59 protein-coding genes and 1 tRNA gene (2 of these 60 running past the window's edge) are annotated in these 56,802 nt (G+C 67.9%); 31 read left to right on the plus strand and 29 right to left on the minus strand.

The window, feature by feature from the left end; genetic code table 11:
* The 6 genes in view from H9I49_RS00300 to H9I49_RS00325 are tightly spaced (at most 31 nt apart) and all read left to right on the plus strand, a layout consistent with a single transcriptional unit that may run on beyond the window.
* Positions 1-631, plus strand: the 3' portion of a protein-coding gene (locus H9I49_RS00300; protein ID WP_188028294.1) for an ATP-binding protein. The gene continues 2,042 nt to the left of window position 1, outside the view; 631 of the gene's 2,673 nt are visible here — the last part of the coding sequence; its start codon lies beyond the left edge, outside the window; its stop codon occupies positions 629-631.
* The gene (locus H9I49_RS00305) at positions 628-2,601 is read left to right on the plus strand and encodes a hypothetical protein (protein WP_188028295.1); all 1,974 of its coding nucleotides are present in this window, start codon (positions 628-630) and stop codon (positions 2,599-2,601) included. The genes H9I49_RS00300 and H9I49_RS00305 overlap by 4 nt, the downstream gene beginning before the upstream one ends.
* Positions 2,598-3,344 carry a hypothetical protein gene (locus H9I49_RS00310; protein WP_188028296.1) on the plus strand — a complete coding sequence of 249 codons (747 nt, stop codon included), beginning with the start codon at positions 2,598-2,600 and terminating at the stop codon, positions 3,342-3,344. The genes H9I49_RS00305 and H9I49_RS00310 overlap by 4 nt, the downstream gene beginning before the upstream one ends.
* On the plus strand, positions 3,341-4,414 hold the full coding sequence (locus tag H9I49_RS24225) for a M23 family metallopeptidase (RefSeq protein ID WP_188028297.1): 1,074 nt from the start codon (positions 3,341-3,343) through the stop codon (positions 4,412-4,414). The genes H9I49_RS00310 and H9I49_RS24225 overlap by 4 nt, the downstream gene beginning before the upstream one ends.
* Before the next feature lie 31 nt (positions 4,415-4,445).
* A complete protein-coding gene (locus H9I49_RS00320) occupies positions 4,446-4,865 on the plus strand; it encodes a hypothetical protein (protein ID WP_223128203.1) in 420 nt (139 codons plus the stop codon).
* Complete coding sequence (locus H9I49_RS00325; protein WP_188028299.1) at positions 4,862-5,347, plus strand: hypothetical protein; 486 nt, start codon at positions 4,862-4,864, stop codon at positions 5,345-5,347. Before H9I49_RS00320 ends, H9I49_RS00325 begins: the two co-directional genes overlap by 4 nt.
* Before the next feature lie 472 nt (positions 5,348-5,819).
* Here the strand turns inward: H9I49_RS00325 and H9I49_RS00330 are convergent, their stop codons facing one another.
* From H9I49_RS00330 to H9I49_RS00355, 7 genes are all read right to left on the minus strand, one after another.
* Positions 5,820-6,014, minus strand: coding sequence for a hypothetical protein (locus H9I49_RS00330; RefSeq protein ID WP_188028300.1), 195 nt, complete (start codon positions 6,012-6,014; stop codon positions 5,820-5,822).
* 66 nt (positions 6,015-6,080) lie between these two features.
* Positions 6,081-6,329: a helix-turn-helix domain-containing protein gene (locus H9I49_RS24230; protein ID WP_223128204.1), complete on the minus strand. Its 249-nt coding sequence runs from the start codon at positions 6,327-6,329 to the stop codon at positions 6,081-6,083.
* A 73-nt stretch (positions 6,330-6,402) separates the two neighbouring features.
* Entirely contained in the window at positions 6,403-6,981 is a 579-nt protein-coding gene (locus H9I49_RS00335) for an NYN domain-containing protein (protein ID WP_188028301.1), read from the minus strand.
* Positions 6,982-7,298: 317 nt separating this feature from the next.
* Complete coding sequence (locus tag H9I49_RS00340; RefSeq protein WP_188028302.1) at positions 7,299-7,496, minus strand: hypothetical protein; 198 nt, start codon at positions 7,494-7,496, stop codon at positions 7,299-7,301.
* Between the two features lie 346 nt (positions 7,497-7,842).
* Complete coding sequence (locus H9I49_RS24235) at positions 7,843-8,391, minus strand: flavoprotein (protein WP_188028303.1); 549 nt, start codon at positions 8,389-8,391, stop codon at positions 7,843-7,845.
* Positions 8,388-9,581, minus strand: a complete 1,194-nt coding sequence (locus H9I49_RS00350) for a helix-turn-helix domain-containing protein (protein ID WP_255523568.1) — start codon at positions 9,579-9,581, stop codon at positions 8,388-8,390. The genes H9I49_RS24235 and H9I49_RS00350 overlap by 4 nt, the downstream gene beginning before the upstream one ends.
* A 139-nt stretch (positions 9,582-9,720) precedes the next feature.
* Entirely contained in the window at positions 9,721-10,050 is a 330-nt protein-coding gene (locus H9I49_RS00355) for a GntR family transcriptional regulator (protein ID WP_188028305.1), read from the minus strand.
* Between the two features lie 104 nt (positions 10,051-10,154).
* Here H9I49_RS00355 and H9I49_RS24240 point away from each other — a divergent pair, with 104 nt between their 5' ends.
* The 3 genes from H9I49_RS24240 (at position 10,155) to H9I49_RS00365 (ending at position 11,503) form a co-directional block, all read left to right on the plus strand.
* Positions 10,155-10,418, plus strand: a complete 264-nt coding sequence (locus tag H9I49_RS24240; RefSeq protein ID WP_223128205.1) for a DUF6284 family protein — start codon at positions 10,155-10,157, stop codon at positions 10,416-10,418.
* A 12-nt stretch (positions 10,419-10,430) separates the two neighbouring features.
* A complete protein-coding gene (locus tag H9I49_RS00360; protein ID WP_188028306.1) occupies positions 10,431-10,637 on the plus strand; it encodes a hypothetical protein in 207 nt (68 codons plus the stop codon).
* Positions 10,638-10,714: 77 nt separating this feature from the next.
* Entirely contained in the window at positions 10,715-11,503 is a 789-nt protein-coding gene (locus tag H9I49_RS00365; RefSeq protein ID WP_188028307.1) for a hypothetical protein, read from the plus strand.
* A gap of 351 nt (positions 11,504-11,854) precedes the next feature.
* Here H9I49_RS00365 and H9I49_RS00370 read toward each other — a convergent pair whose 3' ends face one another.
* Positions 11,855-12,001, minus strand: a complete 147-nt coding sequence (locus H9I49_RS00370) for a hypothetical protein (protein ID WP_188028308.1) — start codon at positions 11,999-12,001, stop codon at positions 11,855-11,857.
* A gap of 102 nt (positions 12,002-12,103) precedes the next feature.
* On the opposite strand from H9I49_RS00370, the gene H9I49_RS00375 reads away from it, so the two are divergent.
* The 5 genes from H9I49_RS00375 (at position 12,104) to H9I49_RS00395 (ending at position 18,749) form a co-directional block, all read left to right on the plus strand.
* Entirely contained in the window at positions 12,104-14,098 is a 1,995-nt protein-coding gene (locus H9I49_RS00375; RefSeq protein ID WP_188028309.1) for an FtsK/SpoIIIE domain-containing protein, read from the plus strand.
* 206 nt (positions 14,099-14,304) lie between these two features.
* On the plus strand, positions 14,305-15,363 hold the full coding sequence (locus H9I49_RS00380; RefSeq protein ID WP_188028310.1) for a bifunctional DNA primase/polymerase: 1,059 nt from the start codon (positions 14,305-14,307) through the stop codon (positions 15,361-15,363).
* Complete coding sequence (locus H9I49_RS00385) at positions 15,360-16,961, plus strand: YfjI family protein (protein WP_188028311.1); 1,602 nt, start codon at positions 15,360-15,362, stop codon at positions 16,959-16,961. The genes H9I49_RS00380 and H9I49_RS00385 overlap by 4 nt, the downstream gene beginning before the upstream one ends.
* Positions 16,962-17,125: 164 nt before the next feature.
* Entirely contained in the window at positions 17,126-17,332 is a 207-nt protein-coding gene (locus H9I49_RS00390) for a helix-turn-helix domain-containing protein (RefSeq protein WP_188028312.1), read from the plus strand.
* A 1-nt stretch (position 17,333) separates the two neighbouring features.
* Positions 17,334-18,749: a tyrosine-type recombinase/integrase gene (locus tag H9I49_RS00395; RefSeq protein ID WP_188028313.1), complete on the plus strand. Its 1,416-nt coding sequence runs from the start codon at positions 17,334-17,336 to the stop codon at positions 18,747-18,749.
* Between the two features lie 1,309 nt (positions 18,750-20,058).
* On the opposite strand, the gene H9I49_RS00400 is transcribed toward H9I49_RS00395, so the two are convergent.
* A complete protein-coding gene (locus H9I49_RS00400; RefSeq protein ID WP_188028314.1) occupies positions 20,059-20,508 on the minus strand; it encodes a very short patch repair endonuclease in 450 nt (149 codons plus the stop codon).
* Positions 20,509-20,730: 222 nt separating this feature from the next.
* Here H9I49_RS00400 and H9I49_RS00405 point away from each other — a divergent pair, with 222 nt between their 5' ends.
* From H9I49_RS00405 to H9I49_RS00430, 6 genes are all read left to right on the plus strand, one after another.
* On the plus strand, positions 20,731-22,218 hold the full coding sequence (locus tag H9I49_RS00405) for a DNA cytosine methyltransferase (protein ID WP_188028315.1): 1,488 nt from the start codon (positions 20,731-20,733) through the stop codon (positions 22,216-22,218).
* A 305-nt stretch (positions 22,219-22,523) separates the two neighbouring features.
* The gene (locus H9I49_RS00410; protein WP_188028316.1) at positions 22,524-25,172 is read left to right on the plus strand and encodes a Z1 domain-containing protein; all 2,649 of its coding nucleotides are present in this window, start codon (positions 22,524-22,526) and stop codon (positions 25,170-25,172) included.
* A complete protein-coding gene (locus H9I49_RS00415; RefSeq protein ID WP_188028317.1) occupies positions 25,169-26,170 on the plus strand; it encodes a PD-(D/E)XK motif protein in 1,002 nt (333 codons plus the stop codon). Before H9I49_RS00410 ends, H9I49_RS00415 begins: the two co-directional genes overlap by 4 nt.
* Positions 26,167-27,972 (plus strand): hypothetical protein, encoded by a 1,806-nt coding sequence (locus H9I49_RS00420; protein ID WP_188028318.1) that lies wholly within the window; start codon positions 26,167-26,169, stop codon positions 27,970-27,972. The genes H9I49_RS00415 and H9I49_RS00420 overlap by 4 nt, the downstream gene beginning before the upstream one ends.
* Before the next feature lie 47 nt (positions 27,973-28,019).
* A complete protein-coding gene (locus H9I49_RS00425; RefSeq protein ID WP_188028319.1) occupies positions 28,020-28,847 on the plus strand; it encodes a hypothetical protein in 828 nt (275 codons plus the stop codon).
* A gap of 158 nt (positions 28,848-29,005) precedes the next feature.
* The gene (locus H9I49_RS00430; RefSeq protein ID WP_188028320.1) at positions 29,006-29,632 is read left to right on the plus strand and encodes a hypothetical protein; all 627 of its coding nucleotides are present in this window, start codon (positions 29,006-29,008) and stop codon (positions 29,630-29,632) included.
* Positions 29,633-29,920: 288 nt separating this feature from the next.
* On the opposite strand, the gene H9I49_RS00435 is transcribed toward H9I49_RS00430, so the two are convergent.
* From H9I49_RS00435 to H9I49_RS00445, 3 genes are all read right to left on the minus strand, one after another.
* Positions 29,921-30,724: a hypothetical protein gene (locus tag H9I49_RS00435; RefSeq protein WP_188028321.1), complete on the minus strand. Its 804-nt coding sequence runs from the start codon at positions 30,722-30,724 to the stop codon at positions 29,921-29,923.
* A gap of 55 nt (positions 30,725-30,779) precedes the next feature.
* Entirely contained in the window at positions 30,780-31,847 is a 1,068-nt protein-coding gene (locus tag H9I49_RS00440; protein ID WP_188028322.1) for a hypothetical protein, read from the minus strand.
* 198 nt (positions 31,848-32,045) lie between these two features.
* Positions 32,046-32,279, minus strand: coding sequence for a hypothetical protein (locus H9I49_RS00445; RefSeq protein WP_188028323.1), 234 nt, complete (start codon positions 32,277-32,279; stop codon positions 32,046-32,048).
* Between the two features lie 136 nt (positions 32,280-32,415).
* Between H9I49_RS00445 and H9I49_RS00450 the strand changes: the two genes are divergently transcribed.
* The 4 genes from H9I49_RS00450 to H9I49_RS00460 all read left to right on the plus strand — a co-directional run bounded on the left by H9I49_RS00450 (position 32,416) and on the right by H9I49_RS00460 (position 34,084).
* Positions 32,416-33,234, plus strand: a complete 819-nt coding sequence (locus H9I49_RS00450) for a hypothetical protein (protein ID WP_188028324.1) — start codon at positions 32,416-32,418, stop codon at positions 33,232-33,234.
* Positions 33,235-33,264: 30 nt separating this feature from the next.
* Positions 33,265-33,447, plus strand: coding sequence for a hypothetical protein (locus H9I49_RS00455; RefSeq protein WP_188028325.1), 183 nt, complete (start codon positions 33,265-33,267; stop codon positions 33,445-33,447).
* A 76-nt stretch (positions 33,448-33,523) separates the two neighbouring features.
* A complete protein-coding gene (locus H9I49_RS24245) occupies positions 33,524-33,775 on the plus strand; it encodes a helix-turn-helix domain-containing protein (protein WP_223128206.1) in 252 nt (83 codons plus the stop codon).
* Positions 33,776-33,787: 12 nt separating this feature from the next.
* Positions 33,788-34,084 (plus strand): helix-turn-helix domain-containing protein, encoded by a 297-nt coding sequence (locus H9I49_RS00460; protein WP_223128207.1) that lies wholly within the window; start codon positions 33,788-33,790, stop codon positions 34,082-34,084.
* 302 nt (positions 34,085-34,386) lie between these two features.
* On the opposite strand, the gene H9I49_RS00465 is transcribed toward H9I49_RS00460, so the two are convergent.
* The 3 genes from H9I49_RS00465 to cysK form a co-directional block, all read right to left on the minus strand.
* Positions 34,387-34,473, minus strand: a tRNA-Ser gene (locus tag H9I49_RS00465).
* A 212-nt stretch (positions 34,474-34,685) separates the two neighbouring features.
* Complete coding sequence (gene cysE / locus H9I49_RS00470; protein ID WP_188028326.1) at positions 34,686-35,396, minus strand: serine O-acetyltransferase; 711 nt, start codon at positions 35,394-35,396, stop codon at positions 34,686-34,688.
* 31 nt (positions 35,397-35,427) lie between these two features.
* Positions 35,428-36,357: a cysteine synthase A gene (gene cysK, locus H9I49_RS00475; protein ID WP_188028327.1), complete on the minus strand. Its 930-nt coding sequence runs from the start codon at positions 36,355-36,357 to the stop codon at positions 35,428-35,430.
* A gap of 297 nt (positions 36,358-36,654) precedes the next feature.
* On the opposite strand from cysK, the gene H9I49_RS00480 reads away from it, so the two are divergent.
* Entirely contained in the window at positions 36,655-39,024 is a 2,370-nt protein-coding gene (locus tag H9I49_RS00480) for a (Fe-S)-binding protein (protein ID WP_188028328.1), read from the plus strand.
* Between the two features lie 90 nt (positions 39,025-39,114).
* On the opposite strand, the gene H9I49_RS00485 is transcribed toward H9I49_RS00480, so the two are convergent.
* Positions 39,115-40,032 (minus strand): M4 family metallopeptidase, encoded by a 918-nt coding sequence (locus H9I49_RS00485; protein WP_223128208.1) that lies wholly within the window; start codon positions 40,030-40,032, stop codon positions 39,115-39,117.
* 181 nt (positions 40,033-40,213) lie between these two features.
* Between H9I49_RS00485 and H9I49_RS00490 the strand changes: the two genes are divergently transcribed.
* A complete protein-coding gene (locus H9I49_RS00490) occupies positions 40,214-40,942 on the plus strand; it encodes a transporter substrate-binding domain-containing protein (RefSeq protein ID WP_188028329.1) in 729 nt (242 codons plus the stop codon).
* Here H9I49_RS00490 and H9I49_RS00495 read toward each other — a convergent pair.
* From H9I49_RS00495 to H9I49_RS00505, 3 genes are all read right to left on the minus strand, one after another.
* Complete coding sequence (locus tag H9I49_RS00495) at positions 40,881-41,309, minus strand: DUF779 domain-containing protein (protein WP_223128278.1); 429 nt, start codon at positions 41,307-41,309, stop codon at positions 40,881-40,883. The genes H9I49_RS00490 and H9I49_RS00495 overlap by 62 nt on opposite strands.
* Positions 41,310-41,402: 93 nt before the next feature.
* Complete coding sequence (locus H9I49_RS00500; RefSeq protein WP_188028331.1) at positions 41,403-42,926, minus strand: aldehyde dehydrogenase family protein; 1,524 nt, start codon at positions 42,924-42,926, stop codon at positions 41,403-41,405.
* 196 nt (positions 42,927-43,122) lie between these two features.
* Positions 43,123-44,400, minus strand: a complete 1,278-nt coding sequence (locus H9I49_RS00505) for a helix-turn-helix domain-containing protein (RefSeq protein WP_188028332.1) — start codon at positions 44,398-44,400, stop codon at positions 43,123-43,125.
* 168 nt (positions 44,401-44,568) lie between these two features.
* Here H9I49_RS00505 and H9I49_RS00510 point away from each other — a divergent pair, with 168 nt between their 5' ends.
* Both H9I49_RS00510 and pip read left to right on the plus strand, forming a co-directional pair.
* Positions 44,569-45,294, plus strand: coding sequence for a hypothetical protein (locus H9I49_RS00510; RefSeq protein ID WP_188028333.1), 726 nt, complete (start codon positions 44,569-44,571; stop codon positions 45,292-45,294).
* Between the two features lie 24 nt (positions 45,295-45,318).
* Positions 45,319-46,284, plus strand: coding sequence for a prolyl aminopeptidase (gene pip / locus H9I49_RS00515; RefSeq protein ID WP_188028334.1), 966 nt, complete (start codon positions 45,319-45,321; stop codon positions 46,282-46,284).
* Positions 46,285-46,379: 95 nt separating this feature from the next.
* On the opposite strand, the gene rpmG is transcribed toward pip, so the two are convergent.
* The 3 genes from rpmG to H9I49_RS00530 all read right to left on the minus strand — a co-directional run bounded on the left by rpmG (position 46,380) and on the right by H9I49_RS00530 (position 48,133).
* Complete coding sequence (rpmG, locus tag H9I49_RS00520) at positions 46,380-46,547, minus strand: 50S ribosomal protein L33 (RefSeq protein WP_141842295.1); 168 nt, start codon at positions 46,545-46,547, stop codon at positions 46,380-46,382.
* A 99-nt stretch (positions 46,548-46,646) separates the two neighbouring features.
* On the minus strand, positions 46,647-47,246 hold the full coding sequence (locus H9I49_RS00525) for a cysteine dioxygenase family protein (RefSeq protein ID WP_255523569.1): 600 nt from the start codon (positions 47,244-47,246) through the stop codon (positions 46,647-46,649).
* Entirely contained in the window at positions 47,243-48,133 is an 891-nt protein-coding gene (locus tag H9I49_RS00530) for an amidohydrolase family protein (RefSeq protein ID WP_370587372.1), read from the minus strand. Before H9I49_RS00530 ends, H9I49_RS00525 begins: the two co-directional genes overlap by 4 nt.
* 216 nt (positions 48,134-48,349) lie before the next feature.
* On the opposite strand from H9I49_RS00530, the gene H9I49_RS00535 reads away from it, so the two are divergent.
* Positions 48,350-49,357, plus strand: coding sequence for a LacI family DNA-binding transcriptional regulator (locus H9I49_RS00535; RefSeq protein WP_188028336.1), 1,008 nt, complete (start codon positions 48,350-48,352; stop codon positions 49,355-49,357).
* A gap of 27 nt (positions 49,358-49,384) precedes the next feature.
* Here H9I49_RS00535 and H9I49_RS00540 read toward each other — a convergent pair whose 3' ends face one another.
* Genes H9I49_RS00540 through H9I49_RS00560 form a run of 5 tightly spaced genes read right to left on the minus strand, consistent with a single transcriptional unit; the run spans position 49,385 to position 53,599 of the window.
* Positions 49,385-50,314 (minus strand): ABC transporter substrate-binding protein, encoded by a 930-nt coding sequence (locus H9I49_RS00540; RefSeq protein WP_188028337.1) that lies wholly within the window; start codon positions 50,312-50,314, stop codon positions 49,385-49,387.
* A 39-nt stretch (positions 50,315-50,353) separates the two neighbouring features.
* Positions 50,354-51,109 carry an ABC transporter permease gene (locus H9I49_RS00545; RefSeq protein WP_188028338.1) on the minus strand — a complete coding sequence of 252 codons (756 nt, stop codon included), beginning with the start codon at positions 51,107-51,109 and terminating at the stop codon, positions 50,354-50,356.
* A complete protein-coding gene (locus H9I49_RS00550) occupies positions 51,106-51,750 on the minus strand; it encodes an ABC transporter permease (RefSeq protein ID WP_188028339.1) in 645 nt (214 codons plus the stop codon). The genes H9I49_RS00545 and H9I49_RS00550 overlap by 4 nt, the downstream gene beginning before the upstream one ends.
* Positions 51,750-52,892 (minus strand): ABC transporter ATP-binding protein, encoded by a 1,143-nt coding sequence (locus H9I49_RS00555; protein WP_188028340.1) that lies wholly within the window; start codon positions 52,890-52,892, stop codon positions 51,750-51,752. Before H9I49_RS00555 ends, H9I49_RS00550 begins: the two co-directional genes overlap by 1 nt.
* Positions 52,889-53,599 carry an IclR family transcriptional regulator gene (locus H9I49_RS00560; protein ID WP_255523629.1) on the minus strand — a complete coding sequence of 237 codons (711 nt, stop codon included), beginning with the start codon at positions 53,597-53,599 and terminating at the stop codon, positions 52,889-52,891. The genes H9I49_RS00555 and H9I49_RS00560 overlap by 4 nt, the downstream gene beginning before the upstream one ends.
* Positions 53,600-53,801: 202 nt before the next feature.
* Between H9I49_RS00560 and H9I49_RS00565 the strand changes: the two genes are divergently transcribed.
* Positions 53,802-55,250: an aromatic amino acid ammonia-lyase gene (locus H9I49_RS00565; RefSeq protein ID WP_188028342.1), complete on the plus strand. Its 1,449-nt coding sequence runs from the start codon at positions 53,802-53,804 to the stop codon at positions 55,248-55,250.
* Positions 55,251-55,319: 69 nt separating this feature from the next.
* Here the strand turns inward: H9I49_RS00565 and H9I49_RS00570 are convergent, their stop codons facing one another.
* Together H9I49_RS00570 and dcd are read right to left on the minus strand one after the other, a co-directional pair.
* Entirely contained in the window at positions 55,320-56,018 is a 699-nt protein-coding gene (locus tag H9I49_RS00570; protein WP_188028343.1) for an alpha/beta hydrolase, read from the minus strand.
* A gap of 38 nt (positions 56,019-56,056) precedes the next feature.
* Positions 56,057-56,635 carry a dCTP deaminase gene (dcd, locus tag H9I49_RS00575; protein ID WP_188028344.1) on the minus strand — a complete coding sequence of 193 codons (579 nt, stop codon included), beginning with the start codon at positions 56,633-56,635 and terminating at the stop codon, positions 56,057-56,059.
* An 80-nt stretch (positions 56,636-56,715) separates the two neighbouring features.
* Between dcd and H9I49_RS00580 the strand changes: the two genes are divergently transcribed.
* Positions 56,716-56,802, plus strand: partial view of an ATP-binding protein gene (locus H9I49_RS00580; protein ID WP_188028345.1) — the 5' end (the start) only. Its footprint extends 1,434 nt past the window's final position; 87 of the gene's 1,521 nt are visible here — the first part of the coding sequence; its start codon is at positions 56,716-56,718; its stop codon lies off the right edge, out of view.

A 56,802-nucleotide genomic window follows, 5' to 3' on the forward strand; every position in this document is an offset into this window, starting at 1 on the left:
CTACCGCGCGCTCATGGATCAGGCGGTGCTCACCGTCGTCACCCTCAAGGGTGTCGCGCACCCGCCGGCTGGCAGCCTCGACCGTGCCGCGTGGACCGACGAGCAGCGTCAGGCCGTCCCGATTCTCAACCTCGCGGCCCGGTTCGCCTCGCGCGCGATGTACCTCGACCGGAAGCCGAAGGTCATCGGCAACGACGAGCTCGGCATCCAGGCGGCGGCCGGATCCGCGCACGCCGCGTTCCTCTCCCGCGGCTCAGTTGAGACGCGGCGCACCAACACGCTGTTCATGCTCCTGTTCCAGAACCCGAACATGCTCCTTCGCATCGACGATGAGATTCCGAACCTCATCGGCGCCGCGGCGATCGGGCGCATGGAGGAGGAGGTCGCCGTGCGCGCACTGCGCCTGCTGCGCCTCAAGGAGGGCTTCGGCTACGAGCAGGACATCGCGACCCTGCCCAAGGGCGGGTTCCTCTGGCGCGACTGGTCGGGCAGGCACCGTCAGGTGCAGGTCGACCAGGGCTGGTGGCACGAGCAGCTGCTCGACGCCCTCGACACGAACGCTGAGGGTCGCCACCGCGCCTACGACACGTCGGCCGGTCGCGACGCGATCTTCGAGGGAGCGGTCGCGTGAAGCTCCGTCTCCGCTCGCGCCGCGCGGTCGTCGCGCTCGCGCTCTCGGTCGCAACACTGCTCGGCGGCGGCGCCACGGCCGCGTGGGCGATCGACATTCCATCCGGCAACGACTGCATGGTCCCGCCGGACCCGGAGCGCCCCAACATCGGGACGGCCGGCGATTGGGACGCTGGCCCGGCCAAGCCGACCCCCGGCAACCCGTTTGCTGCGCCGACGGCCGGCAAGCCGCAGCCGACGATCTATGACACCTACGGCTACGGCGGCCTGCACGTGCAGCGCGCCGACCCCGGCTGCAACCCGGTCCCATCGTGGTCCGACACCGAGAACTCCTGGGCGAACGGCCTGCTCGACTGGACCGAGGGCGCCGTCGCACTGTCCGTGATGCTCTACCGCGCCGCCATGTCCTCGCCGCTCGGCGTGGTGTTCGAGCCGCTGCAGGAAGGGCTCAGGAGCATGCTCGGCAGCGCGATCTTCGTGCCGCTCGTCGGTGTCGTGTTCATCGGGACCGCGCTGCTGCTCGCCTTCCGCGCCGCGCGGGCGAAGGTTGGGGAGACCGCGAGCACTCTCGCCAAGAGCACGCTCATACTCACGGTGGGCATGTTCACCGTGCTGATGGCGGTGCCGCTGGGCAACGCCGTCGACAAGGGCATGACGACGCTCATCAGCTCGGCCGCGAACACCGGCGTCCTCGACGGCAGCGTGGACCCCTCCGACGCGCTCGGCGGCACCGCGCACAACTCGCTGCTCTACAACACGTGGCTGCAGATGACGTTCGGCAGCGGCAAGCAGAATGCTGCGGCCGCAAAGGAGTTCGGCGGTCCGCTGTTCATGGCGTCCACGTTCTCGCGTGACGAGCAGGCCCGCATCGACAAGGACCCGTCCATCGCCGGGGACCTCTCGGATCAGAAGCGCGACGACTACAAGAAGGTCCTCACCGAGATCAAGGAGAAGTATCCGCAGCCCTACGAGTATGTCGCCGGCAACCACACGGGCGAGCAGCTTTCGTTCGCGCTCGTCGCGTTTCTGGCCGCGGTCGTCTCGCTCCTGTTCATCGTGGTGGCGCTGCTCAAGCTCATCTACGCCATGGCCGTGACCCGCATCATGGTCGGCATCTTCCCGGCAGTCGCGACCGCCGCGGTGTTCCCGCGCTTCCAGCACCTTGCCCTCAACGTGTTCGGCATCATGTGGGACGCGATCGTGAAGGCGCTCTACTTCGGCCTCGCAGTGGTGGTGTTCGTGGGGTTCGGCATCGGCGGCATCCTGTCCCCGGCGACGACGATGCACCCGCTCCTGAAGCTCATCGCCCTGGCGGTTGCGACCTACGTCGCGTGGCGAGTCGCGAAGAGGCTCGGCATCGCCAACGATCTGCAAAAGCTGCGCCGTATTGGCCGCCGGTTCCCCGACGACGTCCGGGAGCCCCTGGGCGTCGACGAGCTCGAGGAGGTCCGGCCTTCGGGTGAGCGGCGCGTCCGCAAGCCGCAGAACGCGCAGGAGCTGTTCGACGGCACCGATTCCCCGGCCGACTACCCGCGCCGCCGGACCGACGCGTCTGACACGCGCATCCGGCAGGAGTACGTGATGACCGGCGTGCGTGAAGTCCCGCGGACCACCCCGCCGGAGGCGCTCCATCTGCCTGCGGACGCCGCCTCGAGCGGCATGAGCAAGGCCGCCGCGAGGGGCGCCGCATCGAACGCCGCGGTTGTCGGCATCGGCACCGTCGTCTCTGGCGGCACAGCCACCATCCCGCTCCTCGCGGGCGCGGCGGCCAAGGGCGCCGCAGGAGGCGCCGCCGGGCACGCCCTGCAGAGGAAGGGTGGTGCCAACGCCCCGTCTCAGGTCGTCGAGCCGTCGGCGATCTACCACCCATCGACCACGAGCACCGTCGGGCCTGCCGAGGTTGCGCAGACGCGCGTCGTCGCCGGCAAGCGCGTCTATGACATCTACCAGGCCGCAGGAGGCAAGGCGTGAGGACGATCAAGGTCACCCTGACCCGCATCGCGGCGGCCCTCGCCCGCCGTGCCGACAGGGTCAAGGTGCGCACGACCCGGCACGGCGCCGCACACCGCGTGATGACGTGGGTGTTCTGGAACCGGCGCAACGCGATGCGCACGCTCATCGTCACCATGGCGGTGCTCACACTGGCGGTGCTCGTGTTCACCCGCCTCACGACGTACCGGCACGAGGTCGCGCAGTACGAGGAGCAGCTCCGGGCCGAGGCCGCGGCCAAGGTCGCCTCGGTGTCCCCGTCCGCCACGCCCAAGCCAGAGGCCACCTACCGCGAGCTCGGCAGCACCGAGGGCACTGACACCGAGGCCACAGAACCGGTGGCGGAGCCCACCACGACGCCAGCAGTGCCCACCCTCACTCCGACCGGGCCGCCCGTCATCGCCTCCGAAATCCCCGCCGTTGAGCAGGCCCCGCGGAAGGTCGCGGGCACGTTCCTCAAGACCTGGGCCGGCGCCGCCAGCTACCCGAACACGGGGGAATGGCTCGACACCATGGCCCCGTACACCACGCAGGCCATGCTCGACCTCTTCCGACTCACCGACGTCACCCGCGTGTCCCCGGCCAAGGTGAAGTCGATGACGTCAGTCACCACCGGCTCGACGTCCGCCGTCGACGCATCCATGAGTGACGGGCAGATTCTTTCCGTCACGCTCGAGGTCATCGACGGACGGTGGAAGGTCACCGACCTCGACGAGGCGCAGTGAAGAAGCCTCTGCTCCTGACGGCCGGGGTGCTCACCGCCCCGGCCGTCCTGTTCGCCTTCCTGGTCGCGGGAACCCCGCGGCCCGGGCAGGTGCAGGCCGACGCCGCGCCCGGCACGTGTGTCGTGCCCGCCTCGAACCAGCGCGTCCCGCAATCGGACGCACGCGACCGGAACTGGACCACCATCATCGAGCGCGGCATCGCCAAGAAGATCCCCGGACGCGGCATCCAGATCGCCCTCGCGGTGACGCTCGTCGAGTCCACCGGCCTGAATTACGCCTCGCGCAAGGTCCCCGAGTCGCTGCGCTACCCGAACGACGGCATCGTGCCCGGCGACCACCTATCCATCAACCTGTTCCAGCAGCAGGTCGGCATGGGATGGTTCGACACCATCGAGAACGGCATGAGAGTCCCCGTCGCGGCCGACTCGTTCTACGACCACCTGCTCAAGGTGAACGGATGGCAGGTCATGTCGTTCGGCGCGGCCGCCCAAGCGGTGCAGCGCTCGGCGTTCCCGTCGCGATACGGCAAACGGCAGGCCGAGGCTGTCGCGATTTACAACCGGCTGATCGGCTCTGCTGCGCCCGTGGTGCCGGCCGTCGCCACCGCCGGCCCCAACATCGACGAGTGCAAACAGGAGACTTCCGGGCCCGTCGCAATCTCCGGCCGGTGGGCCAACCCGCTCAAGCCCGCGGCATACGTCCTCACGTCCCCGATGGGATGGCGCGAGTTTCGCGGCATCCCCAACTTCCACAAGGGGCAGGACCTCGGCGTCCCCATCGGCACGCCCGTGCACGCCATATGTGACGGCGTCGTGGCTCGCGCGGAGTGGGACAACTACGGCGGTGGCTACCAGCTCGACCTTGACTGCGGCGGCGACATTCTCATCAAGCTCATGCACAACGTGGGCTTCAAGGTGAAGAAGGGCGACAACGTCCACGCAGGGGACGTCGTCGCCATCTCCGGCAACGAGGGCAACTCCACAGGGCCGCACCTGCACGTGCAGGTCGAGAAGACCGGCGAGCTCATCAATCCCGTCGCGTTCTTCGCCGATCGGGGCGTGCCGCTATGACGCGCACTTTTCCGTCAGACATACTCCCTCCATGTCCGAGGAAGGCCGCGCCAGAGTGCAACTGACCGCCGAGGAGTCCCGCGCGGCGGCCTGCGCAGCAGTCGCAAACTCGATGCCTCCCCGGATGCGCAACGTGATCGCAGCCTCAGCCACATGGCCCACGAAGGACCGGGTCGCTGACGTCGCGTTCATGATCGAGACGCGGATGGCGAACCAGGCGGACCTCGACCGAACGCTCCCGTGGTGGGAGGCATCCGGCGCCGCGGTCACCGCCGCGCTGGTTGACGTGAGCGGCACTGAGCAAGGGCTCGCGTCGCACATCATCGGGGCCGTCGTCGAGGCGCGGATCCTCGCTGGACAACCCCTCGCCGAGGACCTCGTGCTCCGCTGGGGAGAGCGAGCAGCCGCATGGATCGACGGCAACCAGTCGTCGCACAAGGAGGCCCGGTGACGTCCGACATGGACGCTGCGATCGTCGAGCTGCGTGCCGCGTGCAGGCGCGCGTACGAGGCGCAGAAGGCGAAGGACGCCGCGCTCAAGAAGCGCAAGCAGGTCGCGGAGCAGACATGGAAGTCACTGCACGAGCTCGGCCCAACCAACATCGCGAAGCAGATGGGCATGGAGAGCAGCCGCGCTGTGGTGCGAGCCCTCACGGCCGACCTCCAACCCAGGCCTCCTCGCGGCCCTCGCAGTGACGTGACCCTGACCCGCCGCCAAGCCGATGCTGTGACCCGGCTGCGCGATGCGCTCGTAGCCGTCGACAACGCCAACAAGGAACACACCGCGGCCCTCGATGAGCGATGGTTCACGATCCGTCGCACATGGCCCGTTCTTGCCCCGATGGGACAGCGGGCGATCGCACGCGCCGTCGGAGGCGGTTACGTCGGCGAATCGACCATCAGCGTCACCACGACCGACCTACGCAGGGCCTAGGAGGACGCGATGTTCGGGGTTCCATCGCTTCCCACCAGGGCGTGGCCACCGAGGGCACAGGCGGCGGGCCCGCTGGTGAGCCCGTCGCCGTCCTGCCGGTCGACGAGGACGGTGCCTGGCCGACGGCGTATCAGCCGGCGTCGGCTCCGTGCGCGAGAGCTTCGACGAGGTCCTCGGCGACATGCTGTCGAACCGCTGAACGACGACAGCCGCCGTCACTGACGGCCGCTGTCGGAGGCGAGACGTAGCGTCAGCTTCGCGACCAGATCGCAGTGCCGGCCGCGGCGCCCCACGCCACAGAAGCGGCCAGCACAGAGCCCCCGCCCCCCATCTCGGGGCGGGGGCTCTTCTTGATGCAGCTCGCGCGACGGCCATCCCCGACCCGAGCGCGAAGGCGCCCGTCCGCCCCAACCGCCACCCGGGCGGGGCCACTTGACCACTCCTCGCAAGATGGGCGCGTCTGAGTGTGCGGTCAGTACAAGTTGGCGTCCTCGACGGGCCGGTAGAGGCCGGTCTGCCACCTGCGGTCGAGGCGTGCTGCGACGGCTGCGAGCCCGTCCGGGCAGCCGAGCCAGCGGATGACGAGCCAATACGTCCAGCTGGGCAGCCCGTCGATGATGAAGCAGGCGTGGTCGAGAGCGTTGACGATGAGGCGCTTGGCGCGCATGGTGACTCCTGGGTTTGAGGCCCGTGCCCGCCTGTCGGGCTCAGGCTGGGAGCCGCCGCGCCGTCCTCATTGTGATGACGATACCGCTGGCGCGCCACGCCCACGGCGTTCCACCCCTGCCTGGTCAAGCGCACGCCGCACCGCCGACTGCGAGCGGCCTGTCAGCTGGGCGAGTTCATGGATCGAGCGGCCGGCCGCATACTGCGCGGCACAGAACTCGAGCAACCGCCCCCGCTGCTGGGGCGTCTGTCGGATGACAGCCGTGCCGAGGAACTCCGGGAGCACCTCAAGGGCTGGGCGGCCGGGGTATGGCATGCGACGACCGTACCCACCAACGCACGCGCGTCCGCGCCAACCGTGACGGTGAGCGAGATGCTAGCTCAGATGGTCAGTACACCCGGCGATCGCGGCAGGCGTTCCACTCATCCCTGCTCAGGGTGTGCCCACGCAGGACCTGCGAGTTCCTCGTGAGCTTGAGGGTGCTCGCACCCGCCCAGTTGACCGCCTCGACGCGTGGTCCGTGCAGGTCGAAGACGGCTTCGATTGCGGGCAGCAGGTCGGTATCTCGACTCACGACCATCGCGACATCGAAGGCGTTCTTCGTGGCTAGAGCCACCAGGTCAACCGCGAGGGCGACGTCAACGCCCTTCTCGCGCGGCCGTTCGACACAGCCGTCCTGACCCCAGTCTTGGGGATACCAAAGTGGTCGCCGCTTCACGAGAACTCGTGCGTCGGATTGCCACTGCGAGGCTTGGCGGTCGCTCACCTGCGCGAGCCGGGCCTCCTTGCGCGGATCTGGCCTCCCCCTGTAGACCCGAACCTGCTTGAGATCGCCGCCAGGCGCCCGCTTGGCGATCGCGCTCAGCGCAACCTTGAGCGGGTCGAGGGTGCAGTCGCTGAGGTCGTCGCCGAAACTGCAGAAGGACCGGTGGGCGCTGTTGTGGGCGTTCTGGTAGTCGATGAACACAACGACCGAAGGCGCGCCGGCCAACATTGCCCCCTGAAAGAAAACGCCCCGCCAGTCCCCTTGCGGGGAGGGCGGGGAGGAATGACTCGAAGATAGCCACGTCCCGCGTGATCCGTAACCACTTCACGCTTGCAATGTGATGTAGATCACACCGTCGCCGGCAAGTTGTCCACAGGTTCGAATAGACGTTCGGTGTGGATAGTGCTACAAGCAGCGTCCATGGGGCATGTCAACAGATTCATAGTAAAAAGATGACAAAGAACTCGGCCGGTCGCACCCAACGGCTGGACTCCGGAAATCGCTCAGGCGGTCTTGAGTCAGAGGTGAGCAACCGCAAGGTAGCCACCCTTGGCGGAGGCAACCAGCGATCCCAACACCAGGACAAGCGTGATCGCGGAACACAGCATCACCTGGTCGCGCGATCGCTCGCGCCTCTGCCCAAGGCGGACCGTTGCGACGGCCGTGCCGACGGCCGCCAGCAGGAACGCGCAGATCAGCAGCGGACCAGAGCTCACAAGGACAGAGGCTAGGACGACGCGCTCGATCCACACGCGATTCGGACGAATCGAGGCCGGCCACCCAGCACGGTCGAACACGCCCGCACCGGGCCCGGCTCGACAGCTGAGCGCCTGCGCTCCGTACTTTGCGCCACCCCGCTGCGTGCTCTGTCGGACAGAAGCCAGCTGCGGCGGGGCGCCTTGTCTAGCGTGGACACCAACGGTGACGCACAGAGTCAGGCATCTAGTACTGCAACGAGGTCGCCGGCCCTTGCCGCCAGACGGTCTCCGATGGCTCGTGACGTGCCTAGACGAAACGGGCCGACGCCTTCGCGCCGAGTTCGGGACGAAGAGGCCCCAAGTCCTATCCCTGATCCGGCACCGCATCCAAGCAGTCCAGTACCCACGACCACCTGAATTGAGCGGCGACCTCTGCACCAGTTCCCGACGTGACTGGCTCAACGGCGCCCAAGCGCCCGGAATGTGGATCCACCATGATCACTCCGGCGTACCGAAGAACGGCTAGGGAAGCTAGCCATGCGGGATGCCCCGTGAGGTCGGGCTTGGCGAACGGAACAGCCACTGTCGGCACCCGGGCTCCGAGGCCGGCGCAGAGGGTCACGAGCGGGAGGGTGTTCGCCCTGCCGTTAGCCCAACCCGTAAGGGTGTTGAACGTCGCTGGAACAACGGCGATGGCCGATGGCGACGGAGCGCGCTTGGCCTCGTCAGGGGCACGCTGTCCATCGAGAACGGTTATCCCGTCCAGCGATTTCGGGTCGAGCCAGGCTCGCGACGCGTCTGTCGGGACGAGTACGGGCGACCAACCCCGTTCTGTTGCCGCATGCACGCCTTCGATGGCACGGCTAGCCAACGGAGCGCCGCAGGTGACGATGTAGAGGGTTCGCTTACTCACGCCAGGACTCCACTTCGCAGGGCAAGCTTGTTGAGGGCGGGGGCCGGCCGACGGGATCTCTTGAGCAACCCTCGAATGAGTTCCCTAGCCACGCCGTCGAATCGCACAACCTCGGGAGCGACGCGCTCTGCTTGGAGCAAATGCATCGTCGCCTCCAGGTCATGGCGTGCCTGGGATTGCGCCCATGCAAGGTTGAGGTGAAGCCGGGAGCGGCGGCCGTTGAGACCGCCGGGCAGGGCATCAGGATCGATGAGGGTTGCCGCCTCTAAAACACCGCGATGGTTCCCCAGCTCGGCATTGACTGATGCCCGATGGATGAGCGTGTTTGTTGGGCCGAAAGCAGTCCACGCGTGGTTTGCATCCTGAGCCAGCACTCCCGAGAGCCCCTCGGCCTGGTCCAGCCGTTGCAAGGCCGTTGCCCGGTCAGCACGGCGGCCTGCGATCACGGAGCCGATGAGCCAGTGCGCACCAGCCAGGGACACGATGTCTGGCCGATCCGAGGTTGCGCGCCCCATCAGGGACTCGGCCGTGCCAACGGCGAGTCGCTCGGCGTTGTCGTTTTGTTGGCCCTTGAGAAGCGCGGTCACGACTTGGTATGCCGCCATTGCCTTTGCGGACGTCGAGTCGGCCGACATCGCAGCGCGGGCGGCCCGGTCGGCGGACAACCAGGCGAGTTGCGACTCCCCCACCTTCGTAAGGAGTTTCGCCGTAACCGTGTAGACCATGCAGCGCGCAAGGTGCAGCTCCCGCGAATCATCGCCGCTGAAGGCATCAAGCGCGTCGGCGGCACCCAGGACATCCGGAAGCATCGCTGATGCACTCGCGTAGTTGGCGGCCTGGTACTCACGATTGACGAGCACGGCCGCGCTGCGAAGTTGTGGCAAGGGCCAGAGGTCCGCATCCGCTCCCAGCAGATGCGCATACCCCGCGAGCTGCGACCGGATGGCGTCCAAGGCACGAACCTGAGGGGCCACATCGGGGGCAAGCTTCCAGTCCTTGCCGATCAGCTCGTTGACCTCGACGCGCAGCACGGAGGCCAGGTCAGTCAGCGTTGAGAGTCGATCGACTTCGCGCAATCCCCGCTCGACCTGGGAAAGCCATGTCCGCGACATCCCTACGAGCCCGGCCAACGCCTCCTGCGACATGCCACGCCGCTTCCTGTGGGCAGCTATCCGTTCACCAACGTGCATGTGGCGCGCCCTTCCTTGTCAGTTCGGGGACTTCCACTGTCGCTTCACTTTGCGCCCGGAATGCGCACTCTTGTGCGCATCTTCTGGACTGTGCACCGCGGCACCGGATTCGGGTGAGGGTCATCGCATGCAGACCCGATCACCCCTCTTCCGCCGCACCTTCCAGCGCTTCGACCCTGCGCCGAAGGTCGTCTACCTGCTCCTGCAAACTCGCCGTCGACGAGCGCGAAGCGCTCGGCGCCTCGCGAACCACCGTGCCGAAGCCCGGCCGGCCCTGGACTATGCCATCCCGCTTCAAGACGTCCATCGCCTTTGCCGCCGTGGCGGTGGCAACTCCATATTCATCCGCCAGGGTGCGGACGCTCGGCAAGCGAGCTCCCACGGCATAAGTCCCATCCGTCACGGCAGCGCGGAGCCGGGCCGCCAGCTGGAGGTAACTGGGCCGCGGGTCGTCCATGTCCAGTTCCATGCCGCCAACCCTAACGACCTAGCACACGCAGCACATCTCTTGCGTGGCCGCCCGTCCTGTGTTCTAGTCGTTCTAGCACACCTAGTACACTTTGGAGGCTGACAGTGATTTCCGAACCCCGCCCCTCTGACTTGGCCAGCATCGCCGCCGAATGGCCCGTGATCGAGGCCGAATTGGCCGTAGTGGATGCGGAGTGTCGCTTGGCCGCATCGCCAGACCCGCTGGCGGTGCGTGCGCACCGTCGCGCGGTTGCTCGTCTGGCTCGGGTGACCCGTGCCAACTCTGCGGCTGCTACTCGTATCGCGATCGCGGCCCTTCCCAGTACGGCCGCCCCCAGCTCCAACCCGACCCAGTCCGTTTCTGCCTGAAGGGAATTCATCATGCTTACCGCACCTCTGTTCGTTGTTGTGCTGTTGCTAACCGCCGTCTGCATCGGGGGCAAGTTGGCCGAGGTCGGCAGCGTGTTCCTGGGTGTGCTGCTAGGGCTGACTCTCGCCTCGACCTCGCTCGGGGCGCCGATTCTGCAGGCGCTGACGGCGGCGTCTTCAGGCTTTGTCGACGCCCTCAGCTCACTGGCCGGCAAGTAATGCCGGCCCCTTTGCAGTCGCCCCGTCGGCGGCTGCCCACCCGGTTGCCGCTTGCGCTGCTGTCCCTCCCGGCCGGCGTGGCCATCTGGTCCGGGTGGGTCGCCCTTGGCACGCTGTGCGGGTTCGGCAAGGTCCAGCCGCTGCCGGGCCTGTGGGACTCCCTGGTGATCGACACACGCGTCACGCTCCCCATCGGCATGGAGACCTACGCCGCGTTCGCGCTGCGGGTCTGGCTCACCAGCAGTCCCGGCACCGCGCGGCAGTTCGCCAAGCTCTCGGCGCTGGCCGCGCTCACGATCGGTGCGGCCGGGCAGGTCGCCTACCACCTGATGAGCGCGGCGGGGATCACCGCCGCACCGTGGCCGGTCGTCGCGATGGTCGCCACGCTGCCCGTGGTCGTCCTAGGCATGGGCGCCGCCCTGGCTCATCTGCACGGCACTGAGACAACCGACGTCAACGCGGCCGCCTCCGTCCCCGCGCTCGATCGGCCTGCCAAAACCGCCAGAACTGCCAAAACGCCGTATGTGCAGGTCAGCGGCCCAGAGGTTCGGCACGAGGCGCCTGCCAATACCCCTACTGGCCCTGCCAAAACGCGCCTCGAGGCGGCCCGCAGGGCTCCGGCGACCATGGCGACCGTCTCGCAGCTCGCGGCGTCCGTACGGGCGTTGGCCGAGGCCAACCCGACTTGGACTCAAGCCCGGATCGCGGCCAAGGCCGGGTGCTCGGTGCGCACCGTGCGCCGGCACCTAACCAACCCCACCCAGCCGGACACCGAGCGCCCCGCCCAGTCCGACACAGGGAGGGCGCTGGAGTCCGTCCCGGCTGCTGACCAGGACGCCAGCAACGACACCGAGGACGCGGCATGAGCACCCGCCCAGTCACCGCGACGGCCCCGCACGCCCTGCCCGTCCGAGCGACGGCGCGCGATACGGCCCTGACGCCCACGAGCGTGGCCGCGCGTATCGAGCGGGCTGTGTCCCGGCTCGGTGACCGGCTCCACGAGCGCGAGGACGCGTCCGCCAGCGCGGAGGGCTGGCAGATCACCCGCACGCCATGGGCGGGCGCGGGTACCGGCACCCCGCCTTCACACACCACTCGGCCCGGGGGCCGAGAAACGACGGCATCAGCAACGACGGCACGACCCAGACCACGGAGGTTCACTGATGAGCACGCACACGGGCGCTGAGACGAGTGCCGAGGCCGCAGCGGTCGTTGACCTAGCTGCCGAGCGTGCTGCCCGAATGGGCCACGCGCAGCCCGAATCCCCGGCGGATCACGACGGGCAGCACGAGGACACGGACGAGGACGAAGACGGTCGCCGCGTAGTCGATGCCGTTGTCGATGGTGTCGTGGTCGAGCATCACGGGCTGGACTTGACGCACCACGCCGGGCCGAGCTCACAGCGCGGTGCTCGGGGCGCGGTGGCGCTGCGGGCTCTGCCGTCCCGGCCAGTGGTCCCACCGTGGATGCGCGACCGAGAGTCGGCCCGCGCGGCGACGGTGTGGGCGAGCAAGTACGCCGCGCACTCGGTCGGGTTCCACACGGTCCGGCTGCCCGTGTACTGGGCCCGTCTGGCAGGCCGGTCCCCGGTGGGGGTGTATCGAATCGCGTCCAGGGCCGGCCGGTGGGTGTTCGACGCGGACGGCGCACAGGTGCGCAAGGCGCTCTCGGCGGCCGCTGGCGGCGCCGGGTACAGCGCGGAGGATGCCGCGACCTACGCGCGGCTGGAGGAACAGCGCCGTCGGGTGACCCGCACCCGCGCCTCGCTGGTGGCGGCCGTGATGGCCGCCTTGGTCGTCACGGCCTGGGTGGTCCTGGCCTCGATGCCCGGGTGGGCGTCAGTGCTCGCGGTGGCCGCTGCCCTGGCGCTGCTCGGGATGGCCGGGCGGGACGCCGCGGCCCACGTGGTGTCCCGGTACACAGACGCGTCCGAGATGCCCCGGCTGACCTCAGACCTGCTGCTGACCGCGCTCGGGGCGCTCGGTGTGTCCGAGCTGAACCGTGGCCTCAGGCCCGGAGCGGACGGCGTCCGGTTCCCGTCCCCGATCGCACGCGACGGCACCGGGTGGCGCGCCGAGGTCGACCTGCCGGCCGGGGTCACCTCGGGCATGATCGTGGACCGCCGTGACCGGCTGGCCGCTGGCCTGCGCCGCCCGCTGTCCGCCGTGTGGCCTGAAGGGGACAGCGACGTGCACGAGGGCCGCCTCATCGTATGGGTCGGGGACAAGCCGATGAGCAAGGCCAAGCCGCTGCCGTGGCCGCTGGCGGACAAGGGCACGGTTGACCTGTTCGCCCCGTTCCCGTTCGGGGCGGACCCTCGCGGCCGCGCCGTGCCGATCACGCTCATGTTCGCCTCAATGGTCATCGGCGGACAGCCCCGCATGGGCAAGTCGTTCCTGGCCCGTCTGCTGCTGCTCGCGGCCGCCCTCGATGTCCGGTGTGCCCTCTACCTGTTCGACCTCAAGGGCTCCCCCGACCTGCTCCCGCTGGGACCGGTGGCCCACGCCTTCCGCTCCGGGGATGAGCCCGAGGACATGGACTACCTGCTCGGCGCCGCGCGCGAGCTGCACCAGGACCTGACCCGCCGCAACAAGACCCTGAAGTCCCTGCCGCGGGACATCTGCCCCGAGGGCAAGATCACTCCGGAACTGGCCTCCCGCAAGGATCTTGGGCTGCACCCGGTCGTGATGTTCATCGACGAGTGCCAGATCGCGTTCGAGCACCCGAGCCACGGCAAGGAGCTCGAAGCCGTCATCACCGACCTGACCAAGCGAGGCCCCTCGGTCGGCATCATCGTCATCTGCGCCACCCAGCGCCCCGACGCCAAGTCGCTGCCCTCGGGCATCCGCTCCAACGCCGTCCTGCGGCTGTGCCTGCGGGTGCAGGGACAGATGGAAAACGACATGGTGCTCGGGACCAGCGCCTACAAGAGCGGGCACCGCGCGACGATGTTCGCCCGCAGCGAGCGGGGCGTGGCGTACCTCTCCGGTGAGGCCGATGACCCGCAGATCGTGCGCGCCGCCTACATCGACGCCGTGCAGGCCGAGAAGATCGCCGCCCGAGCCCGGTCCGCCCGGGTCGCGGCCGGACGCCTCACCGGGTACGCCGCCGACCAGGACCTCACCCCGGACGACGACACCGCATCGATCATCGACCACCTGCTCGCCGTGTGGCCTGCGACCGAGGACCGCGCCTGGTGCGACACCCTCGCCGCCCGACTGGCCGAGGCATTCCCGTCCGCCTACGCCGGATGGACCGCCGAGAACGTCACCGCCGCCGTCAAACCCCACGGGCTGCGCACCCGGCAGATCAAGCTCGACGGCCAGAACCGGCGCGGACTGCGCCGCGACGACCTCGCCCTCGCCCTCCCCGGCGCCGACAAGGACGCCCACGAGGCACGCGACCAGGGCAGCGACGTCGCGGACGATGCCAGCGACGAACCGGAGGTGTTCCACAGGTAGCACCCCCGCAGGAAGGTAGCGGGGGCGCTACCGCCGCAAACCCCCGCTGACCTGCAGTGATACCTCGGTAGCGGCCCGCCCCCTGACCTGCTCAAACACCCCCGAAACCCACACCCGCACCCCTCGGGCGCTGCTACCCGCTACCGCCGCGTCCCTACCCCACCCATGCCTGAAACAGGCCACGAACGAGTGAAGGAGGACCCTCCATGCAGGCATCACCCGACACCCACGGCGCGGGCCCGGCGACCACAGCCCAAGGCGCGCCAGTGGCGCAGTCCGGCGCGGCATCCCTGCCCGAGGTCCGCGCCACGGCGCTATGGCTCGCAGCGCACGGCGTGCCCGTGTTCCCGCTCACCGTCGCAGGCAAGACCCCCGCGACAGCCGCCGGGTTCAAGGACGCAACCACCGACCCGGACGTCATCGCCCGGTGGTGGACCCGCCGCCCGTACAACGTCGGGATCTCGACCGGCCCGGCCCGGCTCGCCGTCCTGGACCTGGACACCCCCAACCACGGCCAGCACGACCAGGGCCAGTACGACCAAGGCGGCGCCGTCCGAGCTGCGCGCGCCAGCGCCCTGCTTGGGGCGTGGGCGACCGAGCCGGGCGTGATCGACGGCGCGGACGTGCTCGCCGTCCTGGCGGCCCGCGCCGGGCAACCGGTCCCCCTCGAGACGCGCACCGTTCGGACGCCCTCCGGCGGGACGCACCTGTACTTCCTGGCGCCGCACCCGCTGCCCTCGACGTGCGGGCGGCTCGGGCCGATGATCGACACCCGTGCGATGGGCGGCTACGTCGTCGCCCCACCATCGCGGACGGCCGCCGGTGGTTACCAGACGATCAACCCGGCCCCTCCCGCACCACTGCCCGGGTGGCTGCTCGACGCACTGACCCCGGCCCCACCCGCTGGCGCGAGCCGTCCCGGCCCGGCAGTCCGGCGCACCGCCGCAGCTCGCGGCCCGGTCACCGACCCGTACGTCTTTGCCGCGTTCGAGAACGAGGTCGACGCCGTGCTCGCGGCCCGACCCGGCACCCGCAACGACGCCCTGAACCGAGCCGCCTACGCGCTCGGGCAGTTCATCGCCGCCGGGCGGCTCAACGAGTCGATGGCCATCGACGCGCTGACCATCGCCGCCGAGCACATCGGCCTGTCCCCGGCGGAGACCGCCCGCACCATCGCCTCTGGCCTGGCCGCCGCCGAGCACACGCCCCGCCACGACACCGACCGCGACAGCACCCGTGGCCCCGACGCCGGGAGGCGACCATGACCGACCACCAGCACCGCAACACCACCAGCTCCGGCAGCGCGACGACCGCCGACACAGCGACAGTGATGCCGCTGGATGCCCGCAGGGTGCTCCGCCACGTCGGGGCCGGGCAGAGCGCCGCACAGGCCGCCAGAGACGCAGCCCTCGCCGCGCCGTGGGACGCCCCCGTGCCGCTGACGCCGGTCCGGGTCCGGCCCCCGTTCCCAGTCGAAACGCTGCCGACCTGGCTTCGCGCCATGGTCGATGAGGTCACCGAGGCCTTGCAGGTCCCCACCGACCTGCCCGCGACCCTGGCCCTGGCGTGCCTGGCCGTCGCAGCCGGTGGCCGGGTCGACGTCGCCCCGGTGCCCGGCTGGGTCGAGCCGACCAACCTCTACACCGTCGTGGCGCTCGTGCCCGGCTCCCGCAAGTCGCCGGCGTTCTCCGCGATGACCCGGCCCCTGTACGCGGCCGAGACCGCGCTGTGCGAGGCCACCGAGCCCGCCCGGCTCGAGGCGGCCCTGATGGCCCGCCGCGCCCGAGCCCACGCCGAGCGGGCCGCAACCACCGCCGAAAACACCGACACCGACGAGGCAATGGCCGACGCCATCGCCGCGGCCCGCGCCGCGACCGAACACGACGAACCACCAGAGCCACGACTGCTCGCCGACGACCTCACCCCCGAGACGGCCGCCACCCTGCTGGCCCGGCACGACGGGCGCCTGGCACTCATGTCCGCCGAAGGCGGCTCGTTCTCCACCATCGCCGGCACCAGGTACAGCGCCGCCGCGAACCTCGAACCCCTGCTCAAGGCCCACGCCGGGGACATGATCCGCATCGACCGCAAAGGCCGGCCCTCCGAGCGGATCGAACGGCCAGCCCTGACGATCGCCATCACCACCCAGCCCGGGCACCTGGCCAGCATCGCCAACACCCCCGAAGCGCGCGAGCGTGGCCTGCTCGCCCGGTTCCTCTACAGCCTGCCGACCAACACCGTCGGCAACCGGCAGATCCACCCCGACCCCGTCACCGACACCACCCGCCAGGCATACGAGACCCGCCTGTCCCGGCTCGTGCTCGACCTCGCGCTCACCCCCGAGCGAATCCAGCTCGACGTCGCCGATCAAGCCCGCGCCGTCTTGGCCGACCTCGAAATCTGGCTAGAGCCGCGCCTGCACCCCGAAACCGGCGAACTGGCTGCCGTCACCGACTGGGCCTCCAAGATGGCCGGAACCGCAGTCCGCATCGCCGGGCTCCTGCACCTGGCACACCACGGCACGAACGGCCGACACGCGCCCATCACCGGCGACACCATGACCGCCGCCGTCACCATCGCGCGCTACTACCTGGCCCACACCCTCGCCGTGTTCGACACCCTCACCGCCGACCCAGACCTGGACGCGGCCCGCCGAGTCCTCGACTGGATCGCGCGCACCCGCCCCGACACGTTCACGCGCCGCGAGCTGCACCGAGGGATCAAGTCGCAACGGTTCCCCAAGCCCGAATCCATCGACCCCGCCATCCGGCTGCTGCTGGACCACGGCCTCGTCCGGGTAATCCCCGGGCCCAAGAAGGGAGGCCGCCCCAGCCCCACCTACCAGGCGCACCCCAACGTCTGACCAAGCCCACCCGCACACACGAAAGGTTTTGGCAGTCCACCCAGGGTTATGGCACACGCCCCCGTGCCAAAACTCACCCGCTGTGACCTGCGGAAACGCCGTATTGGCGATTTTGGCAGTTTTGGCAGGCCGCCCCCGGCCGCGACCTCGGAGGAGACCCACCCGTGTCCACGCACACCGCCCCCCGTCCCAACCGCGCACACCTGACCATCGCCGACATCTGCGCCGAACTCGGCGTCGCGCGATCAACGTTCTACGACTGGCGAGCAGCCAACAAGGCGCCCCGCTGCTTCAAACTTCCCAACGGCGAAATCAGGGTGAGGCGAATCGACTTCGAGGCCTGGCTCGATGATCTGGCGGAGGTGGCCTGAAATGAGCGAACTTCAGCTGACCTACGACGTTCGCGTCTGGTCTGTCGACGCCAACAAGGGCAAGCGTCGCACGACCTATCGCGTGAGGTGGGTCGTCGCCCGGGTCGCGCGTACCAGAACCTTCCAAACCCGGAAGCTCGCGGACTCGTTCAGAGCTGAGCTGCAATCAGCGGCCACCAAGGGTAAGGCGTTCGACAACGCGTCCGGCCTCCCGGCGGAGATGGCGCGCCAGGCGTCCGAGGTGACGTGGTACGCGCACGCGATGGAGTTCGTCGCCACGAAGTGGCCTCGGGCTTCGGCGAAGTCCAGACGAAGCATCGCTGAGTCTCTGGCGACGGTCACCCCGGCCCTAACCCAGGACGGACGTGGGAGGCCTACCCCTGACGAGATCCGCGCGCTGCTCTACCACTGGACCTTCAACCTCGCCGCCCGCTCAAAGGGCTTGCCCCGCGAGTACGCCAACACGCACGAATGGATGGAGCGCAACAGTCGACCCCTAACCGATCTGCACAACGCAAGTCTCACGAGGAGCGCGCTCGACCTGCTCGCCCTCAAGCTCGACGGGACCCAAGCAGCGCAGACGACGATCGCCCGAAAGCGAGCCGTGTTCTACGGCGCGCTGCGATACGCAGTCGAACGCGACCGCTTGGCCACACACCCCATGGAGAAGGTCCAGTGGACTACGCCCAAGTCAGACGATGAAGTCGACCGCCGAGTCGTCGTGAACCCGTCCCAGGCAGCCTCGATACTCAACGCGGTTAGAAGGATCGACCCTGCCATGGAGGCGTTCTACGGATGCATGTACTACGCAGCCCTTCGCCCGGGAGAGGCGCTTCACCTGCGGGAGTCCGATTGCACGCTGCCCTGGACAGGGTGGGGTGAACTACTTCTGACGGGTTCGACGCAATACGTGGGCGCGTGGGGCGACAAGGGGCAAGCCCAGGAGGACCTATCCCTGAAGCACCGCTCACGGACGGCCACGCGAACAGTTCCGGCATCGCCCGAGTTGGTCGCACTGCTGAGGCAGCACATCGACGATTTCGGCGCGGGTCCCGAGGGCAGACTCTTCGTGAGTCGCACAGGCAAGGCGCGCGTCCCCGTTGCAGGCCCATTCGCCCGCCCGGTCTCACCCGCCAGTTACGGAAACACTTGGCGACGGGCCCGATTGATGGCTCTCACGCCTGAGCAGGCGACCAGCCCTATGGCGCGCCGCCCCTACGACCTTAGGCACGCATGTGTGTCGCTTTGGCTCAACGCTGGAGTGCCCGCGACGACCGTCGCCGAGTGGGCGGGGCACAGCGTCGCGGTGCTCCTGCGGGTCTATGCGAAGTGCGTCGACGGCGAAGGGGAGGCAGCCAAGCGCCGCGTGGAGGCAGCGCTGAACCTCACCACCGGGCAATCACCGCCCCCGACATAGAACGCGCTGACACGGACACGCCCGGGCGGTGAACGCAGTGCCCTCCGACCGAGCGTGCATCCGGTCGGAGGGACGCGTGCCGGCGCCCAGGGCCGCAGATCGTGGTCGCCCACATCGCTTGTTTTGCGAATGCCGCCACACGAAGGGCCCGCGAATCCAGCTTTGGGAATCCTGCAATGGGAGCGGCTTCACACGACCGCGGCTCGTTGTCTGAGCCCGTAGATCGCCGGCACTGCCCGCTGGGGCCCTCGCGTCAACGCACGCTCGTTGCACGCTCACGGCGTCCCGAGGACAGGCTCGCAGATTATCGGGGCCAAGCGGATGCGCGGATGTGCGCCTTTTCCCGAACTCCAAGCAACGCTGTCCAGTGGGCGTGTCCTGTGGGGCGAGACCCTTACCGACGTCGCTCAGTGCCACTCGATGGACCGCTGCTCTACTGCACGGCTGTCCAACTGACTGGCGGGCGCAGAGGGAGGTCGACACGGTGTGCTTCGGCGTGCTGGCAGAACATGCGTCCGCGACGAACGGGCGTCGTGACGCGGATAGGCTGTAATCAGCTGGGGAACTGCCCATTTCGCAGTTTCTCCAAGGCGAGAGTGGCTTCGAAACGAAGCCGTTCAAGGGCCCGATGGAGTTCCTCTTGCGTCGCATCCTTCAGAAGTACCTCAACTTTCACGTCTCCCGTTCTGCGGCCGGGTAGAAGTCGTGTCCTTACGTGGCGACGCATGTAGCGGCCCGCCGCCCGACCACATGCGCGAATCGCGTCGATCGAGTCCTGATCGTCTTTCCTGCAAATAGCCGTGTACACAAGATCAATCTCAAGGGCGAGCGCAACCTCTCGCACGAGTTCACCGTCTGGCTTATTCATCGTTCTCCTGTCTTTGACACTGGAACGAGTCCCGCCCGCGAGCCGCGCAGAGCGTGCCTCCCGCGACGACCTGTGGGTGGGGACTCGGATCTCAGAATGCGAGTGACGCAAGCGGAAAGCAAGAGGATGCGAGGGGCAATCTTTGCAAACGGACGTTAGCGTGCCACCAATTTCGGAAACGCCCGTTGACAGACGTGAAGTCACACAATTGGGTCAAAAGCGACTCGAGCGCTTCGCTGCTCGGCGCCCCGGCGATACGGTCGCCCATGCCCGCGAGACGGGTCGGTGATGCCAGCGAATCCTTGTCTGGGCGGTTGGGCGCGGGGCATTGCGCGCGAGAGGGGTACTGGTCGTTTGGGGGCGCTTTGAAGCTCAGTCTTCGCGCGGAAGGGTCAAGTCTGTTCACATTCGCCGCACGAAGGAGGCTCCGAATGGGATGATTTAGTCTCGAGACGATGCCGCGGTGATGCTGCGTGCCGATTGGACCTCTTCACATACCAGGTCGGCTGCCTCAGTAACGGGCACGTGTTCCCATATCCGGAGAACCTTCCAGCCCTGCTCTATGAGAAGAGCGTTTGTTTCGGCGTCTCTCTCCCTATTCTGTTGCACCTTTTTCGCCCAAAAGCCCGCGTTGGCTTTGGAATAGTTGTGGTGTAACGGGCAGCCATGCCAGAAGCATCCGTCTAGGAAGACCGCCAGCTTCAGCGTCGGAAACACCAAGTCGGCGGTGCGTCGGAGCCGTGGCAGGGGTCGGCGGTTCACAAAGTAGCGGAGGCCCCGCCCGTGCACAGCACGACGCAAGGCAAGCTCCGGCCCCGTGTCCCTACCGCGGTTGGCCTGCATCGTCGAGCGTGCCGCTGGCGATGAGGCCCAGGACTCGCGTGCTGCCATGGATCTAGCCTAATCGCGCGCGGTCGTGCGAGTGTCCCCCGCCCGTGCACGCCTGAGGTGACGGCGTGGGAGGCGGCCACAGGGCTGGGTGCCTCGGGAGTGAACGCGTGCGAAGTGAGGGGCGGGTGCCGCGAGGGTCGGTAGGAGGAGTGCGGGCGTTCACGGGTACCCTGGGGCTAGCCCAGCCGGCAGCGGGGTGGAATAGCAGACAGAGAGGTGCGCATGGGTGCAATCCCGGTTGTAGACGTCTTCGCAGGTCCGGGAGGACTGAACGAAGGCTTCTCCGGAATCAGCGACCAGAACGGGCGCGTATTCAAAACCGTGGCGTCAATCGAGATGGACAAGGAGGCTGTCGAAACACTTCGCCTCCGGGCCGCGTTCAGGAAGTCGATCGACCAAGACGGCGGCATTCCTGCCATCTATCAGGACTTTGTCTCTCGGCACGTCACCCATGATCAACTCATCTCTCATCCCACATTCAAGGCTGCCTGGGACCATGCTCTTGCTGAGGTTCACCAGCACGAGCTCAGTGAGGATACGCGTGACATCTCGGACGAGTTGGTTGAGTCGGCACTGAAGGACACGTTGGATAACGATGAACCTTGGGTGCTGATAGGAGGACCTCCGTGCCAGGCGTATTCTCTCGTCGGACGGTCGCGACGCAAGCACGATTTGGCGTTCAAGGATGACCACAAGCACACTCTGTATCGCGAGTACCTGCACCTCATCGAGAGGTTTCGACCTCATGTCTTCGTGATGGAGAATGTCAAGGGTCTCTTGTCTTCTCAGCACGGTGGGGGTCCCGTGTTCAAGGCCATCGAGTCGGATTTGACACACCCCGCCGCCGACCTGACGTACGTCCTCAGGTCCTGTGTCGTTGAGGGCGACGCAGATGCTCTCTCTCCCTCCGACTTCATCGTGAGGGCCGAGAAGTTTGGCGTACCGCAAGCGCGCCATCGCGTCATCCTTCTGGGCTTTCGAAGTGACATCGACTCGTCGCTGTTCTCGCCCTTGACTGAATCGCCGTCGGTATCGGTTGAGTCAGTAATCGGCGATATGCCGAAAATCCGCTCTGGAGTGAGCCCTAGGAGTCGAGACAACGACGCGGACTGGACCGAGGCCCTCAGACTGGCTGGGAGGGAGGCCGAGGTGAGTCTTCCTCGAAAGATCTCGGTCCCCGCCCTGTCGCGTGGACACATCGGCACGTATACCTCGCAGCTCGACGGCGACCTAGGCGCGTGGATCTCCGCTCATCCCCTGACCGGCATCTCGCAACACGAGTCGCGTCATCATATGGATCTCGATCTCGCGCGGTATGCATTCCTAGCCTTCAAGTTGCAGCAGGGAAAGAAACTCCACGTTGGTGATCTTCCTCCGAAGCTCCGGCCAAAGCACAGCAATCTCGACTCGGAGAGCGTCCCGTTCACGGATCGATTCAGGGTGCAGGCGCCGAAAGGCCCAAGCACCACCGTTACCTCGCACATCTCCAAAGACGGCCACTATTTCATTCACTACGATCCGCTGCAGATGCGTAGTTTGACGGTACGCGAGGCCGCTCGTCTTCAGACCTTCCCCGACAACTACTTCTTCATGGGCGGGCGTACAAAGCAGTACCACCAGGTCGGAAACGCGGTACCCCCATTCCTCGCTCGACAGATCGGAGAGATCGTCGCCAAGGTACTGGGAAGGGCCTCACAGACACCTCGCTGACGGTGACGCCAGCTGGGCGGTCCGTATCGCTGATCTCCATCTCGGGACCGATCGCTGTTCAGCGCACTCTCCTGAGGTGGCGGCAGCTGTCGCCTGAGCGAGCGACGGTGTACACGTGGATCTATCGATGTCCACGCGGGTTGGTGTGCCGTGTCGCTGACACCCTCGCTTGGATGAGCCACCAAGCGGGTAGATGGTGGTATGAAGTGCAGCGACACACGTGCAGGTGGTGACTCGCCGGCATCACGAATCGTGCGGGGGCACCTTTGGCTCCTGCGCTCACGCACAGAGGGACCCCAAGGGACATGCTCAACGAGCAGGAACGCGAACGTTACGTCCGCTTCATAGGCAGGTACGTGGCGGGCGGAGGCTCTGTTGCCGCGGTATACCGCGACCTCATAGAGATGGGCCTCATGCCCGCAGTGGCGCAGGAGGCAAGACTCGCCTACGAGAGAAAGGCGGGCCTCATCCGAGACCTCAAAGATCCCGGAGCCCTGGTTGACAAAGAGCGGAAAGAGGGGGCCTGGTATGCAGGCCCGAGCAAAGACGACGTCTTCTGGCCGGCACTCCATGCTGCGCTCATGCCAAAGTTGCCGGAGAAGGCGCTCCTAGAGGTATCAAATTCCTCCAACAAGATCGTTGGGCTGGGTCGGCCACCCGGGGCCGCCAGCATCCGCACGCGCGGGCTGGTCCTTGGGCACGTCCAGAGCGGCAAGACTACAAGCTTCATGTCTGTGGCGGCGAAGTCGGCCGACGTCGGCTACCGACTCATTGTCGTCCTATCGGGCGTAACCGAGAACCTGCGTAGTCAAACCCAAGAGCGCCTCGAGCAACAGCTCATAGGCAACCTCGGGAAGAACTGGGTGCGCCTCACCGATGAAGATTCTGACTTTCAGAAGTCGGCAAATGCGATGCCCTTCCTCGCAAGCAGTCAGCACCGACTTCTTGCGGTGGTCAAAAAAAATCCGCACAGGCTGCGCCGCCTAGCCGAGTGGCTTGAGTCAGCAGGCGAAGCCACCCTCTACTCCTGCCCAATTCTGATCATCGACGATGAGGCGGATCAGGCCAGCATTGACGTAGGGCGCAAAAGGCAATCCGTCATCAATGCTCTCATCGGTCGTCTGCTGAAGTGCCCGAAGTCAGCCTACTTGGCGTACACGGCCACTCCCTTTGCGAATCTCCTCATAGATCCGGCCGTTGAGGATGGCCTTTATCCGCGCAACTTTATAGTGAGTCTCAGGCCAGGAGAGGGCTACTACGGACCGGAGCGCCTCTTCGGACGCGATCTGCTCGAGCACGTTGAGGACGAAGACATCGCCGAGCCTGATGACGTGATTCGAGGGGTGCCATTGACCGACGTCCCAGCGGCGCAGCCGCCGAAGGGGAAGAACGCCGCGTCGTCTTGGACCCCCGAGATTCCACCCAGCCTCGCAAGCGCAGTTGAGTGGTTCCTTCTCGCGACCGCGGCGCGCTGGGTTCGGGGCCAGCGAGGAAAGCACTCATCCATGCTGATTCACACGTCGATGATCGCTGACGCGCACTTCAGCCTGCAGGCCGTGGTGCGCGAATACTTGTACTCACTATCGCCACTCGTTGCACGCGCAGATGGGAAAACCATGGCGAGCCTGAGAGCTCTGTGGATGAGTGAGGTCGACCGCGTGACCCGCAAGGGCGATGAATCTGAGGTTGCTTGGGCTCAGGTAGCGGAGCTGTTGCCAGAGGTGGTCGACGAGGTCACCGTGATCGTGGACAACTACCGATCCACCGAGCGGCTTGCCTATGGCGCAGACGAACCGGTTACATGTATCGCCATTGGTGGCAACACACTGAGCCGGGGGCTAACACTCGAGGGCCTTGTGAGCTCATATTTCATTCGAGCGGCCTCCGCATATGACACCTTGCTGCAGATGGGTAGGTGGTTCGGGTATCGACCAGGCTACTCGGACCTGGTGAGAATCTGGATGACGGACGAGCTGAAGCAGTGGTTCCGCGACCTCGCCACGGTCGAGGCTGAAATTCGCCGTGAGATCGACCGGTATGAGAACGAAGGTCTTGAGCCTACGGAGTTGGCGGTGAAAATTCGAACGCACCCAGCCATGTCAATCACGGCTGCCGCCAAGATGCGCTCCGCCACGCAAGCCAGTCTGTCGTTCTCGGGGACACGAGAGCAGACGATCCTGTTCAAGCGTACGGATGTAGATTGGCTAGCCGCAAACTGGGCAGCCGCCGAGGACTTACTGGAACATGCTTCCGCTCGACCGGGTGTTGAGGAGTCGCGAACCGAGGGCTCGCAAAGGTATGTTCTGCGCAACGTCCCCGCGAAGAACATCCTTGAGTTCCTCGCCACCTATGAGTTCCATCCCGACGCAATCCGTCTCAATACCGCTCTGTTGCGCAGGTATATTGAGCAGGAGAACAGGGAGGGCGCTCTCACTCACTGGAACGTGATCGTGATGTCGAACGAGAGCGATACGGAAGGCCAGGCCGGGCTTGGACGCGCTGGGCAGGTCAATCTGATCCGGCGCACGCGCATGAAACAATCAAAGCCGGGTGTGGGAAACATCAAGGCCCTGGCCGGCTCCTCTGATCGGGCGGCAGACCTCGGACCTGACGTGCTGCAGGATCTCGGGCCGCAGCCGTCAGACGCCCAGATCATTCGTGCGCGCCGGCGCGTGCAGGCGGGACCCCTCTTGGCGCTCTACCCCATCACCAAGACATCCAGCGCTCCGACGAAGCCGGCCCGTGAGCCGCTCGACGCAGCCGGGAATGTGCTGGGTGTCGCATTCTTCTTTCCCGACGCGGTAGGCAAGGCGAGCACGATCACTTACATGAGCGCCGACCTCTCCTCCTACGCAGTCGAGGACGCAGATGAAACCATCGACGCAATGGATGAGGCGGATGCGGCCCGCGCCGAAGGCACCGCGAACATCGAGAGCGGTGACGCACTGCCGTGACGGAGACAACCGAGTCCATCTTCGACATGTTGGACAAGCCCTCGTCCGGATTATGGCGGGTGCGAGAGACGGATGTTGTCAGCGAGGGCCGCGCCCTCCGTCTTGCGCGAGACGACGACGGACGGCCGTGTCTGTTGGTTCCGGCCACGGGCCGCAGAGCGGAGACCTTGATCGTCACCCGGGGGCTCAAAGCTCAGGTACGGGCGCTCGTCGATGCTGGCGCCTATGAAGACTGGCTGATCCTTACCAGCCAGGACTCTGGTCTGGATACCACCTTCTTCAGGCTGTGTGACAACGTCCTCCGCCACCTGGGGGCGCCTGATAATGAAAGTGCTGATCCCGTCGCAGCAGCACTTTCGATTGTTGAGCGCTGGCGGGAGCTGATGGAAAGTCTTCCGTCTTCCCTCCTGAGTGAGGGGCAGTGCGCGGGCGCTCTTGCTGAGCTGCACGCACTGGAACTTCTGGTTGGGAGACTCGGACCGCAGGACGCTATGACCAGTTGGGTGGGACACGATCGTGCCCGCGTGGACTTCCGCTTCTCGTCGTGCGGTATCGAGGTCAAAGCCACGCTCCATCGTGACCGGTTCATGGTGACGATCCATGGGTTGTTGCAGATGGATCCCGCTGGCGTCGGAGATCTCTACCTCTACGCGGAGCAGTTCGAACGCGTCCCGAGCGGCGGTGACTCGATTCCTCAAGCCATCTCTCGCCTGTCGGCAGCAGGTCTTCAAGAAATCGAAGTTAGGAGCGCGCTTTCGCGAGTTGGGTACAACTCGGCCGACGAGGAGATCTACGCTGAAATGCGATTCAACGTTCTCAGCGACCGCGGCGTCCATGTGTCAGACAGCACTCCACGGATCGTCCGTTCAAGTTTCGTCCAAGATTCTGTCGCCGACGCCGTGTCTTCCGTCTCGTACTCCATCGATTTGACAGACCTGACCGTTGTACACGGTCGACTTCTGGAGGCTCGTGAGGTGTTCGAAAGGATCGCGCCATGAGGCCGCTGTTCCGCTACTCAGAGCCCTATGCCCCCCAAGGCAATATCGATGCCAAGGCAAGTGACCGGGCGATCGGCCGGCCCCAACTTGATATGTGGGACGTCGTCCTGCGAGAGACTCTTCAGAATAGCTGGGATGCCAGGCTTAGCGACGAAAGTCAGGTGGCCTATTCGGCTGACGCCTACTGGCCCACCGAATCGCAGATTCTAGCGCTGCGTCGAGATGTATTCGCTCAGGTATATCCTCGAAGCCAACTGAAAGAGTTTCTCGACGCAAATATTGAGGAGCAGCCTCTTCTGGTCATCACCGATGCGGGCACGAAGGGTCTCGGGGGGCCAACGAGGGCGGACCTGGTCACAGACGAAGACACTGACTTCGTTGACATGGTGCGCAACGTCGGGCGAGCGGCGGACAAGCGGGTTGGCGGTGGAACGTACGGTTTTGGCAAGGGCGTGCTGTGGCAGGCGAGCAGTTGCTCGACCGTGATCATCTACAGCAAGGCCACCTTCAAGGGTCGGCCGGTCTCCCGCTTCATTGCGATGGGGCACACGGACAGTTATGCCGAGGGAAGGAAGCGCTACACGGGCAGGCACTGGTGGGGCAGGCCTGACGAAACGACCATGGTCGAGCCCGTGGAGGGGCAGGAGGCGGATAGGCTTGCACTCGCTCTGGGCATGAAACGCCTAGAAGGACACCAGACGGGCACGTCCCTGATGATTCTGGGTCCGCTGGCGTCTGACAACACCGAGACTCTGTCCGACATCGTGCAGCGGATGGGTTCGGCGGCGCTCTGGTGGGCATGGCCGCACATGGTCGATGAAACCATCGATTTCAGTTTCACGGATGAGGGAAGTTCGGTCGCAGTTCCGAGGCCGTACGAAGATCCTGTCTTGCAGCACTTCGCAGCGGCGTATCAGCGCGCCAGCGCGAACCCCGGATCGGGGGGCGAGTTTCCCTGGCGCTCAGATTTTCTCCGTATGCAGCGTCCGAAGCTGGACCTCGGTAGCCTGGTCTGGAGGTATCTTCCTCCCGAAGAGTTGTTGGGTGAGACCCATGTCCCTATCACTTCTCATATCGCATTAATGCGGCGCCCCAGGCTAATTGTCAAGTATCTGCCGGTGCGCGATGCCCCCAAGGGGCAGGCGACAGTCGGCGTGTTTGTCGCCTCCGATGATGCAGATGAGTTCTTTGCCTCTGCGGAGCCGGTGGCTCATGACGACTGGGCGCCTACAAAGATGGGCCTCGCAAAGGGCGCGCGGAACCCAGTCAAGTATGCGCTTGAGAGAATCAGAGATTCCTTCGGCCGCGCTGCCCTGTCGGTGAGTCCTGAGGAGGACGCTGAGGAGCGGCGCCAAGGTCTAGTACATCTGTCTACCGCCCTTGGAGACATGGTCGTGAATGACGGCGATGCTGCCTCGGTTGAGCGCGGCCCAAGTGGGGGTGGCGGAACTCCACGGAAGCTCAGGGTTCGCGTGGTGGGCACGCCCTCTCTCGAGCTGGACGGCCACGAGCACATTGCGGTGTTCCAGCTCGAAGCGCTCATCCCCGCATCGACGAGGTTGCCAGTGGGGGTGACGGCAGATCCGTACGTCGTGAGCGAAGCTGGGCGAGAGACTGACACAGATCTCGAACAGCCAGAGGTGCGCGACTGGCGATACGAAGGGCAAGAAGCGGTGCGGATGAGGCGCGGATTGCGCATCAACAAACACGGTAGCGTCACGATGTCGGTTCACGTCGCAATCCCGGCAGACAGTGCGGTCGGCCTAGGCGTCCGGATCTTCGAGACCGGGCCGGCCGCATGACGACCGTTGTTCTGAGCCATAGAACCTGTTCTCCCGAGGCAGTCACTTTGGACCACTTCGTGGTGAAGAGCGGCTATCAAGAGCTGCTGTTTCCGCAATATGTCCCCGACTGGGATGACGAGACTGGGATCGAGGTGGGAGCCGCTTTTACGATCGACCTAGAGAGATGTCTGCAGGAAACGGGCCTATCGGAGAACTCGAAGTTGTCACTGCATTTGCTCTGGCACGCGACTGGATCGCGCCTTCGCGGGGCAAGCGAGCCGCACACTATTGTGCATGGGAACAACCACGCCTCGCTGCGGTTCACAGGTCCTGAACTCGGCGGGACCCTGACTGTGCGATGCGTGGTCACCTTGGCTAGGGCTGGCCAGGAATCGCACGAGCTGGCCCCGTCTCGTCCGGGCAGCATTCTTTGGAGTAGGGACCTAAGCGTGCGCCTCGAGGGGCAGGGGAGCCGCTTTCCGGTGTCGCACGTGGGCTTCTCCTCGAGTGGAATAGCCTCTGGATTGAATGGCGCTTGGTGCCTGGTATTCGAGAACGATGATTTGGTGGACTCCGGGGTGGGAAGCGTCCGTCTGTATCTGAATACCGAACACCCCTCCGTGGAGCGCTACCTTGCCGAGCCGCAGAGCGGCGCCGACTTTGGTCCGTTCATTAGAAACGATGTCAACCGGCAGCTTGTGCTGCGGGCTCTGCACCAAGAAGAGCTGGACATTGACGAGGAGTATCCGCGCGAGTCGCTTGGTGAGCTCCTCTCCCTAGCGGTCAGGCGTAACTTTCCAGGTAGGTCCCTTGACGAGGTGCGTGCGCTGTCGAGGGAGCGCCCGGGGGAGTTTGAAGCCGAGATTCAGGCGCGTGGGGGATTCCTGTTGTGAGCTTCTTGAGTTACCCCCGCCTGTCCGTATCTGTGGCGACCGAGTTGCTGGTTAGTTGCTATAACAGCCAAGAGCACGAGCTGGCGCCCTTAGGCGAAAGCTACATGGGTCGGGGCGCGTTCAGTGCTACAGCTTCGCGAAGGGCAGACGATGGCCACTTGGCAGCGCTGCGGGAGGAGGTCGTCGAGCTCGCCAAGGCTGCTGGCTTCCCAACAGAGCGACCTTTGGCGACATTCGACACGGAATTGCCGGGGCTGCTCGGCCGGCGTCTGCAGATGTCGCCGGCAGAGGCCGGGCGAATGGAGGTCTGGAATTTCCTCACCCTGGCGCTCTTGCCCGACGTCGCTCTTTGGCGTTGGCCTTCGGACACGAAGGACCCAACTTACGAACGCATCCTCGGCAAACCACGTAACGTGTTCCGTCGCCACTGGTGGCGATGGCGGATCCTCGGCCCGGACCTGCCCTTGAGGCTTGTGGAGGACGAGATGCAGCAGATCGTCGAGCGACCTACATCCCTTGGTGGGGACCCTCGAGTCGCGCGGGCCCTGGCGCACCAGCATCTGGAGCACTTGCACTCGCGGCGGGTAGTTGTGTCCGGGCGCTCGAGGAAGCTCGTTCGCGAGAAGCTCATGCGAGAGTCAGCCAAACGGGTGCTTCGTATCGGACGCGTGGTGGCGCTTTCAACGTTGTCGGACGAGCATCTCGCAGATCTTATGAGGGAGATCGTCGATCGCGCTGCCCTGGCGCAGGCGGAGGCCCTAACAGGCACTATCGAACTGACGTAGCTGGCGCGCCGACGCTCATCCTCCCGCTTGGGGCCAGCCCGCGTTCACGATGGGTCCCTCCCGGGCTGCCGAGGATGGCGCACCAGCGCCACCCGCAAGCGGCGCGCCGGCGGAGCCGGCGCCTTGATCTCTAAAGAGGGCAATTCAGCCATGGAAGTGTTCGAGGGTCGTCCTCCGCCGGCTGAGGCGCGACAAACGTAGCCCGTCATCGGCAAAGATGGTCTGCTGGGCCAAGTGCCGAACCCCACCTGCGGGACCTAACGCATCGCTCGAGCGCGGCCTATCCGCTCACGAAGGTGGCGGCACGAGGGCCGCCACCAGGGCGCAAATCCTCGTCTGGCTCGACTTGTCCCTCGTCGCGAGGGCCGGGCCGCCGCTCGCGATGGTGCCGAAGTGAGCGTGAAGGATCCTCGCCGTCTCTTTGCCGGAGGCGCCCTTGGGCCAATCGGCAGGTGTCAGCGATATCTGGCGAGCAACTTCCAGGAGCCGCCAGATATCGAGGGCATCGCGTTGCGCGTAGCGCCATCGGTAGGCGTACGCCTTCATGCAGAGCGCCGAAATCGCGTCAGGGAGCGGAACGGTGTACCTGAGATCTTCGCCCGTCGTCAAGGTGGTCATGACCTCCACCAGGGTCGGCGGGCGGGCAATGGCCACGCTGAGACCTGGGATCGCGTCTACGACGAGCTCGCCGAAGGGCCGGTTGGTCTCCATCCGGTCGCTGTACGACGGGATCAGGATGTCGATCTCCAGCTGCAACGGGGTGCCGGCATGCTCAGTGACCCTCCTGAACCGGTTGCCCTCTGTCTGCTGATAGCCGGCACGGACCATCGCCTCGACGAGGCTTTGGGCACCTGTCGTCTGGGGCGGGACGCCGAGGTCAGCGTCGTTGGTCTCGCGGTGAGGCACGAGGTCCGAGGCGCCGTGGAGCCACACGAGCAGACTGACCGCGTTGCCACCGACGAGCCTGAACTCCAGCCCAGCGTCTTCGGCGATCTTGGCGATGTCTGCTGTGCAGATGTGGCCAGCGTCTGCAGAACGGCTGGTTGAAGCGAGCCGTACCGTGGCCTTCGGAGGTGTCGTCGGGTCAGTCATCTCGAGCGGCATTGTGACACGGACCTGCGGGCCGCCCTCAGGTGAGGGGCGCTGGCTAGTTCCATTCGTCGCGACTCCTCAGCTCAGCCAGCACGCGCTTCACGGCATTGGCCGCCTGGTCCGCATCCAACTTGTTGGTGTCGTGCAGGTCCCACGCGACCTGCAGGGGGTCAGCGAGCGCAAAGGGCGCGTTCGGTGCCAGCTCCCGGCTCCGGTCGTCGAGCGGATGCGGCCAAACAGACATGTCGGTCGGCACCACCAGTTTCAAGGATGCCGAGTCCTCGGGCGCGGGCGTCAGTCCGGCCCGGCGCAGGTCCGCGCCCCATGGGGTGTAGACGACGGCCATCTGGCTGTGGCGGTACGGCGCAATGAAGTCCGCGGCAGCGTCACCGGACGCCATCGGCGACGGACCGTCCCACTTCACCGGGCGCTCCCTGTCGAGGTGACTGATTACGGTCGCCGCCTGCTCGACGACTCTGTCCAGGCCGTACCAGTACGTCGGTGCTGCACCCCCAGGGCCGGGGTACTCGGACACCCACTGGTCAAACAGTCGGCTGTAGTCGGACACGATCCAGCGCATACCGCCCTGGCTGTCCGACGGGATGCGCGCGACCAACCCGTCGGCGAGCAGCTCCTTGAGCACCTGTGAGACTCGCGGCTGTGTCACCTGACAGACCTCCACCAGGCTTGCCTGTGTCCACATGGCACCTAGAAGGAGGTGGCGGGTGATGGCGAAGCGCTGCCACGGTCGCCTGCCACGTGACGGTGGTGGCCCGCCGGTCTGCGCGTGACTATCCCCTGCCCCAAACGATATGGGACTTCGCCCCGAGAGACGCAACTCCCCCCGGATGGGGCCCACGTCGGGAACCGCGATCCAGGACCATCCATGGCGCTGCATCGCACGGCGCGCTGAGTCGCTAAAGGATGGCGCGATCATTAGAAGCCGAGCGCCGCGAGACGCGCGCGCGAGCTGTTCGATCTGCGATGGGCCGATGGGCCGGCTCCAGGTCTTGACCTTGACCGCCACCGGGCCCGCCAATGTGGTGTCGGCGAGGTACAGGTCGATGGAGCCGTCGCCGAGGTCGACGAACTGAACGCCTGCTTGCAGCAGCGCCTCGTGCACCTGAGGAGATATAAACAAAAGGCACCCTTCCCGCTTTTTGTTTATATTCGCAGATCAGCGGCCGAATCGCTTCCCAAGGTGGCCATTTTTGCTGTCGCTGCAGTGGGCGACCCTTCGGGCGACTTCGTCGTGGCTTGCCATCGCCCAGCCTAACGACGCTGTCAAGCCGGCTGCCACTTCCGGATCCCAGCGTCCGCCTCAACCCACCTTCGTGAGCAAGTCGCCCGCCAACCATTGCTGCGCAAGCACGCCGTCCTCCTCGAGGTAGTACGACACCAGACCGAACCACGCGCCGCCGCGCTGCTCCCACGCCAGCACGATGCCCGGATGCGGGCCTGGCGCTTCGCGCGGCCCGGAGACCCAGCAGTGTCGACGGGACGGTGGCATCGGTGGGATGGGGTGCTGCTGCCCTCGTCCCGATCCGCCGGCCATGACACCAGTGTGGCGCAGACCCGAACACCTGTTCGAGTAAGGCTCCAGTTGATCGACACTCGCGTCAGCCGCTGCTGTACAGCACGGGCGCCATGTAGCCTGCACCGCGACGTGTTGGCTTGGTCAGGGGTGCAGGGTGGGACTACAGGAGCGAGAAGATCGCCGACGTCGGTGGGGCATCGGCTATCGGATCTTCATCGCTGTGCTGATCCTTGCGGCCGCCACGACGAAGGCTCTCATCGAGGCGAAAGTGTGGAATGTCCCCTCGTGGGTGCTGCCCGCCGCGGTCATCGTGATCGCAGCATCGGCGTTTCGCGACAACGTCCGAGCGGCCATCGTGAAGGTTCGGGCGCCTCAGAAGGCCGCTCGTCGTGACGAGGCGAAGATGGCCGTCATCGGCATGCTCGCGAAGGTCGCCGAAGACCGCGGGCTGCCCGTCCTGGATCTTGGCGCGAGCGTCTTCGCCATCCGCAACGGTCCGCGGTGGACGCCAGCTCGCCTTCGGGAAAGGTTCGACCGCACTCGGCCTTATCTGGAACGCACGATGCGGGTGCGTTTGGCGGATATACCTCAAGCCTCGAATGTCCGGTGGCACAAGGGCAAGGGCGCCATTGGCCAGTGCTGGGAGATCGACCGGCCGGTCCACAAGTACTGGCTGCCCATCGCCAAGAAGCAGGGCGCCAAGGACCTGACGCAGGCGGAGTTCGACGACCTCCGCGAGGATGTACACATGAACCTGACGCTCGACGAGTTCAGGTCGATCGCTGCCAAATACGCCGAGATTCTTGCCGTTCCGGTGAAGAAGCCCGATGGGCAGATCGTCGGGGTCCTGTCGGTGGACCTAGCGGCGCGCAACCGCCTGGTCAGCCAGGGCCCCGCCCTCAAGAAGCCCGAAGTCGAGGAACTAATCACAACGGCCGCGAAATTCATCCAGAAGAGCGGCGTCACCGCGTAGTGTCACACTGAGCGTGGAGGAGGCGATCACGTGACCGAAAAGCCCCGCGACGTTGTCCAGGAGTACCTCGATCGACTTCGCTCGATGGGACCAAGCGATCGAATGTTGCGAGACATCGACGAGGTCGAGGAAGAGCACCGCCGAGAGCTGGCAGAGCAGGAAGCTCGTCGCCAGCGGGTGAAGCTTGGCTTCCGCGGAAACCACGACCGCTGAACGGCCACGCCCAGACGCCCTAGCCAGATGCTCTGCTCGCTGAGATGAGCGGCATCAGCGTCTATACGGTCGACACATGCCCTACCCCGGTCGCCCAGTGCTCCAGGTTCTTCCAGAGTTCGTGGGGACCGGCGCGGTCCACCAGACAGCAGACCAGCGGGCGCGGCTGCTTGCGTTCTGTGCGGAGCAGTACGCGGATGGCCGATCAATCCACGAGCTTGCCGAGCTGACCGGCCGGTCGCAGTCGGCGGTGCGGCGTGCGCTCGACCAAGCCGGTGTCCGGCGCCGCGGTCGCGGAGCTCAGCCGGTCAGCCACTCGAGCTCCTGACATCATCGGCTCATGCCTCGCAAACGTTCGGACTCTGTCGAGGAACACGCCTCGCAGCTGACGCCACGCTTCTACACGCTCAACGATGTGGCGACGCTGCTCGCTTCCACGGAGGCGCAGGCGTATGCGCTCGTGCGCTCGGGCGACCTGCCGGCGATCAAGATCGGGGGACGTGGTCAGTGGCGCATCGAGAGGTCCGTGCTCGATGAGTGGATCGCTAAGCAGTACGAGCGGACCGCCAAGTACATCCGGGAGAACCCCGTTCCCGAGTCCGATCGGCCCGGGAAGCGCGACACTTCGGCGCCCTGACTGGAGACCGGGGCATGACCAAGATTCCCCGCCAGGAATGGGCGGGGGCCTCGACAGCTAGAACGCGCCTGCTGCTCTCCGTCAGCTCACTGCGGAGTCGGTCGACCTCTCGCTGCACCCGTGGGCGCTCGAGTCCAGGGACCGGTGGCGGACCCGCCCAGATGCCCGCCCAGAACCAAGACACAAATACGACACAGATGGCCGCAAGCGGCCGTACTTGGCCGGACATGGTCGGACAGTGAAAGAAGGCCACCTGACCGGCATCGCTGCTGGTCAGAGGGCTTCTTCCCCTGTCACGAGCGCGGAGGGCGTGGGATTCGAACCCACGAACGGCTTGCACCGTTAGCGGTTTTCAAGACCGCCGCACTCGGCCACTATGCGAGCCCTCCAGTGTCCGCCGAAGTCTATCGGCGTGACCGCGCGAGGTTCGAACGCGTCCCAAGGAGCCCGAGTCGGCTCCGGCTCGTCGCGCGCGAGATCGCGCAGCCTGTGCGCCACAGCGAAACCAGGTTGCGCGATCAGGTGCGCGAACACACGCTCGATACGACGAGGGCCCCGGCATGTGAGGTCGGGGCCCTCGCCCAGGCGGATCGAGGTCCGCTCAGATGTACATGGCCGGGTCGAGCCAGTGGTTGGCGGCGTCGCGCTTCGGGAAGCGGATGACGGCCGGTACGCCGGTCGCGACGGCCCCTCTCGGCACGTCCTTGACGACGACCGAGTTCGCGCCGATCTGCACGTCGTCGCCGATGCGGACCGGGCCGAGCACGCGCGCCCCGGCGCCGATCGTGACGCGGTTGCCGACCGTGGGGTGGCGCTTGACGTGCTCCATGGAGCGACCGCCCAGGGTGACCCCGTGGTAGAGCATGACGTCGTCGCCGACCTCGGCCGTCTCGCCGATGACGACGCCCATGCCGTGGTCGATGAAGAACCGTCGGCCGAGCTGGGCCGCCGGGTGGATCTCGACCCCGGTGATCGAGCGAGCCACCGTCGCGAGGACACGGGCCGGGAGCCGGCCTCCGGGCCGCTTCCACAGCTCGTGGAGGCCCCGGTGCGCCCAGATGGCGTGCAGGCCGGGCGACGTGAGCGCCACCTCGAGCCGGGAGTTCGCGGCAGGGTCGCGTTCGATCGCGCCGTCGACGTCCTCGACGAAACGGTCGGCGAGCTTGCGCACGAGACCGAGCGGCCCGGCATACGTGGGCTCGTCGGCGACGACGACCGGACGATCGCCGGTGGCACCCTCACCGCGCACGAGCGTCAGCGATGGCTCAGCCGTCCTGGTCGTCTCGAGGTCGATCGTGGGGGCGGTGCTCATGCGGATCTCCTTGGTGCGCCGACGGACATCGTCAGTCGACGAGGCCCTCGAACAGGACAGTGGACAGGTAGCGCTCACCGAACGAGGGGACGATCACGACGATCGTCTTGCCCTTGTTCTCCTCGCGCTGGGCGACCTGGACGGCGGCGGCGATGGCGGCACCGGAGCTGATGCCGACGAGCAGGCCCTCCTCGGTGGCGGCGCGGCGCGCCCACTTCACCGAGGTCTCGGCGTTGACGTCGATGACCTCGTCGTAGATCTCGGTGTCGAGGATCTCGGGGACGAAGTTGGCACCGATGCCCTGGATCTTGTGCGGGCCGGGCTGGCCGCCGTTGAGGATGGGCGACTCAGCGGGCTCGACGGCGATGATCTTCACGTCGGGCTTGCGGGACTTGAGAACCTGGCCGACGCCGGTGATGGTGCCGCCCGTGCCGATGCCGGCGACGACGATGTCGACCTCGCCGTCGGTGTCCTTCCAGATCTCCTCGGCCGTCGTCTTGCGGTGGATCTCGGGGTTGGCCTCGTTGGCGAACTGGCGGGCGAGCACGCCACCCCGATCGGCGGCGATCTCGTCGGCCTTCGCGACCGCGCCCTTCATGCCCGTCGACGGGTCGGTGAGGACAAGCTCGGCGCCGAAGGCACGCAGCAGCGCGCGGCGCTCCTTGCTCATCGACTCGGGCATCGTCAGGACGACCTTGTAGCCGCGGGCCGCCCCGACCATGGCGAGCGCGATGCCGGTGTTGCCCGAGGTCGCCTCGACGATGGTGCCGCCCGGCTCGAGCTGGCCGCTCGCCTCGGCCGCGTCGATGATCGCGACGCCGATGCGGTCCTTGACCGAGTTGGCGGGGTTGTAGAACTCGAGCTTTGCGGCGACGGTCGCCTCGGCCCCGTCGGTGACCTTGTTGAGGCGCACGAGCGGCGTGTTGCCGATCAGCTTGGTGACGTCGTCGTAAATCGGCATGTGCTGCCCTTTCGGCGTGGGTGCTTGCAGCGGTCTGTCGCCCCCGATCGTCTGCGACAACCGGGCGTCCGTTATACATATTCCAACATGTCGTTATCCAATGCCAAGCCGCCGCCCAAGATTCGGGCGTCTGCCGTGTGGCGGGCGCACGACGTCGCCTCGGATCGCGCCGCCTCGGGCGAGTCGGCAGGGCTCGGTGAACGCCCGCGGCCGAGGTCCGCAAACAGGACGAGCGTCACTCCGCGACGGCCGTCACATTCGCTAAGCGCTTGCTAACTCGTCAGTAGAGTGGCCGGCATGAGTGCGCTCCAGATCGCGGCCGCTGTCGTCTGCCTCGGTGTCACCGCCGTCGCCGTCGCGCTGCTCGTCAAGACGGTCAACCACTTCGTGGCGACGTTCCGGCTCGGGCAGCCGGAGTACCGCGGCAACGACAAGGGCGCCCGGACGCGGACGCTGCTGCGCGAGTTCCTCGGCCACACCCGGATGTCGCGGCTGCCGGTCGTCGCGGTGGCGCACTGGTTCACGATGGTCAGCTTCGGGATCCTCTTCTTCACGCTGCTGAACGCGTTCGGTCAGCTGTTCAAGCCGGACTTCGCACTGCCGCTGATCGGGCACTTCCCGCCCTTCGAGTGGGTCACCGAGTTCTTCGCCTGGACGGGGCTGCTCGGCATCCTCGTGCTGATGGCGATCCGGCAGCGGCAGCACCCGCGCTCGGCGCCGGGCGAGGACGGGCGGCGCAGCCGGTTCTTCGGCTCGACGTGGTGGCAGGCCTACTACGTCGAGCTGACCATCCTCGGCGTCACGCTGTGCATCCTGACCCTGCGCGGGCTCGAGTACGCGCTCGAGTCGCTGGGCGGCAGCACGGGCACGACAGCGCTCGGCGACGCGAACGCACTGCACTACCCGATGACCGGCTGGCTCGGCCGGCTCTTCACCGGCTGGCCGGTCGAGACCCTCGAGAACGCCATCGTGCTCGTCGCCGCGGTCAAGATCCTCATCTCGTTCGCGTGGATGATCACCATCGCCCTGACCCCGACGATGGGCGTCGCGTGGCACCGGTTCCTCGCGTTCTTCAACATCTTCTACAAGCGCCACGCCGACGGGCGCACCAGCCTCGGCGAGCTGCAGCCCATCCGGGTCAAGGGCGAGGTCCTCGACTTCGAGAACGTCGATGACCTCGACGAGGACGCGCCGCTCGGGGTCGGCAAGGTCGAGGACTTCACCTGGAAGGGGCTGCTCGACTTCACGACGTGCACCGAGTGCGGCCGCTGCCAGTCCCAGTGCCCGGCCTGGAACACCGACAAGCCCCTGAGCCCGAAGCTGCTCGTGATGACGCTGCGCGACCACGCGCACGCCAAGTCGCCGTGGCTGCTCGCCTCCGAGGAGGTCCGCGCGGCCGGCATCGAGGCCGCTGACGGCGACTTCACCGACGCGACGAAGGCGGCGGTGGCGACGGAGCAGCTCGTCGGGGCGACCGGCTACGACATCCGCCACCCGCTGACCGCGTACAACCCGCACGGACCCGATGCCGTCATCGACGAGGACGTGTTGTGGTCGTGCACGACGTGCGGTGCGTGCGTCGAGCAGTGCCCCGTCGACATCGAGCACGTCGACGCGATCGTGGACCTGCGCCGCTACAAGAACCTCATCGAGTCGGCCTTCCCCGCCGAGCTGAACGGCCTGTTCAAGAACCTCGAGAAGAACGCCAACCCGTGGGGCCTGGCCCCGCGGCTGCGGATGGACTGGGCCAAGGACCTCCCCTTCGAGGTCAAGCAGGTCGGGGTGGACGTCGAGGACCTGGACGAGGTCGACTACCTGTTCTGGGTCGGCTGCGCCGGCGCCTACGAGGACCGCGCGAAGAAGACGACCCGCGCCGTCGCCGAGCTGCTCGACACCGCCGGCGTCACCTTCGCCGTCCTCGGCGACGGGGAGGCCTGCACCGGCGACTCCGCCCGCCGGGCGGGCAACGAGTTCCTCTTCCAGATGCTCGCCCAGCAGAACGTCGAGACCCTCAACGAGGTCGGCGCCACGAAGATCGTCGTGACCTGCGCGCACTGCTTCAACACGATCAAGAACGAGTACCCGCAGCTCGGCGGGACGTACGAGGTGCTGCACCACACCCAGCTGCTCAACCGGCTCGTCCGCGACAAGCGCCTCACCCCGGTCGCCCGACCCGGCGACGCCGCCACGAACGGCACCCTCACCGGCGCCGCCTCGACCGGCTCGAAGGTGACCTACCACGACCCGTGCTACCTCGGCCGGCACAACCAGGTCTACGCCCCGCCGCGCGAGCTGCTCCAGATCCTGCCCGGCGTGGAGTACGCCGAGATGGAACGGTCCAAGGAGAAGTCGTTCTGCTGCGGCGCCGGCGGCGCGCGGATGTGGATGGAGGAGAAGCTCGGCACCCGGATCAACAACAACCGCACCGAGGAAGCCCTCGCGACCGGCGCCGACCGGATCGCCATCGGCTGCCCGTTCTGCAAGGTCATGCTCTCCGACGGGCTCAACGCCGCCATCCAGGACGGCAAGGCCACCGACGCCGTCGAGGTCGTCGACGTCGCCCAGATGCTCCTCGCCGCCGTCCGCCGCGGCGACGGCGGTGGCGAACCCGCAGACGCCGAGGTGCCCGCGCCCCAGCCCGACCCGGAGCCCGCACCGACCGCCTGAGCCCGCCGGACGGCATACGCCGGCACACGGCGACGGCCCTCTCCACGTCCGGGAGGGGGCCGTCGGCGTGTGCCGTGTGGTGCAGCGGCGTCAGAGGATGCCGCGCGCCTGGAACGCCCTGGTGACGGCGTTCGCCGCCGCGTTGCCGTACAGGCGACGTGCAGCGGCGACGGTGTCCCCGGCCGCGTCGCGGAAGGACGTGTCCGGCGCGAACGCGAACTGCGCCTCGACGATCAGCGTCGACGCCTTGGTGTCGCCGAGTGCGGTGCGGATGTCCCACAGCGCCCGCGACCAGATCTCACCGTCGCGGTGGACCTCGCCACGCAGGTCCTCCGGGTAGTGCTTCGTGCCGTCGAGCCGGCGGAGGCAGTGCGGCACGGTGCTCGTGTAGGACACCGAGTCCCAGTCGGCGACGCAGGCCTCGGGCACCGCGGTCGGCGCACCGGCGGCCCAGCTGGTCACGACGACGGCGAGGTAGTCGCCGAACGCCTCGCCGATGGCGCCCGACTCGAGGTTGGTGCCGAAGCCCGGGACCTGCCCGTCCTGCACGGAGTGCCCGTACTCGTGGACGATGACCTCGGCGTCCTCGGCGTCGTCGACGCCGCCCTTGCCGAGCGTGATGTTGGCCTTGTCCTCGCGGAAGAAGGAGTTGTCGCCGCCGAACTGGTCGATGCGCACCTCGATCTGGCGCTGGTTCACCGGTCGCAGCGTGGACCCGAAGCCAAGGTGCTGAAGGTAGGCCTGGGCAGTCGTCACCCAGTGGTAGCCCATGACCTGCTCGAACTGGTCCGCGTCGCGGTGGTAGGCGGGGAAGGCGCCGCCGACGGAGACCGCGGCCTTGCCGGTGGAGCTCTTGACGCGGGCGTACGCGCCGGTGAGCGTGCCGGACCCGTCGAGGTCGGTCAGGGTGACCCGGTGGTATGCCGGGGCGAGCGCCGCATAGTCGGCGTCCTTCCGGTCGGTGAGCGTCTCGTCACCGAGGTCCTGCACGGGGTTCGGCAGGAACACGGTTCCGCCGGCCGTGTGGGTGTAGGGCGCTTGGGCGCCCTGGGCCGGCAGGGTGACGCCGACCGCGAGCGACGCCAGTGCGGCGACGCCCAGAGTGAGGGTTCTGCGTGCTATGGGGCCACTCTCCCCCTGCGCGAGGCCGCGCGCCAGCGTTCCGGGCAGACTGCCCTAGCCTGCCCCTGTGACCCCCAGCGCCCCGCCGCCCCACGTCGTCGACGACCTCGCGCCCGCTGGTGTCCTGCGAGCGTCGATCAACCTCGGCAACCCCGTCCTCACGACGGGCGACCCGGACGAGCCGGGCGGCGTGACCGTCGACATCGCGCATGCACTCGGCGAGCGCCTGAGCGTGCCGGTCGAGCTGCTCTGCTTCGACGCCGCGCGCAAGTCCTTCGAGGCCATGGCGACGGGGGCCGCCGACATCTGCTTCCTCGCCATCGAGCCGGCCCGCGAGGCGGAGGTCGCCTTCACCGAGCCGTACGTCCTCATCGAGGGTGTCTACGTCGTGCCGGGGTCCTCGTCCGTCCGGGAGGTCGCGGACGTCGACCGGGCCGGCGTCCGGATCGGTGTCAAGACCGGCTCGGCCTACGACCTGTTCCTCACCCGCACCCTCGAGCACGCCACGCTCGTGCGCGGCGACGAGGGCGTCGACGTGTTCGTCGCCGAAGGGCTCGAGGCGGGGGCCGGGATCCGTGAGCCCGTCACGGCCTTCGCCACCGAGCAGGGCGGCGTTCGCGTCGTCGACGGCGCGTTCATGCAGATCAGGCAGGCGGTCGGCACGACCCGCTCACGCTCGACGGAGACGGTCACCTTCCTGCGCGACGTCGTCGAGGAGCTCAAGACGAGCGGCTTCATCGCGGACGCCCTCGAGCGGTCGGGCCAGAACCGGGACCTCGCGGCCCCACCGGCCTGAGCCTCGGCGCACTGATCCCGAACGCCGCCAGCTCCTCGTCTGTGAGCAACCGCGAGCGGATGAGGAACCGGACCCCCTCCGGCGCCTCGGCCGAGAAGCCGCTGCCGCGACCCTTCACGACGTCCACCGTCAGGTACGTGTGCTTCCAGTACTCGTACTGCGACACCGACATCCAGAACGGCACCGGCTCGTCCAGACCCTCGACCGCCAGGTCACCGAGGTGCACGTCCGCTTCGCTCGTCAGGAACTCGCCGGCCGGGAAGCACATGGGCGAGCTTCCGTCGCAGCAACCGCCGGACTGGTGGAACATCAGCGGCCCGTGGATCCCGGTGAGGCGGCGGAGCAGGTCCGCCGCCTCACCAGTCAGGTCGACCCGGTTGCGGGAAGCCGACGGCTCACCGGGTCGCCCCGTCCCGACGGACGTGAAGTCTGGCCCATGGGAAGGCACGTCACGTCCCGCTCAGAAGAACCCGAGTGCGTCCGGGGAGTAGGACACGAGCAGGTTCTTCGTCTGCTGGTAGTGGTCGAGCATCATCTTGTGGTTCTCGCGGCCGATGCCCGACTGCTTGTAGCCACCGAACGCGGCGTGCGCCGGGTACTGGTGGTAGCAGTTCGTCCAGACGCGACCGGCCTTGATACCACGGCCCATCCGGTACGCCCGGGCGCCGTCGCGGGTCCACACGCCCGCCCCGAGACCGTAGAGCGTGTCGTTGGCGATCGACAGCGCCTCCGCCTCGTCGGAGAAGCTCGTGAGCGACACGACGGGCCCGAAGATCTCCTCCTGGAAGATCCGCATCGAGTTGTCGCCCTCGAAGACCGTCGGCGTGACGTAGTAGCCCTCGGCGAGGTCGCCGTCGAGCACGTTGCGCTCGCCGCCGGTCAGGACCTTCGCGCCCTCCTGTCGGCCGATGTCGAGGTAGGACAGGATCTTCTCGAGCTGGTCGTTGCTCGCCTGGGCGCCCATCGTCGTGTCGGTGTCGAGCGGGTTGCCCTGCTTGATCTTCTCGACGCGGGCCACGGCATCGGGCACGAAGTCGGCGTAGATCGAGCTCTGGACGAGCGCGCGAGACGGGCACGTGCAGACCTCGCCCTGGTTGAGCGCGAACATCGTGAAGCCCTCGAGGGCCTTGTCGTAGAAGGCATCCCGCTCTGCCGCGACGTCGTCGAAGAAGACGTTCGGGCTCTTGCCGCCGAGCTCGAGGGTGACGGGGATGATGTTCTGGCTGGCGTACTGCATGATCAGACGGCCGGTCGTCGTCTCGCCCGTGAAGGCGATCTTGGCGATGCGCGGCGACGAGGCGAGCGGCTTGCCGGCCTCGACTCCGAAGCCGTTGACGACGTTGACGACGCCCGGGGGCAGCAGGTCGCCGATGAGCTCGATGACCTTGAGGATCGACCACGGCGTCTGCTCGGCGGGCTTGAGCACGACGCAGTTGCCGGCCGCGAGCGCCGGGGCGAGCTTCCACACGGCCATGAGGATCGGGAAGTTCCACGGGATGATCTGGCCGACGACGCCGAGCGGCTCGTGGAAGTGGTACGCGACGGTGTTCTCGTCGATCTCGCTGCTCGAACCTTCCTGTCCTCGAAGGACGCCCGCGAAGTAGCGGAAGTGGTCGACGGCCAGCGGCAGGTCGGCAGCGAGAGTCTCGCGGACCGCCTTGCCGTTCTCCCAGGTCTCGGCGACGGCGAGCGCCTCGAGGTTCTCCTCGATGCGGTCGGCGATGCGGTTGAGGAGCAGCGAGCGCTCGCCGAGCGAGGTACGGCCCCAGGCGGGTGCTGCGGCGTGGGCGGCGTCCAGGGCCGCCTCGACGTCCTCCGCGGTGCCGCGAGCGACCTCGCAGAACGGCTTGCCGTTGACGGGCGAGACGTTCTCGAACCAGAGGCCCTTCTTCGGGTCGACCCAGTTGCCGCCGATGAAGTGGCCGTAGCGGTCGAGCACGGAGACGAGCGAGTCCGGCGAGCCGGGGGGCGCGTAGACGGTCATGGTGTTTCTCCCAACGTCCTTGGTGGTTCCCTTGCGGGGGTTGGCAGGGACGTTAGGCAGCGCAACGTTGCATCCACGTTGCGTGGCGTCACCGGCAGCCCGCGTATGCCGTGTGGTGGCGTCCCGGCAAACGCCGACGGCGCGTGCCGGGCGGGTGGAAAGAGCCCACTCGACTTCTCAGGTCGAGGGGGCAGTTTCACCCGCTTCCGAGCTCGCGGTCGAGCCGTTGGATCTGGTTCTGCACGAGCGGCATGAGCGGCGAGCCGGGGCCCAGGACGCGCGCCTGCGCCCGCCACATCTCGTAGTCGTCGGCGCCGGACGCCGACCGGGTCCACGCCGACATGAGGTCGGCGCGGCCGCTGCGGAGGATCGCCGTGCGCACGTCGCCCTCGATGCTCTCGCGCAGCCGCACGACGCCCGGGGCCACCGACCGCGGCAGGAGCGGGCCGCGGTAGGCCCGCATCGCGCTCGCGACGTCGCCTGCCGCGAGGTGGGCCTCGACGCCGAGCCAGTCGCCGGCGAGCCCGGCGACAAGCCGGTAGGGGCGCGACGCGAGCAGGTCGTCGCCGAGCAGGCTGCGAAGGCGGCCCATCTCGACCCGCAGCGTCGAGGCGCTGCTGTCCTCCTCGTAGAGCAGCACCGCGAGCTCGTCACCCGACAGCCCGCGCGGCGCCGAGGCCAGGAGCAGCAGGATCTCGCTGTGACGAGGACTGAGCCGTACGGTCTGGCGGCGGCCGCGGCCGTCGTCGATGGTGAGCAGCGTGTCGTTGCGGCCGAGGGACTCCATGAGGACGGTCAGCCCGCCGGTCGATGGCGCGTCGGTCGCAGGTGCGCCGCGCGCGCTGACCAGCAGCTCGCGGGCGAGCTCCGACTCGGCCATCCGCGCGGCGGCGCGCACCATGGCCATGGTCTGCGGCACGACGATCTGGTCGCCGCCGGTGATGTCGAGGACGCCGAGGATGCTCTGGTCCGACGGGTCGTGGATCGTCGTGGCGGCGCAGCTCCAGTGCTGCACGGAGCGCCGGAAGTGCTCGGCCCCGATGACGTTGACTGTGCGGTCGAGGCGGAGGGCAACCCCGGGCGCGTTGGTGCCGGCGAGCCGCTCGTCCCAGTTGCTGCCCTCGACGAAGCCGATCGACTCGGCGCGGCGGAGCACGCTGGGGGTGCCGCAGACCCACAGCAGCTGGCCCGCCGCGTCGGAGACGGCCATGACCGCGTCGCAGTCGCGGGCTGCCTGGCCGAGCACGTCGTCGAGGAGCGGAAAGACTCGAGCGAGAGGGTGCGCCTCACGGTGGTCGCGCAGGGTGTCGCCCGGCAGCGTGATCGGCGCATCCACCGTGTCGACGTGCACCCCGGCGGCCGCTGACCGCAGCCACGAGTCGGCGACGTGGGCGCGGACCCCGCTGCGCCCGGCGTCGGTCTGCGCCTCGGTGTGCGCGCCGGGGTGCGCGTCGGGGTGCGCGTCGGCGGGCATGGGCTGATTGTGCACGCCGCACGCCACCGGGGCGACAGATCTGCGTGGAACGCCACAGGTGGGCAGAGCGGGGGCAGGTTATCCGGAAAGGGTGGTCAATCACCGGAATCAGGCGCACCATGAAGAGAACCCGCCCGCAGGATCCAAGGGAAAGTCCGAGGAGCGACCATGTCACGACGTTCCAGTTTCGTCCCCGACGGTGTGCCGGTTCTGTCCCGAGGACGCCACCGCAACGCGCGCAAGGGCGCCTGCTTCATGGAGATGGCCTCGTTCCTGGCCGGTGAACGCTGGAGCGACCACCCGTCGTGCACCCACCCGGTGCTCGCGACGCTCGCTCGCTGCGTCAACGACATGCTCGACGAGACCCACCGGCAGCGGCTCGTGACGATGATCCCCGAGGTCGTCGGCCTCCACCCGGACGACCGACGTGTCCCGACCGCGCTCGTCCTGACCGCAGCCCGCGCGGCCCTGCCCGTCGCTGCGCAGGAGCGCCAGAACGTCATGGCCCTCGCGATCCTCAACGCGGAGGGCATCCTCGCCGAGCAGGACGGCCGCTCCCCCGGTGAGCTCTCGAAGCCCTCCCGGACCGCGCTGGCCACGTCGCCGGCCGCCGAGCGCTGGGCCCGGATCCACCTGGCTCGTGTCGGGTTCAACCCCGCGACCATGCGCCCGTCGAGCGCCGCCAAGATCGTCGCCCTGGCCGTAGACGGCATCGCCCGCGCCTGCGTCGACGACCCCGAGGACCGTCTCGTCCAGCTGCTCCGCGACGGCATCGACGCGACGGCGGCCTTCGTGCCGGTCGCCCCTGCGCCGGTCATCGTCTCCTGGGCCCAGACCGGCACGGTTCACGCAGCCGTCGAACCCACCCGAGGGGCCGGGACGCTCACGCGCTGAGCCCCGCGGTGGCATCCTGACCCGATGCACGCTGCCCACGAGCCCTACGAGACCGGCACCCTCGTCACCGGCGACGGACACGAGGTGCACTGGGAGCAGTCCGGCAACCCCGGCGGGACGCCGCTGCTCGTCGTGCACGGCGGCCCGGGTTCGGGAGCCTCATCCTGGTGGACGCAGTTCTGCGACCCTGCGCGCTACCGCGTGGTCCTCGTCGACCAGCGCGGAGCGGGCCGCAGCCGCCCGCACGCCGGGGACTCCCTGACTGCCCTGCGGCACAACACGACCGCCCACCTCGTCGCCGACTTCGAGCGGCTCCGCGAGCAGCTCGGCATCGACGCGTGGGTGCTGTTCGGTGGGTCGTGGGGCTCCACGTTGTCGCTCGCGTATGCCGTGACGCATCCCGAGCGGGTGCGCGCGCTCGTGCTGTGGGCCGTCGTGACGACCCGTCGCCACGAGATCGAGTGGCTGACGCACACGATGGGGCAGGTCTACCCCGCAGAGTTCGATGCGCTGCTCGCCGCGTTGCCGGTCGATGCCGACCCGGCCAACGTGCCGCTGGCGATGAACCGGCTCCTGCTCGACGACGACGCGGAGGTCGCCGACGCCGCGGCCGGCGCGTGGTGCGCCTGGGAGGACCGGCTCGCGACGCTCTCCGGCCCGGTACGACGGAGCCAGCGCTACGCGGACCCGCGCTTCCGGCTCGGCTTCGCCCGGCTCGTCACCCACTACTTCGGGCACCACGCCTTCCTCCCCGACGACGCGATCACCGGTCACCTCGACCTGCTGGCCGAGACCCCGGCGGTCCTCGTCCGCGGCCGGCTTGACATCGCCTCTCCGCTGCGGGTCGCGCACGAGCTGGCCCGGGCCCTGCCGCTCGCCGAGCTGCACGTGGTCGAGGGCGACCCACACGGCCCCGGCAGCGAGGGCGAGCAGATCCTCGTCGACGCCCTCGACCGTCTCGCGGCCGCGCCGGCGCCCGCCGCCCGCTGAGCTCACCCGCCCACCCGAGCGGGGTGCCGGCATACGCCGATGGCCACGTCCGGAGGGACGTGGCCACCGAGGTCACCGGCCGGGAGAGGCCGCGGTCAGCGGGTCTCGCGGAAGTCGACGTGCTCGCGCGCGACGGGGTCGAACTTGCGCAGGACGAGCCGGTCGGGCTGGGTGCGGCGGTTCTTCGTCGTGACGTAGCTGAACCCGGTGCCGGCGGTCGACCGCAGGGTGACGACGGGACGTAGGTCAGTTCGCTTGGCCAAGGGACTTCTCCTCTGCTCTCAGGGACGGGCGCTCACTCGTCGAGACTGAGAACCGTTCTCGCACCGTCGGCATTCCCGCGGCTCTGGGTCCACTTCTGCTCAGCGGCTGTTGCCGAGGGGACGGAGCTCGTCGGCATACGACACGGACGTGCGACGCAGCACGCCGCTCGCGGTGAGGACGTACTGACCCATGCGCCACAACGGGGGTGAGTAGGCGTGGATGGACACCGACCCGGCAGCGAGGCCGGTGAGGCGGTGGATGTGCTCGGCACCGAACGAGTACGCGAGTCCCGCCACGACCTCGGTCCGGGCCAGGGGGACGCCGACCGTGAGGTTGTGCTCGACGAGTGCACCCTCGGCCACGGCGACCGCGCCGGACGAGATGTCGTGGTCGTGCCAGCCGGTGTCGTTGGCTGGTGTCCAGCACAGCACCCAGACATCCACGTGCGCGTCCCGATGCAGAGAGACGTAATGACGTTCGGTGTCGCTGAACGTCACGTGCCCGGCCCACAGGGCGCGGTCACGGGCGATCCAGGTCGCGAGCTCGAGGAGCTCCTTCTGGTCGAGGTCGCGTGGGGGAAGGCGGTCCAGCGTGACGCCGGCGGGCACGTCCTCATGCCGCACTGCGGCCTGGGCGGGGAGTCTGTCGAGCTCCAGACCCGAGGCGTCGGAGGGTGCGACGGGAATGGTCATGGTCATGGGGTGCCTCCCAGGAGTAGTCGACGCGGGTTGGTGGACTGGATGGACCTGGCGGCAGCGCGGCCGAGCCCAAGGCCCTCGGCGTCGACGGGCCGGCCGTAAGGCCGGTCGCTGCCGAGGACGATGCCGTCGACACCGAGCACGCGGGTCAGGGCGTCGATGGCCTGGCGTCCGTAGGACGACGTCTCCACGAAGACCCCGGGGTCGATCCGGCCGACGGCTCCGCCGCGGGCTACGAGGCGTTCGTGGTGTGCGGGTGCGAGGCCGGCTCCGGCGGCGAAGCAGATCCGCAGGTCCGGCAGGAACGACCGGCCGACCTCCTGCCACGCCCACCAGGCCGCCTGCAGCTGCGTCGTGTACGCGACGACGGACGGCCACCAGGGAGGCAGTCGACCGGGCTCCTGCAGACCGGCGGGTCCCGGATGGACGAAGACGGGGCGACTCTCGGCCTCGCACACCGCGAGGGTCGGGGCAAGGGTCTCGAGCAGGCTCGGCGTCGCAAGCCAGGTGGCCGGCACCTGGAGGCCGACGAAGTGGGTCTGAAGGTGGTGCTTCAGCTGGAGCAGGTCGGGGTGCGCGCACGCCACCGACGCCCAGGCCGCGAAGGGTTCAGGCAGGCGGGCCACGCCGTCATGCCAGGCCTCGAGCAGCGGCGCCCCTTCTTCGGTGGGGAGCGACTCGATGCCGAGGGGCGCCGACAGTGACAGCAGGCAAAGACCCCGGCTGTCGGTTTCGAGGGAGCCCCGCACCCCGAGGTCGTGGTCGTCGGGATTCACGCGGAGCGGGGCCTCGCCGTCAAGGTGGAGGACCCAGCCCGCGAGCCGCGGCGCAGACCTGCGACGGCGAAGGACCTCGACGAGCTCTTCGGGCCACAGGTGTCCGTGCACGTCGATGGTCCGCCCCTCGTCCGTGCTGGCCTCCAGGGCGGTCCTCCACGCAGCGGGCCAGCCTGCCGCCCTCGCGGCGGGTGCGACCCCTGGTCCGTGCCCGCGCATCACACCCCTCTCAATGTGGTTAAGCGCTTCACTTAATCCCTTCAGTGAATCGCTTAACCATCGGTCGCGTCAAGAGACCGGCGTCCCAGGTTCCGCTAGGTTGACCACGTGAACGAGCGAGAGCGGCGACCGACTCTCAGCGACATAGCTCGCGAGACCGGGTTGTCGACCGCAGCGGTGTCGTACGCCCTTCGCGGCCTCCACGTGCCGGAGGAGACCCAGACGCGCGTCCGCGAGGCCGCCGAGCGGCTCGGCTACGAGGTAAACCCGATCGCACGCGCGCTGGCGTCAGGTCGCACGGACACCGTCGGGCTGCTCTGCGGCTCGTTGGACGACAGCTGGCAGCAGGCCGTGGTCGCGGCCCTCGTCTCCGCGCTGCCGCTGGCCGGGCTCCGGGCGATCATCGTCGACGCGGGATCCGACCCCGAGCACCAGCTCGCCGAGGCCCGCCGCCTGGTCAACCAGCGTGTCGACGCCGTCATCGTCATGCCCATCGACCCAGCGGCCGCGGAGTGGCGCGACATCTCGGACGCCGTGCCCGTCATCACGGTCGGCGATGCACTGCCTCGTGCTGCCGCGGCCGCGCAGGTCGTCTACGACAACGACTTCGGCGTGCGCGACGGGCTCGTCCACCTCGCCCGACTCGGCCACCGCCACATCGCCGTCCTCTCGCCCAACGACGTCCACACCCCCGACCGGCCCGCCGAGGACGTCGCCAGGCAGGTCAGCCGAGAGCTCGGGGTCCGCGTCAGCGTGCACACGGCCCTGCACGACCTCGACTCAGCCACTGCCACTGCACGCGAGGCGCTCGAGTCCTCCGACCCCCCGACCGCCTTCTTCGGCCTGGCCGACTCGATGGCCTGGGGCGTGTACGCCGCGGCGGGCGAGCTGGGCCTCACCATCCCCGACGACGTGTCTGTCATCGGCTACGACGACACCCCCGTGTCCCGGCTGCTGCGGCCGGCCTTGACCACGTATCGCTGGCCGATGGACGAGCTGGTCGAGGCGGTGGTCGGTCGCACTCTCAAGGCCGTCGAGGGCCGGGGCAGGAGCCGGAAGCTGGTGATCAGCCCGACTCCCGTCCCGCGCGACTCGACGGCTGCCCCCACGGCCTGATCCCGACGGAGGCGGGGTCGCCGGCGATCAGCCCAGCGAGGCCTTCTTGAGAAACGCGTCGGCCACGTCTTCGGCGTCCTTCTTGTCGATGACGACCTCCTTGACCAGTCCGGCGAGGGTGGCCGTGTCGAGCTTGGCCGAGACGGCGTTGAGCGCCGCCGAGATGGTGTCGTTGACCTTCGACTTCGTGATGAGCGGAACGACGTTCTGCGCGGCGAAGAAGGACTTGGGGTCCTCGAGCGCGACGAAGCCGTTAGCAGGGATGTTCGGGTCGGTCGTGAAGAGGTTGGCCGCCTGGACCTGGCCGTTCTTCAGCGCCTGGACGGTCAGTGGGCCACCCGCGTCGAGGGCCTTGAACTCCTTGAAGGTGAGGCCGTACACCTTCTTGAGCCCGGGCACGCCGGACTCGCGGGTCTTCCACTCCGGCGGGCCGCCGAGGACGATGTCCTTGGCGACCGGCGCGAGGTCGGCGATGGACGAGAGGGAGTACTTGGCCGCGGTCTCCTTCGTCACCACCACGGCGTCCTTGTCCTCTGCGGCGGACTTGTCGAGCACCGTGAGCGTCGCCGGCAGGGCCGCCTTCAGCTCCGCGTAGACGGCCTCGGAGTCGCTCGCCTTGGCAGCCTTGTTGAAGTACTGGTCCAGGACTCCGGTGTACTCGGGGACGAGGTCGATCGAGCCGTCCTGGAGCGCCGGGATGTACGTCTCGCGACTGCCGATGTTGGGCTTCGTCTCCACCGTGACGCCCTTGGCCTTGAGCGCCCCGGCGTAGATGTCCATGAGCAGCTCCGACTCCGGGAAGTTGGCGGAACCGACCACGACGGCGCCACCGGACCCTGCTGAGCCGGCCTTGGTGGGCGCGTCCAGCGGGCTTCCTCCGCCGCCGGAGCCGCAGGCGGTGAGGCCGGCCAGAGCCAGTGCCGAGACTGACACGAGAATCGCCTTGCTGTGCTTCATAACCTTCTTCTCTTTCCTGTGGACGCTGACCGGACGGGATCAGTTGACGGTGCCCACCGTGACGGTGGTGGTCGAGAGGGAGTCGTCGGTGGACCTCACCGCGGCGCGGTCGCGGCGGGTCCGGTGGCGGCCGGTGATGCCGCGCGAGACGACGAGTCGTTGGATGACGGCGACGACCAGGTCGATGGCCAGTGCAAGGGCGGCGACGAGGACAGCTCCAGCGGCCATCTGTGGGTAGTCACGAACCGAGAGCCCGTCGATGAGGAAGCGGCCGAGGCCGCCGAGGCCTGCCGTCGCCGCAATGGTCGCCGTGGCGACGACCTGGAGCAGGGCGGAGCGCAGGCCGGAGAAGATCAGCGGGAGGGCACACGGGATCTCGACCTTGAAGAGCACCTGGCTGCCCCGCATCCCCATCCCGCGGGCGGCATCCCGTGCGGCAGGGTCGACCTCGTCGATGCCGGCATACGTGCCGGCCAGCATCGGTGGGATCGCGAGCACGATGAGGACGATGAGGCTCGGCAGGAGGAAGGCGAGGTCGCCGGAGAGGTTCGGCCCGAGCCACAGCACGATGAAGTAGAGCAGGCCGAGGGTCGGGATGGCGCGGGCGAAGCCCGAGATGTTGACGACCGCGAACCTGCCGCGGCCCGTGTGGCCGATCCACATGCCTGCCGGGATCGCGATGAGAGCGGCGATGCCGGTGGCGAGCAGGGCGTAGCCCACGTGCTCACCGAGCCGCTGGATGATGTCGTCGCGGTTGGCCGCTTCGCCGAGCCAGCTGACGATGTCGTTGATCATGAGGCCGTCCTCGCTCGGGTCCAGGGCGTGAGGAGGCGGGTCACGACGACGATGACGATGTCGAACACCAGCGACAGCACGCCACACGCGACGATGCCGGTGATGATCGGCGGGAAGAAGTCGCGGTTGAAGCCGTCGGTGAAGAGGGAGCCGAGCTGCGCGACGCCGATGATGGCCGCGACGCTGACGATGCTGACGTTGCTCACGGCTGCGACCCGCAGACCCGCCGAGATGACCGGGACGGCCAGCGGCAGCTCGACCCCGAGCAGCCGCCGGATGGGCCGGTAACCCATGGCGTTGGCGGCGAGCCGCACGTCGTCGGGGATCGCGCCGAGACCGTCGGCGACCGTGCGCACCAGCAGCGCCACCGTGTAGACCGTCATGGCGACGAGCACGTTGACGGGGTCGAGGATCCGCGTCCCCAGGATGCCCGGAAGCAGGATGAAGACGGCCAGCGAGGGCAGCGTGTAGAGCAGTCCGGTGCCGACGATGAGTGGTGGGTAGGCCCAGGAGAAGCGACGCGCCAGCCAGCCCAGCGGCAGCGCGATGAGCAGTCCGATCAGGAGCGGGACGCCGGCGAGGTAGGCGTGCGTGACGAGCAGCTCCCAGACGTCATCGAGGTGCGAGGTGAACCAGTCCATCAGTCGGCCTTCGACTCCGACACGACACCCACGCCCTCCGGGGTCGACACGCGTTGATGGCCCGCGCTCGCCTCGATGGGCTCGATCAGGTCTCGGGCGCGCACCGTGCCCACGAAGACGCCGTCGGGGCCGACGATGACACCGCGCCCGGAGGGCGCCGAGAGAGCGGCGTCGAGAGCCTGCCTCAGGGAACCGTCGGTCGGAGCCACCGTGCCGCCACGATGAAGGGCCTCGCGGTTCACCGGGCCGTCGAGGCGCTCACGCTCGACCCAGCCGAGCGGGTGGTCCTGCTCGTCGAGGACGAGGACCCACGGGTCAGCCGTGGCCGCCCTGGCATCTGACGGGTCCGCGCCGAGGCGGATCGTGGGCTCTGCCCTGGTCGGGAACGCCGCGCTGCGGAATCCCAGCGTGCGATAGCCCCGGTCGCGCCCGACGAAGTCAGCGACGAAGTCATCCACGGGCCGGGCCAGCAGCTCCTCGGGGGCGGCGAGCTGCGCGAGCGTGCCACCGACCCGGAGGACGGCCACCTGGTCTCCGAGCTTGATCGCCTCGTCGATGTCGTGGGTGACGAAGACGATCGTCTTGCCGATCTCGCCCTGCAGCCGCAGGAACTCCTCCTGCAGCTGGTCGCGCACGATCGGGTCGACTGCGCTGAAGGGCTCGTCCATGAGCATCACCGGCGGGTCGGCGGCGAGGGCGCGCGCCACTCCGACGCGCTGCTGCTGACCTCCCGAGAGCTGGGAGGGGAATCGCTTGGCGAACGACTGGGGCAGCCCGACACGCTCCATCAGCTCGAGGGCCCGGCTGGTCGCCTTGGCTCGATCCCAGCCGAGCAGGAGGGGGACGGTCGCGATGTTGGCGACGATGGTGCGGTGCGGGAAGAGTCCGGCGTGCTGGATGACGTAGCCGATCCCACGGCGCAGCTCGGCGCTGTCGATGGTGGACGTGTCACGGTCGTCGACCAGGATGCGGCCGCCAGTCGGCTCGATCATCCGGTTGATCATGCGCAAGGACGTGGTCTTGCCACATCCCGACGGGCCGACGAGCACCGTGATCTTGCCCGTGGGGGCCGTCAGGCTGAGCTCGTTGACGGCAATGGTGCCGTCGGGATACTCCTTCGTCACTGACTCGAACCGGATCATCGGCTCGTCACCTCATTCGTGTGGTGGGTCGGGAACAGGGTTCGCGCGATCGTTCGAGCCTCCACGGCGACGGCAACTCCGACGTCACGGGTTCGTTCTGGGTCAAGACGATACGAGGGGCCGACGACATTCAGGGCCCCAGCGATGCCACCCATCCACGCGATGGGGGCGGCAATGGCCGTGACGTCCTCCTCGACCTTCGAACGCACCACCACGTAGCCGCATTCCGGCGTGCGGCCCTGGAGTGCCGCGCCGATGGCCGTGCCGTCCACGGGCACGGTGCGTCCGACCCAGCCGGCATGTCGGATCGAGAACGTCCCCTCGGCCATCGCGATGTACACGGCCTCGTCAGGTCGTCCGGCGATGCCGAGGTACGCGGACTCGCCACACTGCGCGCTCAGGCGCTGCAGGGCCGGCTCGGCAACCTTGACCATCTGGTTGCGCCCGAGGGCGTAGGCCCCGAAACGGAAGGAGAGGGAACCGGGGTGGAAGTCGCCGCTCTCGTCGCGGCTGACGAAGTCGAGCCCCTCGAGCGTGCGCAGCAGGCGCAGGGCAGTCGTCGGCGACAACCCGACGGCCTTCGCGCAGGCCGACAGGCTGGTCGGGGCGGACTCACAGACGTGGGCGAGGAGGGCGAGCGCACGTTCGACAGAACGCGTGGCGGCGGCTCCGGGAGCCGCCGCAGGCGCCGGACCGGGCGACGGCAGGGGATGGCCCGCGGTTCGTATTGCGGTGGAGCGTGCTGGTCGTGTCATGGGTGACACCTCGTCGTGCGATCGAGTGGGGAAGCAGTCCGAGCGTTTCACTGTGCGGTATGTCTTTGCTGCACAGTGGCAGTCTGGCACACTGACCACAGGGCGCGACACCCTGTGCCACGACAAATCTCAACCCGTGATCCGAGGACGGCGCATGACCATCACCCTGACGGGGCAGCATCTGACGATCGGAGCCGTCGAGTCGCTGGGCCGGCAGGCAGACTTCGCCGTCGACCCGGAGGCAGCCTCGGCGGTGGAGCGGGCGGCTGACGCAGCAGCAGCGGCGGCCAGACAGCGTCCGGTCTACGGCCGGACGTCAGGGGTCGGCGCCAACCGCGACCAGACGAGCACCTCGTCCCAGCCGGGGCGCGCCCTGCTGCGCAGCCACGGCGCCGGGTGGGGCCAGCCGTTCCCGCCGGCGACGGTGCGCAGCGCACTCGGCATCCGGGTCAACCAGCTGCTGGCTGGGACGTCAGGCGCGAGCGGCGCCCTCCTTCGCGCGCTGGTCGACGCGACGAGAGCCGACGACGGGCACCTTCCCGTCGTCCACCGAAGGGGCGCGATCGGCACCGGCGACCTCACTGCACTGGCCGAGGTCGGACTCACTCTCCTCGGCGAGCGCCCCCGCGCCGATGGCACGTTGCAGACCCCCGTGTCCTTGGACGACGCCGACGCGCTCCCCCTCATGTCGAGCAGCGCCTTCACCCTCGCCGAGGCCGCGCTCGGTTGCCTCGAGCTCGGACGGCTCGCCGACGTCGCGATGTCCGTCTGTGCGCTCTCCTTCGTCGCGCTGCGCGGCAACTCCGAAGCGTTCGGGCCGGCGGTCGCCAGGGTCACGCCGTTCCCGGGCGCGGTAACCGCGGCCGCCACCGTCACCGGGCTCGTGCAGGCCAGTGCGGTCGAGCCCGCCCAGCTCCAGGACTTCTTCGGCCTGCGCACCTTCCCGCAGGTGCACGGCCCGTTGCTCGACCAGATCGAAGAGCTCCGCCGCGTCGTCGAGGCACTCGTCAACAGCGGGAGCGAGAATCCGGCTGTCCTGCATCAGGATCCGCCGTCCGTCGCGCACCACGGCGGCTTCCACCAGGCGTACCTCGCACTCGCCGTCGACACCGCCCTGCTCGCCCTCGTCGGCTCGGCGCACACGGGCGCCTCTCGCATCGCCCACCTGTTGACCGACCCGGCGAGCGGTCTCCCGCGGTTCCTCGCCGGACCAGAGGCCGGTTCGTCGGGCCTGCTGATCCTCGAGTACGACGCCGCGTCGGCCATGGCTCTGCTCCGGGAAGCCGCGTCGGCGCCGCGTTCGATCCAATGGGTGTCGGTCTCGGCCGGTGTCGAGGACGGGGCGAGCCATGCCTCAGCGTCCACGGCGCGCCTCGCCGAGGCCGCAGACACGTATCGGCAGCTCATCGCCCTCGAGCTCGTCACCGCGGTCCGCGCCCTGGGCATCAGCGGCCGACGTGTCGAGGGCGAGCTGTCCGATCTGCTGGCCCGGTGCACGGACCTCGCAGGAGAACCCGACGACCACGACCTCGCACCCACCGTGGCGGCTGCCGTCGGCATCGTCGAGCAGTGCGCTGGAGAGGCACCACTGCGGTTCAGCTGAGGGCACAGCGAGGGTGGCCGACCAGTTCCCTTTGAGGGCAACCCGGTCGGCGGCATACGTCGTCGGGGGTCAGATCTCGATCGTGACGCCGCCGCCGTGCACGACCTGCGCCACGACGGCCCCGATCGGACCGGGCCGCGGCTCACCCGAGCCGCCGAGCTCGCTGGCGAACGTGGCTTGGACGAGGTCGGTCACGAGAGCCGTCCACAGCCGGGCGCGCACGAGCATCGCATGGTCACTGCGCGCGACGCGGACGAGTGAGGCGTCGAGCCCGTCGGCCTGCATCTGCTCCACGGCCCGCCGGGACCGCCCGAGCGAGCAGATGACGTCGCGGTCCCCGTGGATGAGAACCGTGCGCCGGCCGGGCCCTGGTCGCCGGTCGCGTGGCTCGACCCACGGCGCCAGGCCGATGACGAGTCGGACGTCGGGCTCGCCGCCCGTGAACATCGCGACCCGTCCACCCATCGAGTGCCCCACGAGTGCGATCGGCACGCCCGGGTATGCCGTGCGCACCTGTGCCAGCGCCCACCGGGCGTCCTCCACGGGCATGGCCTCGGCATTCCAGCCCCGGACGCGGAACCGCAGGCGTGCCACGGCGATCGGGCCGGGCACCCTCGCCAGGGCACGAGCGAAGGGGACGAGACGGGCGACGTTGTGCGACCACACGCGGTTTGGCTCGTGCCCGTCGACGGCGCCGCCGTGCATGACGAGGGCGACGACCGTCGCGTCCGCGGGCCGCGCGTCCCAGAAGAGCGAGGCGAGCGGCATCTCGGAGGGCCTGCCTCCGGTGGGACCTTCCGAGGCCCTCACACCTGGGTGCGGTGGAAGTTCTTGAACGACCGGCTCGCCGTCGGCCCACGCTGGCCCTGGTAGTGCGAGCCGTATCCCGCTGAGCCATAAGGGCTCTCGGCGGGCGAGCTGAGCCGGAAGAAGCAGAGCTGGCCGATCTTCATGCCCGGGTAGAGCATGATCGGCAGGGTGGCGACATTGGACAGCTCGAGCGTCACGTGACCGGAGAAACCGGGGTCGACGAAGCCGGCCGTCGCATGGGTGAGCAGGCCGAGGCGACCGAGGGAGCTCTTGCCCTCGACGCGCGCGGCGAGATCGTCGGGGAGGGTCACCGTCTCGAGTGTCGACCCGAGGACGAACTCACCGGGGTGCAGGACGAAGACCTCCTCCTCGGGGCCGACCTCGACGAGCCGCGTCAGGTCGGGCTGCTCGGCCGCAGGGTCGATGTAGGGGTACTTGTGGTTGTCGAAGAGCCGGAAGAACTTGTCCAGCCGGACGTCGACGCTCGACGGCTGGACCATCTGCGGGTCCCACGGGTCGAGCACGACCCGCTCGGCAGCGATCTCGGCCCGGATGTCCTTGTCGGAGAGCAGCACGGGTCGAGGCTATAACGCCCGTGCGGTTTCGCCCGGTCACTCCTGCCCTGCGGACGCTCTCGGCCACCTATCGTCACTTCATGAACCCCTCTGCGAACGGCTCACCACGCCCCGACGACGACCTGCTGGTCGACTTCCAGAAGGTCGTCCGTCGTCTCCTGGAGGAC

Source organism: Terrabacter sp. MAHUQ-38 (genome assembly GCF_014518425.1).
Taxonomy (GTDB): Bacteria; Actinomycetota; Actinomycetes; order Actinomycetales; family Dermatophilaceae; genus Terrabacter.

Coding starts and splice junctions, on each gene's coding strand:
- H9I49_RS00505 (WP_188028332.1), bottom strand. CDS start 44,400: ATGCCCGCCGACGCGCACCCCGACGCGCACCCCGGCGCGCACACCGAG.
- H9I49_RS00525 (WP_255523569.1), bottom strand. CDS start 47,246: ATGACCATGACCATTCCCGTCGCACCCTCCGACGCCTCGGGTCTGGAG.
- H9I49_RS00500 (WP_188028331.1), bottom strand. CDS start 42,926: ATGACCGTCTACGCGCCCCCCGGCTCGCCGGACTCGCTCGTCTCCGTG.
- H9I49_RS00355 (WP_188028305.1), bottom strand. CDS start 10,050: ATGGAACTGGACATGGACGACCCGCGGCCCAGTTACCTCCAGCTGGCG.
- H9I49_RS00445 (WP_188028323.1), bottom strand. CDS start 32,279: ATGGCCGGCGGATCGGGACGAGGGCAGCAGCACCCCATCCCACCGATG.
- H9I49_RS00545 (WP_188028338.1), bottom strand. CDS start 51,109: ATGATCAACGACATCGTCAGCTGGCTCGGCGAAGCGGCCAACCGCGAC.
- H9I49_RS00405 (WP_188028315.1), top strand. CDS start 20,731: ATGGGTGCAATCCCGGTTGTAGACGTCTTCGCAGGTCCGGGAGGACTG.
- cysK (WP_188028327.1), bottom strand. CDS start 36,357: ATGCCGATTTACGACGACGTCACCAAGCTGATCGGCAACACGCCGCTC.
- H9I49_RS00385 (WP_188028311.1), top strand. CDS start 15,360: ATGACCGACCACCAGCACCGCAACACCACCAGCTCCGGCAGCGCGACG.
- H9I49_RS00350 (WP_255523568.1), bottom strand. CDS start 9,581: ATGCACGTTGGTGAACGGATAGCTGCCCACAGGAAGCGGCGTGGCATG.
- H9I49_RS00555 (WP_188028340.1), bottom strand. CDS start 52,892: ATGATCCGGTTCGAGTCAGTGACGAAGGAGTATCCCGACGGCACCATT.
- H9I49_RS00380 (WP_188028310.1), top strand. CDS start 14,305: ATGCAGGCATCACCCGACACCCACGGCGCGGGCCCGGCGACCACAGCC.
- H9I49_RS00360 (WP_188028306.1), top strand. CDS start 10,431: ATGCTTACCGCACCTCTGTTCGTTGTTGTGCTGTTGCTAACCGCCGTC.
- pip (WP_188028334.1), top strand. CDS start 45,319: ATGCACGCTGCCCACGAGCCCTACGAGACCGGCACCCTCGTCACCGGC.
- H9I49_RS00420 (WP_188028318.1), top strand. CDS start 26,167: ATGAGGCCGCTGTTCCGCTACTCAGAGCCCTATGCCCCCCAAGGCAAT.
- H9I49_RS00435 (WP_188028321.1), bottom strand. CDS start 30,724: ATGACTGACCCGACGACACCTCCGAAGGCCACGGTACGGCTCGCTTCA.
- H9I49_RS00510 (WP_188028333.1), top strand. CDS start 44,569: ATGTCACGACGTTCCAGTTTCGTCCCCGACGGTGTGCCGGTTCTGTCC.
- H9I49_RS00480 (WP_188028328.1), top strand. CDS start 36,655: ATGAGTGCGCTCCAGATCGCGGCCGCTGTCGTCTGCCTCGGTGTCACC.
- H9I49_RS24230 (WP_223128204.1), bottom strand. CDS start 6,329: ATGCCATACCCCGGCCGCCCAGCCCTTGAGGTGCTCCCGGAGTTCCTC.
- H9I49_RS00395 (WP_188028313.1), top strand. CDS start 17,334: ATGAGCGAACTTCAGCTGACCTACGACGTTCGCGTCTGGTCTGTCGAC.
- H9I49_RS00460 (WP_223128207.1), top strand. CDS start 33,788: ATGCCTCGCAAACGTTCGGACTCTGTCGAGGAACACGCCTCGCAGCTG.
- cysE (WP_188028326.1), bottom strand. CDS start 35,396: ATGAGCACCGCCCCCACGATCGACCTCGAGACGACCAGGACGGCTGAG.
- H9I49_RS00550 (WP_188028339.1), bottom strand. CDS start 51,750: ATGGACTGGTTCACCTCGCACCTCGATGACGTCTGGGAGCTGCTCGTC.
- H9I49_RS00410 (WP_188028316.1), top strand. CDS start 22,524: ATGCTCAACGAGCAGGAACGCGAACGTTACGTCCGCTTCATAGGCAGG.
- H9I49_RS00330 (WP_188028300.1), bottom strand. CDS start 6,014: ATGCGCGCCAAGCGCCTCATCGTCAACGCTCTCGACCACGCCTGCTTC.
- H9I49_RS00540 (WP_188028337.1), bottom strand. CDS start 50,314: ATGAAGCACAGCAAGGCGATTCTCGTGTCAGTCTCGGCACTGGCTCTG.
- H9I49_RS00570 (WP_188028343.1), bottom strand. CDS start 56,018: ATGCCGCTCGCCTCGCTCTTCTGGGACGCGCGGCCCGCGGACGCGACG.
- H9I49_RS00375 (WP_188028309.1), top strand. CDS start 12,104: ATGCGCGACCGAGAGTCGGCCCGCGCGGCGACGGTGTGGGCGAGCAAG.
- H9I49_RS00565 (WP_188028342.1), top strand. CDS start 53,802: ATGACCATCACCCTGACGGGGCAGCATCTGACGATCGGAGCCGTCGAG.
- H9I49_RS00400 (WP_188028314.1), bottom strand. CDS start 20,508: ATGGCAGCACGCGAGTCCTGGGCCTCATCGCCAGCGGCACGCTCGACG.
- H9I49_RS00320 (WP_223128203.1), top strand. CDS start 4,446: ATGTCCGAGGAAGGCCGCGCCAGAGTGCAACTGACCGCCGAGGAGTCC.
- H9I49_RS24245 (WP_223128206.1), top strand. CDS start 33,524: ATGCCCTACCCCGGTCGCCCAGTGCTCCAGGTTCTTCCAGAGTTCGTG.